At 55.2% G+C, this 54,315-nt stretch carries 59 protein-coding genes; 31 read left to right on the top strand and 28 right to left on the bottom strand.

What is annotated here, in order from left to right:
* The 11 genes from RCH14_RS23635 to RCH14_RS23585 all read left to right on the top strand — a co-directional run.
* On the top strand, positions 1–1,102 hold a 1,102-nt coding region (locus tag RCH14_RS23635), incomplete at its 5' end, for a hypothetical protein (protein ID WP_343028553.1).
* A gap of 2 nt (positions 1,103–1,104) precedes the next feature.
* On the top strand, positions 1,105–2,133 hold the full coding sequence (locus RCH14_RS23630; RefSeq protein WP_343028552.1) for a type II secretion system protein: 1,029 nt from the start codon (positions 1,105–1,107) through the stop codon (positions 2,131–2,133).
* A gap of 26 nt (positions 2,134–2,159) precedes the next feature.
* Positions 2,160–2,741, top strand: coding sequence for a prepilin-type N-terminal cleavage/methylation domain-containing protein (locus RCH14_RS23625; protein ID WP_343028551.1), 582 nt, complete (start codon positions 2,160–2,162; stop codon positions 2,739–2,741).
* A gap of 2 nt (positions 2,742–2,743) precedes the next feature.
* Entirely contained in the window at positions 2,744–3,544 is an 801-nt protein-coding gene (locus RCH14_RS23620; RefSeq protein WP_343028550.1) for a hypothetical protein, read from the top strand.
* Between the two features lie 32 nt (positions 3,545–3,576).
* Complete coding sequence (locus tag RCH14_RS23615) at positions 3,577–5,409, top strand: ATPase, T2SS/T4P/T4SS family (protein ID WP_343028549.1); 1,833 nt, start codon at positions 3,577–3,579, stop codon at positions 5,407–5,409.
* Complete coding sequence (locus tag RCH14_RS23610) at positions 5,406–6,440, top strand: type II secretion system F family protein (RefSeq protein ID WP_343028548.1); 1,035 nt, start codon at positions 5,406–5,408, stop codon at positions 6,438–6,440. Before RCH14_RS23615 ends, RCH14_RS23610 begins: the two co-directional genes overlap by 4 nt.
* 2 nt (positions 6,441–6,442) lie before the next feature.
* The gene (locus RCH14_RS23605) at positions 6,443–7,627 is read left to right on the top strand and encodes a hypothetical protein (RefSeq protein ID WP_343028547.1); all 1,185 of its coding nucleotides are present in this window, start codon (positions 6,443–6,445) and stop codon (positions 7,625–7,627) included.
* A complete protein-coding gene (locus RCH14_RS23600) occupies positions 7,620–8,156 on the top strand; it encodes a hypothetical protein (protein WP_343028546.1) in 537 nt (178 codons plus the stop codon). The genes RCH14_RS23605 and RCH14_RS23600 overlap by 8 nt, the downstream gene beginning before the upstream one ends.
* On the top strand, positions 8,153–8,686 hold the full coding sequence (locus RCH14_RS23595) for a hypothetical protein (RefSeq protein ID WP_343028545.1): 534 nt from the start codon (positions 8,153–8,155) through the stop codon (positions 8,684–8,686). The genes RCH14_RS23600 and RCH14_RS23595 overlap by 4 nt, the downstream gene beginning before the upstream one ends.
* Positions 8,687–8,693: 7 nt before the next feature.
* The gene (locus RCH14_RS23590; protein WP_343028544.1) at positions 8,694–9,263 is read left to right on the top strand and encodes a hypothetical protein; all 570 of its coding nucleotides are present in this window, start codon (positions 8,694–8,696) and stop codon (positions 9,261–9,263) included.
* Entirely contained in the window at positions 9,250–10,179 is a 930-nt protein-coding gene (locus tag RCH14_RS23585; protein ID WP_343028543.1) for a hypothetical protein, read from the top strand. Before RCH14_RS23590 ends, RCH14_RS23585 begins: the two co-directional genes overlap by 14 nt.
* Before the next feature lie 29 nt (positions 10,180–10,208).
* On the opposite strand, the gene RCH14_RS23580 is transcribed toward RCH14_RS23585, so the two are convergent.
* From RCH14_RS23580 to RCH14_RS23560, 5 genes are all read right to left on the bottom strand, one after another.
* Positions 10,209–10,769, bottom strand: a complete 561-nt coding sequence (locus RCH14_RS23580) for a lytic transglycosylase domain-containing protein (RefSeq protein WP_343028542.1) — start codon at positions 10,767–10,769, stop codon at positions 10,209–10,211.
* A complete protein-coding gene (locus tag RCH14_RS23575; protein WP_343028541.1) occupies positions 10,756–11,433 on the bottom strand; it encodes a hypothetical protein in 678 nt (225 codons plus the stop codon). Before RCH14_RS23575 ends, RCH14_RS23580 begins: the two co-directional genes overlap by 14 nt.
* Positions 11,434–11,507: 74 nt before the next feature.
* Positions 11,508–12,056 (bottom strand): hypothetical protein, encoded by a 549-nt coding sequence (locus tag RCH14_RS23570; protein ID WP_343028540.1) that lies wholly within the window; start codon positions 12,054–12,056, stop codon positions 11,508–11,510.
* Positions 12,057–12,176: 120 nt separating this feature from the next.
* Positions 12,177–12,917: an EAL domain-containing protein gene (locus RCH14_RS23565; protein WP_343028539.1), complete on the bottom strand. Its 741-nt coding sequence runs from the start codon at positions 12,915–12,917 to the stop codon at positions 12,177–12,179.
* A 3-nt stretch (positions 12,918–12,920) separates the two neighbouring features.
* A complete protein-coding gene (locus RCH14_RS23560) occupies positions 12,921–13,313 on the bottom strand; it encodes a DUF6573 family protein (protein WP_343028538.1) in 393 nt (130 codons plus the stop codon).
* A gap of 166 nt (positions 13,314–13,479) precedes the next feature.
* Between RCH14_RS23560 and RCH14_RS23555 the strand changes: the two genes are divergently transcribed.
* From RCH14_RS23555 to RCH14_RS23535, 5 genes are all read left to right on the top strand, one after another.
* The gene (locus RCH14_RS23555; RefSeq protein ID WP_343028537.1) at positions 13,480–14,262 is read left to right on the top strand and encodes a phosphoadenosine phosphosulfate reductase family protein; all 783 of its coding nucleotides are present in this window, start codon (positions 13,480–13,482) and stop codon (positions 14,260–14,262) included.
* 127 nt (positions 14,263–14,389) lie between these two features.
* Positions 14,390–15,247 (top strand): hypothetical protein, encoded by an 858-nt coding sequence (locus RCH14_RS23550; protein WP_343028536.1) that lies wholly within the window; start codon positions 14,390–14,392, stop codon positions 15,245–15,247.
* Between the two features lie 110 nt (positions 15,248–15,357).
* Complete coding sequence (locus RCH14_RS23545) at positions 15,358–15,810, top strand: hypothetical protein (protein WP_343028535.1); 453 nt, start codon at positions 15,358–15,360, stop codon at positions 15,808–15,810.
* Positions 15,800–16,714, top strand: a complete 915-nt coding sequence (locus RCH14_RS23540; RefSeq protein WP_343028534.1) for an AAA family ATPase — start codon at positions 15,800–15,802, stop codon at positions 16,712–16,714. The genes RCH14_RS23545 and RCH14_RS23540 overlap by 11 nt, the downstream gene beginning before the upstream one ends.
* Before the next feature lie 24 nt (positions 16,715–16,738).
* Positions 16,739–17,032: a hypothetical protein gene (locus RCH14_RS23535; protein ID WP_343028533.1), complete on the top strand. Its 294-nt coding sequence runs from the start codon at positions 16,739–16,741 to the stop codon at positions 17,030–17,032.
* A 157-nt stretch (positions 17,033–17,189) separates the two neighbouring features.
* On the opposite strand, the gene RCH14_RS23530 is transcribed toward RCH14_RS23535, so the two are convergent.
* From RCH14_RS23530 to RCH14_RS23505, 6 genes are all read right to left on the bottom strand, one after another.
* Positions 17,190–17,831: a recombinase family protein gene (locus RCH14_RS23530; protein ID WP_343028532.1), complete on the bottom strand. Its 642-nt coding sequence runs from the start codon at positions 17,829–17,831 to the stop codon at positions 17,190–17,192.
* Positions 17,832–17,834: 3 nt separating this feature from the next.
* A complete protein-coding gene (locus RCH14_RS23525; RefSeq protein WP_343028531.1) occupies positions 17,835–18,350 on the bottom strand; it encodes a hypothetical protein in 516 nt (171 codons plus the stop codon).
* Positions 18,351–18,512: 162 nt separating this feature from the next.
* Complete coding sequence (locus RCH14_RS23520; protein WP_343028530.1) at positions 18,513–18,854, bottom strand: hypothetical protein; 342 nt, start codon at positions 18,852–18,854, stop codon at positions 18,513–18,515.
* Between the two features lie 36 nt (positions 18,855–18,890).
* On the bottom strand, positions 18,891–19,133 hold the full coding sequence (locus tag RCH14_RS23515; RefSeq protein WP_343028529.1) for a hypothetical protein: 243 nt from the start codon (positions 19,131–19,133) through the stop codon (positions 18,891–18,893).
* Positions 19,130–20,182 carry a hypothetical protein gene (locus tag RCH14_RS23510; protein ID WP_343028528.1) on the bottom strand — a complete coding sequence of 351 codons (1,053 nt, stop codon included), beginning with the start codon at positions 20,180–20,182 and terminating at the stop codon, positions 19,130–19,132. The genes RCH14_RS23515 and RCH14_RS23510 overlap by 4 nt, the downstream gene beginning before the upstream one ends.
* On the bottom strand, positions 20,179–20,316 hold the full coding sequence (locus tag RCH14_RS23505) for a hypothetical protein (protein ID WP_343028527.1): 138 nt from the start codon (positions 20,314–20,316) through the stop codon (positions 20,179–20,181). The genes RCH14_RS23510 and RCH14_RS23505 overlap by 4 nt, the downstream gene beginning before the upstream one ends.
* 126 nt (positions 20,317–20,442) lie before the next feature.
* Here RCH14_RS23505 and RCH14_RS23500 point away from each other — a divergent pair, with 126 nt between their 5' ends.
* The 7 genes from RCH14_RS23500 (at position 20,443) to RCH14_RS23470 (ending at position 27,811) form a co-directional block, all read left to right on the top strand.
* Positions 20,443–23,106, top strand: coding sequence for a type IV secretory system conjugative DNA transfer family protein (locus RCH14_RS23500; protein ID WP_343028526.1), 2,664 nt, complete (start codon positions 20,443–20,445; stop codon positions 23,104–23,106).
* A 7-nt stretch (positions 23,107–23,113) separates the two neighbouring features.
* On the top strand, positions 23,114–23,653 hold the full coding sequence (traF, locus tag RCH14_RS23495; RefSeq protein WP_343028525.1) for a conjugative transfer signal peptidase TraF: 540 nt from the start codon (positions 23,114–23,116) through the stop codon (positions 23,651–23,653).
* Positions 23,654–23,686: 33 nt separating this feature from the next.
* A complete protein-coding gene (locus RCH14_RS23490) occupies positions 23,687–25,729 on the top strand; it encodes a DNA topoisomerase 3 (protein ID WP_343028524.1) in 2,043 nt (680 codons plus the stop codon).
* Between the two features lie 518 nt (positions 25,730–26,247).
* Entirely contained in the window at positions 26,248–26,451 is a 204-nt protein-coding gene (locus tag RCH14_RS23485) for a hypothetical protein (protein WP_343028523.1), read from the top strand.
* A 16-nt stretch (positions 26,452–26,467) separates the two neighbouring features.
* Complete coding sequence (locus tag RCH14_RS23480; protein WP_343028522.1) at positions 26,468–26,710, top strand: hypothetical protein; 243 nt, start codon at positions 26,468–26,470, stop codon at positions 26,708–26,710.
* Positions 26,711–26,723: 13 nt separating this feature from the next.
* Positions 26,724–27,014, top strand: a complete 291-nt coding sequence (locus tag RCH14_RS23475; protein ID WP_343028521.1) for a hypothetical protein — start codon at positions 26,724–26,726, stop codon at positions 27,012–27,014.
* A 467-nt stretch (positions 27,015–27,481) separates the two neighbouring features.
* The gene (locus RCH14_RS23470; protein WP_343028520.1) at positions 27,482–27,811 is read left to right on the top strand and encodes a hypothetical protein; all 330 of its coding nucleotides are present in this window, start codon (positions 27,482–27,484) and stop codon (positions 27,809–27,811) included.
* An 83-nt stretch (positions 27,812–27,894) separates the two neighbouring features.
* On the opposite strand, the gene RCH14_RS23465 is transcribed toward RCH14_RS23470, so the two are convergent.
* The 15 genes from RCH14_RS23465 to RCH14_RS23395 all read right to left on the bottom strand — a co-directional run bounded on the left by RCH14_RS23465 (position 27,895) and on the right by RCH14_RS23395 (position 41,565).
* Positions 27,895–28,581, bottom strand: coding sequence for a lytic transglycosylase domain-containing protein (locus RCH14_RS23465; protein ID WP_343028519.1), 687 nt, complete (start codon positions 28,579–28,581; stop codon positions 27,895–27,897).
* A 266-nt stretch (positions 28,582–28,847) separates the two neighbouring features.
* Complete coding sequence (locus tag RCH14_RS23460; protein ID WP_343028518.1) at positions 28,848–29,255, bottom strand: hypothetical protein; 408 nt, start codon at positions 29,253–29,255, stop codon at positions 28,848–28,850.
* Positions 29,252–30,736 carry a TrbI/VirB10 family protein gene (locus RCH14_RS23455; RefSeq protein ID WP_343028517.1) on the bottom strand — a complete coding sequence of 495 codons (1,485 nt, stop codon included), beginning with the start codon at positions 30,734–30,736 and terminating at the stop codon, positions 29,252–29,254. The genes RCH14_RS23460 and RCH14_RS23455 overlap by 4 nt, the downstream gene beginning before the upstream one ends.
* A 15-nt stretch (positions 30,737–30,751) precedes the next feature.
* Positions 30,752–32,311 (bottom strand): P-type conjugative transfer protein TrbG, encoded by a 1,560-nt coding sequence (trbG, locus tag RCH14_RS23450; RefSeq protein WP_343028516.1) that lies wholly within the window; start codon positions 32,309–32,311, stop codon positions 30,752–30,754.
* 31 nt (positions 32,312–32,342) lie between these two features.
* Complete coding sequence (gene trbF / locus RCH14_RS23445) at positions 32,343–33,065, bottom strand: conjugal transfer protein TrbF (protein ID WP_343028515.1); 723 nt, start codon at positions 33,063–33,065, stop codon at positions 32,343–32,345.
* 18 nt (positions 33,066–33,083) lie between these two features.
* The gene (trbL, locus tag RCH14_RS23440; RefSeq protein WP_343028514.1) at positions 33,084–34,997 is read right to left on the bottom strand and encodes a P-type conjugative transfer protein TrbL; all 1,914 of its coding nucleotides are present in this window, start codon (positions 34,995–34,997) and stop codon (positions 33,084–33,086) included.
* Positions 34,976–35,260, bottom strand: coding sequence for a hypothetical protein (locus RCH14_RS23435; RefSeq protein WP_343028513.1), 285 nt, complete (start codon positions 35,258–35,260; stop codon positions 34,976–34,978). The genes trbL and RCH14_RS23435 overlap by 22 nt, the downstream gene beginning before the upstream one ends.
* A 107-nt stretch (positions 35,261–35,367) precedes the next feature.
* A complete protein-coding gene (locus RCH14_RS23430) occupies positions 35,368–36,102 on the bottom strand; it encodes a hypothetical protein (protein ID WP_343028512.1) in 735 nt (244 codons plus the stop codon).
* Positions 36,099–38,603, bottom strand: a complete 2,505-nt coding sequence (locus RCH14_RS23425; RefSeq protein ID WP_343028511.1) for a transporter — start codon at positions 38,601–38,603, stop codon at positions 36,099–36,101. Before RCH14_RS23425 ends, RCH14_RS23430 begins: the two co-directional genes overlap by 4 nt.
* Before the next feature lie 9 nt (positions 38,604–38,612).
* Entirely contained in the window at positions 38,613–38,924 is a 312-nt protein-coding gene (trbD, locus tag RCH14_RS23420) for a conjugal transfer protein TrbD (RefSeq protein WP_343028510.1), read from the bottom strand.
* A gap of 17 nt (positions 38,925–38,941) precedes the next feature.
* Positions 38,942–39,376, bottom strand: a complete 435-nt coding sequence (locus RCH14_RS23415; RefSeq protein WP_343028509.1) for a TrbC/VirB2 family protein — start codon at positions 39,374–39,376, stop codon at positions 38,942–38,944.
* The gene (gene trbB, locus RCH14_RS23410; protein ID WP_343028508.1) at positions 39,373–40,338 is read right to left on the bottom strand and encodes a P-type conjugative transfer ATPase TrbB; all 966 of its coding nucleotides are present in this window, start codon (positions 40,336–40,338) and stop codon (positions 39,373–39,375) included. The genes RCH14_RS23415 and trbB overlap by 4 nt, the downstream gene beginning before the upstream one ends.
* Positions 40,335–40,637 (bottom strand): hypothetical protein, encoded by a 303-nt coding sequence (locus tag RCH14_RS23405; protein WP_343028507.1) that lies wholly within the window; start codon positions 40,635–40,637, stop codon positions 40,335–40,337. Before RCH14_RS23405 ends, trbB begins: the two co-directional genes overlap by 4 nt.
* A 9-nt stretch (positions 40,638–40,646) precedes the next feature.
* Positions 40,647–41,072: a single-stranded DNA-binding protein gene (locus RCH14_RS23400; protein WP_343028506.1), complete on the bottom strand. Its 426-nt coding sequence runs from the start codon at positions 41,070–41,072 to the stop codon at positions 40,647–40,649.
* On the bottom strand, positions 41,065–41,565 hold the full coding sequence (locus RCH14_RS23395) for a CopG family transcriptional regulator (RefSeq protein ID WP_343028505.1): 501 nt from the start codon (positions 41,563–41,565) through the stop codon (positions 41,065–41,067). Before RCH14_RS23395 ends, RCH14_RS23400 begins: the two co-directional genes overlap by 8 nt.
* A 532-nt stretch (positions 41,566–42,097) precedes the next feature.
* On the opposite strand from RCH14_RS23395, the gene RCH14_RS23390 reads away from it, so the two are divergent.
* Genes RCH14_RS23390 through RCH14_RS23380 form a run of 3 tightly spaced genes read left to right on the top strand, consistent with a single transcriptional unit; the run spans position 42,098 to position 43,814 of the window.
* Positions 42,098–42,550 carry a hypothetical protein gene (locus tag RCH14_RS23390; RefSeq protein WP_343028504.1) on the top strand — a complete coding sequence of 151 codons (453 nt, stop codon included), beginning with the start codon at positions 42,098–42,100 and terminating at the stop codon, positions 42,548–42,550.
* The gene (gene stbB / locus RCH14_RS23385) at positions 42,547–43,254 is read left to right on the top strand and encodes a StbB family protein (RefSeq protein ID WP_343028503.1); all 708 of its coding nucleotides are present in this window, start codon (positions 42,547–42,549) and stop codon (positions 43,252–43,254) included. Before RCH14_RS23390 ends, stbB begins: the two co-directional genes overlap by 4 nt.
* 35 nt (positions 43,255–43,289) lie before the next feature.
* Positions 43,290–43,814 carry a hypothetical protein gene (locus RCH14_RS23380; protein WP_343028502.1) on the top strand — a complete coding sequence of 175 codons (525 nt, stop codon included), beginning with the start codon at positions 43,290–43,292 and terminating at the stop codon, positions 43,812–43,814.
* 174 nt (positions 43,815–43,988) lie between these two features.
* Here RCH14_RS23380 and imuA read toward each other — a convergent pair whose 3' ends face one another.
* Together imuA and trfA are read right to left on the bottom strand one after the other, a co-directional pair.
* Positions 43,989–44,711 carry a translesion DNA synthesis-associated protein ImuA gene (imuA, locus tag RCH14_RS23375; protein WP_343028501.1) on the bottom strand — a complete coding sequence of 241 codons (723 nt, stop codon included), beginning with the start codon at positions 44,709–44,711 and terminating at the stop codon, positions 43,989–43,991.
* A gap of 615 nt (positions 44,712–45,326) precedes the next feature.
* A complete protein-coding gene (gene trfA, locus RCH14_RS23370; protein ID WP_343028500.1) occupies positions 45,327–46,358 on the bottom strand; it encodes a plasmid replication initiator TrfA in 1,032 nt (343 codons plus the stop codon).
* 94 nt (positions 46,359–46,452) lie between these two features.
* Here trfA and RCH14_RS23365 point away from each other — a divergent pair, with 94 nt between their 5' ends.
* From RCH14_RS23365 to RCH14_RS23345, 5 genes are all read left to right on the top strand, one after another.
* Positions 46,453–49,524, top strand: a complete 3,072-nt coding sequence (locus RCH14_RS23365; RefSeq protein WP_343028499.1) for a DUF3363 domain-containing protein — start codon at positions 46,453–46,455, stop codon at positions 49,522–49,524.
* Positions 49,525–49,559: 35 nt separating this feature from the next.
* Positions 49,560–49,712, top strand: coding sequence for a hypothetical protein (locus tag RCH14_RS23360; RefSeq protein ID WP_343028498.1), 153 nt, complete (start codon positions 49,560–49,562; stop codon positions 49,710–49,712).
* A gap of 10 nt (positions 49,713–49,722) precedes the next feature.
* The gene (locus RCH14_RS23355; RefSeq protein ID WP_343028497.1) at positions 49,723–52,770 is read left to right on the top strand and encodes a zincin-like metallopeptidase domain-containing protein; all 3,048 of its coding nucleotides are present in this window, start codon (positions 49,723–49,725) and stop codon (positions 52,768–52,770) included.
* Between the two features lie 204 nt (positions 52,771–52,974).
* On the top strand, positions 52,975–53,421 hold the full coding sequence (locus RCH14_RS23350) for a TcpQ domain-containing protein (RefSeq protein ID WP_343028496.1): 447 nt from the start codon (positions 52,975–52,977) through the stop codon (positions 53,419–53,421).
* Positions 53,418–54,315 (top strand): hypothetical protein (locus tag RCH14_RS23345; RefSeq protein WP_343028495.1); only part of this gene is annotated, 898 nt, incomplete at its 3' end. The genes RCH14_RS23350 and RCH14_RS23345, both read left to right, overlap by 4 nt.

The following is a 54,315-nucleotide window of genomic DNA, read 5'->3' as shown; positions in this document are numbered from 1 at the left end:
GCTGCTTCCTGGCGTCGCTGTGAACCCGTCAGAAATCGTTGGTGGGCCACAATTTGCCAGTCAGCCTGGCGTGGTAGTGCCGGCGCCGGCTCCCCTGTACCCACAACCTATAGCAAGCGCAGGAAATGCAGGGCGTGATGGGCAAGCTGCAGATTTTTACGTCAAAAAGACGATCGGTACTTTCGCAATCAATCCTGTCACCGGCTACGTGACGGTACAGGCGCCACGCTGGTTGCTCAATGACCTCGACAAGTACATCAAGAAGATCCAGCTGGAGAACAGCTACCGGATTACGTTCGTGGGCGAAATGCTGCTTGTCCGAAGTGTGGACAATAAAAGCGAAGGCTTGGACATCAGCGCGTTTGGCCGATTCGCCAACAACCGCTACGGCGTGCCTTTTTCAAACAATGCCCTGGGCGGTGTCACCGTTAATTTCCCAGGTGGCAGTCTGATCCCTTCGATCGCAGCAGGAACACCAGCTGTCGCAGGTACTTTAATTGGCGTGAGTAGTGCGCTGGACGGCTTGCAGATCTTCAACGCCTACCTGCAAAACTTTGGCACGGTCAACACCGTGCAGCGGCCTATCGTCGTAACCAGCAACGGCGTTCCCGGCTCGTTTCAGCGGACCAGCCGAAAGTATTTCGTGCAGTACACACAAACCGCCGCTGCCGGCAATACCGGCGCCGCAGCAGTGGGCACGCAGAACCAGCTGATCCCGTTCGACTTTGGGACAACCCTGACAATTTCTTCGCGCTACGACTCCGAAACGAATTTGGTCCGCGCCAACATCATTCTTGACCAGGTGGTGCAGTCGGGTACGCAGGTCATCCCACAACAGGTTTCCTCCGGCACTGGCGTTCAACAGGTCAACCAGGAAGTGCCTTTGCCATCGACGTTCAAATATCGCGGAGAAGTCCCATTGCGCGACGGCGACTTGATCGTGATCGGCGGGCAGTCGGAAGACGAAAACGACACATCAGACGGCGGCATCACTGGCTTGAAAAACAGTGCGGTCGGTGGACTGTTTGGCCAGAAAAAAGCAACGAAAACGACGGGCACGTACTACTTTGCCCTGCGCGTGAAACTGACCAAAACGGACTAACCATGCGTGCGAATCGTGAGCGCGGCGTCACGCTGCCAGAGTTGCTGATTTCGGTTGTAGTGCTGGGTATCCTCTCCATCGCAATCTCGCCCATTTTGAACAGCTATGTGGTGAGCATGCGAGGCAGTTACGCCAAAAAACAGGAAGTGACAAACCAGACGGTCGGCGTGTCACTCCTGAACTTTGCTGCCGATAGCACCCGGCTTGGAGAACTCCCCCCGCCCTTTACTGGCGCAGGATATGTCTCGACGGTATTCAATCCTGCCGACGCGTCCGCTAGTGGGCTTGCCTTGACTGGTGCCCTTACGCAGTCGGGAATCAACCCAAGCGAAATCAATGATGACAATTATGCGTCACATCGGGTTCGCGTCTATCAGCGCGTAGCTGGACTGAATGCGGTGTTTCCACTGGCGTTTCAATCCGGCCCTGTGGTCACGCTGACCTATCAGTACGCGGCGATCTACATGACAGCCTGCGAAAAATCAAAGGCAGTTTGCAACCCTGCCGCGACGGGGGTTCCTGGTACCAGCGCGGCCATGACGAAATCGAACTATTCGACATGGACCAGCAGCGGCACGGACATGCCGGCGTACTTCGTATCGACGCTGCCGCTGCAGAAACAAATGCTCGCCGGGACAAACGACAAGCTCAACAAGATCAAAGACGCCTTGCTCTCGCACTATCGTGCCCAGCAGCGTACCGCTGCAGGAAACGATATGTCGAATTTCTGGCTCCCTTTTCCGGGAACGAAGGGTGGTAAAGCACCTGGCCCGAATCAAGGATGCAGGGACGGTTGGTATGACCTTTCGACGGATCAAACTATTTTGCCTGGCGTGGGCTTGACGACAACTGAATACGGCCAAACCGCATGGGGCGGCCCGATCGAATACTGCCGGGATTATGACCCGACAGGCAACAAGGCGCCGGATGCAGCCCCGCATCTGGCGGCTCTCAGAATTCACAGCAGCGTGTCGATTGGGTCAGCACCCGATCCTGCCGTGATGAATAACAACGTGGTGCTGACCTTTTAACCCTAATCAATCCTGGAGTAGAAAAAATGAAAATGCAATCGAAACGTCAAGCTGGTATGACCCTGATCGAACTGATTATCGTCGTGGTCGTGATCGGTGTTCTGGCAATCGTCGGCGCCCGCGCCTTCAGTAGTTCAGGCGTGACTGATAACGCAAAGGCGAATGCAATCTTTGAAGGCACGAAAAAGCTTTCAACGAACCTGGTGATGCTGGCTCAATTCGCCGGCGTTAGCTCCGACTTCGCAGCCACGTCGTTGCCGGTGAGCGGGTCGAGCGTTATGGACGTGCTGGTGCAGGGGTCGGGCAAATTGAAGCCAGAGTACGCATCGGCCTGGACGCAATCCGGCATCATGGCCTTGTCAGACGTTGCGCAAGGTAGTGGTGTCAGCTACACCATTGCAGGCTACGACGTGAAAGTTGCCGGTGGCGGCACCGGCCCACACACCTTCACGTTGAGCGTTCCAGAAGCGGTGGCGAATTCGATGGTCGTCAAATACGGTTCGGGCAATGTACCGATCGCTACTGCTGCAGACTCGACTGCTCCAGTCATTCGCTATAAGGCCGTCGCAAACGGCATGCGCGAAGTGACGATTGTTCGTCCACTGTAAGCATGTACGCGCTCGTCACTTCAGCGATCTTGATGGCCCTCGCTTCGGCGCTGGCCATCCAGGCCGGCCAAAACTTTGACCTGATGCGCTTGTATCAATTCAACGCCCAGCGTGCCCAGCTTGTGATGCTTGCCGAAAACATCGAACAGTTTTACGTCGAGCGCGGTACGTTTCCTGTCAGCCTGGCCGGCCTGTCACAGACGCCAGGGTACGAACATGTCAAATCGTTGCTTAACAACTGGCAAGGGTATGCCGTCAGTGGCGTTCTGGCTGATTCGGTCTGGCAGTACCGCCGGATGGTGGTTTTCTCCGCTGACCCGTCAAAAGGTGGAACGGCTGCGACATACCTGACTGCAAATTCCTGCGGCGTCGGCGCCTTCAGCGCGGCCGGCAGCTGGTGCGGATCGAGCAAGAGTATTTGGTACCGCAAAGAAACGCGGGAAGGGATGAACGAGGCAGTGAGCTTGCAGCGCGTTTTGCTCGATCGCACATTGCAGAAGTTTGCCGACTTTTACTCTGCGAATGGGTATTTCCCGGACAAAGACAGCGCCAATTTGCCATTGGTGCCTGGCAGTACCTACTCCCTGGCTTCCCTGGCCGGCTACAACGGCGATGTTGCGACGTGCAAAGGAATCTTTACTTGGCGTGGGTTGCCGATCGGCTGTGAAGATATGTTCGATTCATGGGGCGGGAAAGTCGGTTTTGCATTTACTTCAAATAATGCCGTGTCATTGACAAGCGAAACGCCGCTGGTCAATTCGGCAGGGGTGCCGCTCGTAGTGGCATCGGGATTCACAATCTAAGGGTCGTCATGGGTGCAAACGAAAACAAAGACTTGAACCAAATCGCGCAGCTCGCCAAGAGCTGGGGATGGTTGCTGCCAAGTTCAGCGGTCCTGGAGATTGCGCAATTGGCGGTGCGGCTACATAACCGCAAGAGCGGCGAAGCGTTGGTTGAAATCGGCGCAATCACGCAAGAGCGCCTGGACGCGTTATTGGATCAGAAGCCAGAAAGCGTGCGAATGCTGGAATGGGTTGCACAAACCGATCCGAGCGTGCGAACGCATATCGAAAAGGTGCTTGCGTTGCGCACCGGGCACGCGTATTACGAAACACTGGAGGGCCTGACGCTGCACGGATTGATGCAAGATCCCGCTGTCTTGGCCAGATGCGATGACTTAGATGCTTGTCTCATGCTGATCGAAGATCGCGCACCTGTTCTAGTATTTTCGGCCTATAACGACATGCTGCACTACGCCAGTGCGGGCCTGGAGCAGCGACTGCAGGATGAAATCCGCAAGCGATTGGGCGGCGATGAAACGGTACTTGTAGCGGTCGGAAAGCGCGACCAGGTGATTGCGCGGTTGGGTTCTGCCAAAGGCAAGGACACGCAAGGCGCAAGCAACATCGTTGCGATGTGGTACGGCGCAAATGCGACCGACAAGTACGAGAAAATCATGTCACGCATTATCGACCATGCGCTGACAAACAAAGTCACCGATATCGCTATCTCCCCGGTGCGTGGCGCCGGCTCGATTGTCGAAGTGCGTTTGCTTGGCGATATGGTTCCGTGCCCAGCAGCGCCGAACCTGAGCATCGAAGATTCCGGAAAGATCGTTGATTTCCTGCTGGCCAAGTCTGGTGCAAATCCGAATTTGTCGAAAGTGCGCGAGCCACGCGACGGCAATATCATCTATCGCTCGATGGCTGGTGAAGCTGAAATGCGTCTGTCGTTTATTCCCGTCAATCAGCCTGGCGAATATCTGATGTCGGTCAGTATCCGCATCTTGGCACGCACGGCGACAACCGTTGAACTCAAGCACCTGAAGATCGACGCCAGAGTACAGGAGCAGCTTGGCAGTGCTGCGAAGATGACGAAGGGCTTTATCCTCGTCGTCGGCGGTACCAATACCGGGAAAAGTACAACGATCGCTGGTGCGCTGCAGGAAAATTACCGGCACTTCGGGCGCAGCCGTAAGCGGCTTTCCTTGGAAAAGCCAGTCGAACGCCTCCTGATGGGTGTTACACAGATCAACGTGCCAGCGGGCCTTGAAAAAGGCTTTGACAGCTACTTGGAAGCGTTCAAACGCCATGATCCAGACATCATCTTTATTGGCGAAATCCTCGGTCCTGTAACGGCCAACACCGCAGTTGCAGCGGCAATCTCCGGCCACCTGGTGCTTTCCACCACGCACGCCAACGATACCTTGCTGGGCTATGACAGCGTAGCGCAGATGCTGGACCCGAATAAGCGTTACCAGTTCATCGAGTCGCTGACGCTAATCGTCGCCCAGGACATGGTGCGAGAAATCTGCTCGTGCGGCTCTCACGTTGAGCCGACCGAAGAAGATCGGGAACTGTTCAAGAATTACTGCGAGTTCAAAGACCTGAAAGCGGATCTGCCCGAAAAGCTCGTAAAACTGAAACCGGGCGGTTGCAAGGAGTGCGGCGAAACTGGTGTCGCGACGATCCGGCCGATCAACGAAGTTTTGCAAGTGACCGGCGCAGTAAAAAATGCCATGTTCGCCATGTTGGGCGGAGCAGTTATCGGTCCTAACGGCGAAAACTACCGCGACGCGATCGCAAACGCCCGGTCCTCGACGCTATTCCAAGCGGCAATGGATCTGGTGAATGCTGGCAAGATCGAGCTGGGGGATGCCCTCAAATGATGAGCCTTAAAGAAGTGCAATCGGTCGCGGCGGCGTTAGGCAATCAGTTGGATGCCGGCGTCCCAATGCTTCAAGCGTGCGAGCGTATGGCGCGATTCCAGCCAAAGTACGCGGATTTTTGGAATGAAACGTCGATGGGGGTTGCCATTGGCCGCCCGGTGTCCGAGTTTTTGGAACGACAGTGGCCAGAAGCCTTTTTGAGCGCCGTGAAGGCAGGCGAAGAAAGCGGTTCACTTGTCGCGGTGCTGGAACGTATCGAGAAAATCATTGAGCTGCAGCTTGAAATGCGCAAGCTCGTAGCAGGACTGTATTACCCAATTGGCTTCGGTTTGATGGGCTTGGTCGTGTTTGTGTTTTTCATGGTGCAAGTCATACCTGCGCTTTCAACCTCGCTCGGAGTCGGCCAGCGCGGAATGGTCTTCACCCTCTCGGCGTGGATGAGTTCGATGTTTGAGCAACATTGGGTAGTAATCCTTGCGGGTATCGTTGGAACCATCATCGCCGGAATCTACTGGTTTTCAGTGCCCGACAACCGCCAGACTGCGCTCAATATTGTTTTGAACGTGCCGGTGGTAGGCGATTCTCTGAAGTACATCCTCTTTGGCGTGTGGGCGAACTACATGGCATTGGTCGATAGCGCAGGCATCCCTGTGACGCAGGGTCTTTTAATGACAAGTAAAACCTTGCCAACGTCGCTGCGCGATGGCCTGGAAAAGCTTTCATCCGAAGCAGTGTCTCGCGGCCTTGGTGACGCTGCAGATCCAGAAAAGCAGCTGCCAGGCGACAGCCGGCGTGCGTGGCCGTTCTATATCTCCAACGCGTTCCTGATTGCCGAGCAAACAGGCAAGCTCAACGAAGCGCTTGAGCGGGCCGCCAAGGGCATGCTCAAGGACGGTCAAGCCCGACTCAAAATCGCTGTGGGTGCGGCTAACCTGGTCGCTCTCTTTGTGTCCGCGCTCTTTATCGTCGGGCCAGTTGCCGCGTATTACATGCAGTTGGGCATTGCCCTGGCTGACTCCATGAAAGGTTAAAAGTGATCGACAAGAAAAAACAACGTGCGCCACAGTGGTCTTATGTCGCTAATTCGCACCAGCTAAAAGTCGGTGCCGTCAGAAACAAGGCGCTACTCGTAGGGTCGGCAGTTTTCGTATCGACGCGGGATCTGCGAGCCAATGGGTATTCCCGGATGACGCCACGAAACGGCATCGGTCCTTTCAAAGCTCTTATCAGCAAGCAGACACCGCGACTGTTCGTTGCGTCGAACGATCAAGTCACCAACGCGGCGCCAAAATCTACGCGCTTTGCTCTGGCGATCGACGCCTATTTGCAGTGGGGAATGCGTAGCAAAGGTAAGGTCATCCTGATTGGCGGCTATGAAGACTCCAACGAAACGCACTTGGACATTTTGGTGTTTGAGAATGGCTGTTTTGTTGACTACGAAAACAAGGCTCTGCCGGGTCGCAGTGCGATGCACTTTCAAGATGCGTTCGCGGCGTTAGTGGATGACTTTTCCAGCAAGTGGGCTGGGTTTGAAGTTCACCAGGCGGCGCCGCTCACACCGTTTAACCAGGCTGGCCCGAGCATCAAATATGTCGATGAACGCATCTTCAAGGGCCTTTCGTTTCGGCCGCTGTCGATGCACTCCACGTCGCAGCTGCGTGAACTGGCAGTGCCAGGCGCAATTGTTGTTATGGGCGTCGTGTTCTGCATGGGCGCACTCGGTAAAGGTTGGAGCGATTATCACAGCGCGAATGCCTCGTTCAATAGCGAAATTGCTGATCCTGTTGTCAAAGGGCAGGGCGGCGTCGATAGCCGTTTGATCGAAACTATCCAGCAACGGCGCTTCTACCTTGACCAGCCACGCCGCCAAGTCTCACTGGTGGAAAAGTCACGCAACCTGGTTGCGGGAATTTCCAAGATCCAGGGCATGCGTATTGTCGAAATTAAGTTGCCGGCGCCTTCTGTTGGCGTAATTGGCCCGACAATCGGTGTTCCCGTTCCTGCTGGACCAGATGCCAGCGGTGCGAACCGTAAGCCCGATGTCTGGCTGCGCGTCGCAGTTCCTTTGCAGGGGAGCATTTCCATCCTGGAGCAAGGCAAAGCATTGATGACGCTCATATCTGCCAATACCGGCATGGACGTGCGCCTGGCCCGTCAAGGTTGGACCGACGACGGTAAGCGCCGCGTCTTTACACTCGAAGGATTCATTCATGGCTAAGTCCACTCACTCCAATGCAATTGTGCTGCTGCTGAGCGTTGCCCTTGCCGCAGTGCTGGGAATTGCCGGCATTCAAGGGTACAAAACTATGTCGAATAAGGCAAAGGAGCAGACGGCAATTACTGAGTCAGTAGTGCGCTGGAAGCGCAGCTATATGGCATTGGCCGGCACGCAGGATCGCTGGGAGAAAACCTATAAGGCAGCTTCTGGTATCCCGGACATGCTGACGCTTGTTTCGCTTTTGAACTTGGCTACATACAACCTGAGAGCGGACACGGATCAGCTCGTTCTAAAAAGCGATGAGCAAGTTACAGCGAATGGCGAGGCACTTGGCCTGACGAAATTGTGCCTCGGCACCGGGCAGGAGAGTTTCATTGTTGAAGCTGACTCTTACGGGCGCTTACTGGCGGGGATCGAGCAGCTGGCCAGGCGTTCAGACGTGTTCCTGGACAATATTAGCGTTGTGGGCGACAAGGCAGTTCCGCAAGCGCGTATCGGTGAAATGTGCCTTTTGTTACGGAGCGAATGATGAAGAAAACGAACACGAACACAATCCTTGCTGGCGGCCTGGCCCTGGCTGTCTTCGGTGCCTGGTCGCTCGGTGACTACATCAATGGCAATTTGGAATTGCTCCCCGTCGACCGCGTTCCGACGAACCAAACGGCCGTCGTCGCCCAGCCCTTTGATGTCAAGAATCTGTTTCCGGTGTGGGTGGCCAGCTCGACGAAAACGCAGGATCAGTCGGGCGAATCCGGTTCAGTCGATGACCTCTTTGCCAGCACAAAGCCTGTGGCGCCTCCAATGGAAGCTGTCGTTGCCGACATGGCCCCGCCTGTCCAGAAGACCGACTATGCCGCCGTGCTGGCCAGTCACATGCGACTGGAAAGTCTCGCGGTCAACGGTGGGTTCATCAACGGTAAATTCTATCGTGTCGGTGAGGACATAGCGGACTTTGAGTATCCATCGGGAAACCGGCAAGTCATCCCGCGCCTGGTCGAAGTACGGGCGCGATCGGTGATCGTTGCGCACGGCGGCAAGAGAACTGAAATAGTGCTTTGAGGCAGCAATGAACTACGAAGATTTTAAGTATGAGCATCCGGTATTCCATCGCCTGTTCATGGCTGCGGCGACAGTCGCAGCCGCTGCTGCGATCGTGGCCAGCCTGCCCGATAACCCGGCAACCCGAGCAATGGGCTTGGTGGAACTGCAGGATCGTTGCTCGGCGCTGCGTTCGGCCCTGTACTGGTCCTCACGCGCCGCAATCAACCCGACTTCTACATTAGTACCGCAAATTGACTATGGATTCGTTCTTGGAGTGGACTACGACGCAAGCGTAATTATCTCGGTCCCGGTCAACAAAGAGTTTGTGCAACGCAAGGTCCGATTTGCCGATATTCAGGTAACGGATCTGCAGGGCGTAGCGGCCTTGGTCAAAGAAAAACATCAGCTCGACGCCAAGATCGAAAGCTACGGCGATTTGGCAGTTATTTGGTTCGGTGACGAACCCTTAAACGTCGAGCTGGTGACGGCGAAAGTGGCGATGCCAGATCCTAACCCTCCAACGAACATCGTTGACCAGATCTTTGCTGCGTATTTCTGGCAAAAAGTAAAAGGAAAAAAGAATGAACCGCAATAAATTGCTCCCGGCCGTCGCTCTTGCACTGTCGATCGTTTCAAGCCTGGCGGCGGCTGGCCCGGTCACTGGTGGCGCCTGGGCGTGGGCGTCGGGGAAGATTACGAACAACGGTAGTGTGCAGCTGAAGTCGGCAAACGGTACCGCGACCTATAACGCAGTGCAGAACCCAACTGGCGTGATGGTGAAAAGTAACCAATCCGCTCTCACGCAACCGCCTGCTGTGCTTATCAGTGGACGCTTGCCGTGCTACGTCGGGATGCAGCCAAAGAACCGCTTAAAATATTGCTCTATCGGCAGCGACGTGCTGGCGGGAGCAGACAGCGAAACAATTGTTGGAAAATACGGCGGCTTCACTACGGTTCGCACTCGCACCGGAACCAAAGCAAAACCTACTTATGGAACATACACCTATGATTTCGTTGTAGAGGCGAATGATCGTATAGGGAAGTTTAGTTGTCCTTACAGCTCCGAGGGAGTGGCGAACGCGAAAGAAACCCTGTATTCCGTAATGTCGATCATGGGGTACGTGCTTCCACCTGGCTATGATGGTGGAACATGGTTCCAGATGGAAAACTCAGGAATATTCCTGAGTACCGAATTCGTGTATTACATGAGGGACCAGAAACAATGCAACAACATTGACCTTACGTCACCCGAACTGTTCCCGGCAACTATCACTTGTTACCAAAAGGGGAAAGGGTGGTACATGCCGTCTACAAATGAGCTGGCGTCGATGCGTCAGAATCAAAGCGCGTTGGGGGGATTTAGTAATGCAGTGTACTTGTCGAGCGAAGGAGACAACGGCGGCGCGTATTCACTTGCACTTGACTTTTCATCAGGCGCAGTAGTATCCGCTTACCGATATGATGATCGTCGGTTCCGATGTCTTCGTGTCTTCGATGACATGATGAGGTAACGGTTACTGCCCTGGACGACTCACTCCGTTCAGGGCGAACCCAAATCCCATCCGGCGCCAAGACCAGGCATGTTGCGAGATTGGATTTTGACGCCATCAGGAGCGCCCAACGCTTCTTTAATCATCTTGTCAACGTAGCTTGGCTTACCCGGCCGCCCCGGCCGGAATCCACGTAAAAAATTCCCACTGTAGTAGCAGGAAAACGCCGCCCGTAGGCGTTTTTGTTCCTCCTGGTACTTGCGGCCGGCCGAAACAAAACAGCTCTCCAGAATCTTGCTGCCGGCGCGAAGATTCGTGCATGGATCAAAGGCGTTTTGTAGTGTGATCTTGTACTTAGGGAAATTCACCTTGTTGACCTGCGCGTACCCGACGCTATAGTTGTATCCCTTACGGTGCAGATCCTCTAGCGTCGCAACAGCTTCCTTGAGGCTGCGTGGGTGCCTGACCGGCGGCCCATCGACTACGGCAATTGCGAACTGGCGAAAACTCGACTCCACGTTCACCAGAGCGCGCATTGTGTGGACGTGGACGGTGGGCGCGCACTGCGTTGCAAGTGTCGTGAACCCCGGCTGCAGGTCAAGAGCGAGCATCGGTAACCTCGATCGTGCGCTGGCCTTTATCCACCACAATATCCAACTGCGGTGCAGCTGCACTGATGTGACCTAGAACCTCTAAGAACGTCCCGGTGTATTCCATCGTTGCGACAATCATGTAAGGATTGCGAGCGTGCCAGGCCGGTTCGGCAAAGCCTGCGCGGTGGGCGATAGTTCGTAAGTTGTCGCGCAGCGTGATCCCGCCCGTAAGCGTCCAGGTCAACGGGCCGGAGGTTGCGGCCGTAAGCGGCGCATGCGCTACTTGTAGCACTGGCGGTAGGCGAGCGGGTACAACTGGATCGGCATTGTTACCAGTCGAGCTGCCCGACCCGCCAGGTGCAACGTATAACGCTTTGACCGTCAATCCATTTGCCTCGATCGTCAGCTGCGAGTGCTGGCCAGCCACAACCGCGTATTGTCCGACAGTCGCATACGGCATGGGAGTTGTTGAGCCAGCTGCATAGACTTTAGGGCGAAGTCGCGCCAGATCCATGAACTGCAAGACCGTGTTGCCGTTTAGAGAGAAAACGCGCACCAATCCAGATGTCATTGGCGCCGATGTGACGTAGTTAAATTGAAGCGACTGCTGAATCTCCGGCTGCAGTGATGCACAACCCGCCATCAGAGGGGCGAGGACGGCCGCTAGAGCGATTTTCTTCATTGATTGGGTTCCTGGTGCATCATTGCCGGCGAAGCTGCCCTAACGGCCGCTGCTGGGTCTGTACAAGGAAACGGCTAAGCGTTCCCGGTTGGTTTGAGGATTCGTTTCTCAACGGCTGCTGCCAGGGCCAGCTCGATTGCTTCCGCTTGGCTTTTGCACGCATGCTCACGCTGGATCGTTGCAAGATTGTTCACCGCCTCGGGAGTGAGCCAAACGTCTACCCGCTTGTGGTCTTCCTTTATTTTTTCGCGTCGCCGGGATTGCGCTTCGGCCAACTGTTCTTGACGGCTTGCCCCGCTTGTTTTCTTGCGGCCGGCCTTACTGGTAAGAACATCATTCAAGATGCCTTGAGCGATCGCCAGGGATCGAGGGGCTGTTTCAGCTGATTTGGTGCCCTGCAGGAAGTCGGTCAGCTGCGCCGCGGTACTGCTGCAGATGGTGAAATACAGCTCTGCTGGATCGAGCTTGTCGTGCTTCTGACTCACTTCAACGGCATCGGCCAGAACCTGCCGCGCGATGCTCTGGCCACGCACTCCTGTCTCCGGGATAGCCTCTGCAATCCGCTCGTGCAGATCCTCTGCATGGCGGTTCATCAACAAGTTTTGGATGAGCTTCTTTTTCATTATGGGGACCGAAAGGTAAAGCGAGAAATCATATAGGTTTAGCGATTATTCGGTCAACAAAAATGCTTTCAGGCATCACATACCATGTGCGGACTGTTGTGCATTGAGCCTGGCGATCGGTCAAATGGCGTCATCTTTAAACGAAAGCGGATATTGGCCCTCATTCGCTGCAGTCGGCGGTAGCGGCGGCAACGGAGCGGGACGGCCCAGCTCGTATCCCTGGGCATAATCTGCACCGGCTTGTAAAGCAAACTCATGCAAGGCAGCACTACTGACGAACTCCGCGATGACAGGTGCGGCTGCGGCCCGAGCCGCCTGAATGATTCGGATCAGGTCGGCTGGATCTTTGCTTTTGTAGCTTTCATGGAGAAACCGGCCGTCCAGCTTCACGAATTGGGGCTGCAGGCTGCAGATGAACAACGGGCTGCCGTACAGGTGCCCAGGGCGGCAATCGTCTAATGCCAAAGCATAGCCACGATGCCGGCATGCTGCATAAAAGGTCCGCAACAAAGCCGGATCGGTTACAGGGGCGGTTTCTGTCAGTTCAACGATCAAGAGCTGCGTATAAAGTGCGATCGACTCCAACGCCCGAACATAAGCTGCGCCGGCTCTCTCGACCGTCACCATCGAGACATTGATGGAAAGACGCGGCCTGCTGCCGTTGGCCGCCAAGATCTCGCCTACACGCCGAACCATCGCCAAATCCAGTTCGACAATGCTGCCGGTACTTTCAAAACGCTTCACCAGTCGCGCAGGGCTGGTATCGCGCCCCTTCAAACGAAGCAACGCTTCATAAGCGAACACACGGCCAGCACGATCGAAGATGGGCTGAAATAACGGCTCAAGCAATGTATGTCTCATCGCTTAATCCTCATCAGGGAGCATGATCGTGACCACAGGCTTGCCGTCGTCGCCCCCGTCGATCACTGCCTTCAAGACCATCACGACCGGAACACGATTGCCATTGCGAGACAGGCAGTTGAGACTAAAAGTCATCTCATCCGTCGAAGTCCGAGCAGCCGCACCAACGCACAACGTCAGAACGTCCCACAGTCGGCCAGATTGATCCTGGTAGCCTTGCCGCCGGCTGTCCGCCTCTGTCCACTCAACAGACTGGGACCACGCCGCGCAAGACATTGCCACTGGCACCTTGAACCCGACTAGAAATGCCTGGTCGGAAACGTCTATCAGTATTCCATCAGCCAGAGCATCAGCGCGGCTGTACACGTCGATCGTCAATTTAGTGCTGTCCATCATGGTCCTTTTGTCAATGTATTCGGATGACCGGCTAAACATAATTCTACCATGCAATGTTTACCGGATCAACATAATATATCTTGGTAACAACTTATAATTATGTTGACCGGATCATCGTATTATAATATGATTACAGGGTCAACAAATTATTTCACGGGGATACAGAATGACCAGTCAGAACAGCTTCGATTTCATGCAACTCGACACCGCAAAGCCTCCCCAGGAAGTGCTGGATCTGATCGCACGCGGGGCAGCCTTCGTAATCAATCACAGCGGCGGAAAAGACAGCCAAGCTATGTATCTGATGGTCCGCAAGTACGTGCCGGCAGCGCAGATCGTTCTGGTTCACGCCGACCTGGGCGAAGTGGAATGGGCCGGCGCCGTGCAACACATCAAGAGCACGACGGCCGGCGAGCCATTGCACATTTGCCGTGCCCGTCGCAACCTGCTGGAAATGATTGCTGAACGCGGCATGTTTCCCAGCCCGAGCCAGCGTCAATGCACCTCAGACCTGAAGCGCGGTCCGATTGAAAAGACGATTCGTCATCTTGGCGTGAAATTGATCGTGAACTGCATGGGGATGCGTGCCCAGGAATCGTCGGGCCGGTCGAAGCTGGCCACCTTCAAACTGAGCGAGCGCAACAGCAAAGCTGGCCGTGAGTGGTACGACTGGCTTCCAATCCACGCGATGACGACTGACCAGGTATTTAGCGAAATTGCCGCAGCTGGCCAGCAACCGCACTGGATCTACGCGGCCGGTATGTCGCGTTTCAGCTGCTGCTTCTGTGTGATGAGCAACCAGGCCGATCTAACGACGGCCGCACGCCTGAATCCTTCGCTGTACCGCAAATATGTTGATCTGGAGAAGTCCACTGGACAGGTGATGATGATGCCGAGCAAGACGCACGGCCGCCGTACTCTGGAGCAGATTACCGGGATCGCAGCATGAGCCGGCCCGTCATCCTGAATACGGAGCAACCATTCTATTATTTCAGTTAGCCCGGTCAACATAATAGGTTGACCGGACAAGCCAGGTAAATTATAATAACCCGGTCAACAAATTTAAACAGAAGATCATGCAACAGTCCTTTCCCTTCCTGCAGGTAGAAGTCAAACCGGCGCCGCGTCTGGCTCTGGCATTTCATTCTGGAATGTCCCGCGCTAAAGACTTCCGCGCAGCTGCAGATGCCGGCGTTGCTGTCGGTGTGGTTGCCGGCGAACTGGCTACCGCCACAATCTTTCTTGGCGTGCCTCGCTTCATCGGAATAGGCGGTTCGGTGTTCGTTGACTCGGGCGCTTTCGCGGAGTTTAAAACGGGTGTCGCACCAGATTTTGATGCTGTGTTGAGGGTCTATGAAATGCTGGCTTCGCATTCGGATCTGCAGGAAATCGGCAGCGGCCAGCTCTACGTGGTGTCGCCTGACAAAGTGGGCGATCAGCTGGAAACCCTGGCCCGCCTGGAGCAACACGCCGGCCGCGTTCGTGCATTGATCGAGCAAGGTTGCCAGGTCATCTTTCCGCTGCAGCGTGGCGTCATTCCCGCAACCGAAATGCTCGCGCGTGCCGTCGCCATCCTGGGCACGGATCGGTTCGTGGCCGGCATTCCGTCCAACAAAGAAGCCTTGTCGCTCGCGGAGTGCGCAAGCCTGCAGCATCATGCTTTTCATATCCTCGGCCGGGTTCAGATGAACCAGGATCAGGTGGAACGCCTTACCGCCCTTACCGCTAGTAATCCAGGCGCGGTTTTGACGGCTGATGCGAACTGGCTGCGTAGCCGACTCGGCCTGGTGTCCAACATGGCTGACCAGGAGCGCCGTATGCGTGTAGCGGCTCCAGCTGCGAATGACTTTGCGACCTGGCTGCAGCCGACCGCACGCGGGGCCGCAATCACGGCCGCCTTACTTCAGGAAAAAGCCTGGGGCAGAGCTGCTTAAACGCCCGCCTTGTCAACACAATTATTTTTTGTAACTGCCACCCTATTCCGTTGACCGGATCATCAGTATGTATTATGATGACCGTATCAACAAATTCGATGGGGTAGAAAATGGCACTCAAGGCAACGATCACAAACAAGACGGTTTTCCCTGCGGCCGTTTTCCAGATCCACCACGCCGGCAAGAACGATTACCGCGTCACCCTGGCCGGTGCCGGTGAACTGAGCAACCATGACCAGCTGGGGATTGCCTCTAGCAAGGCCGGTTGGTTCGCCCGTCTGCCTGCAGCAGATCTAACCTATGAAGTCAGCAAGCGCACTGAAACACCGTGCAGCTATACTGACGGTAAAGGGGAAACTGCCATGAAATCACTTGATGAACTGATCCTGGGAAAAGACAACCAGGCAGCGGCCAGCGCAGCGGTAAAGCGTGCTGTGGCCCGCGCAAACGCCAAAGGATTGCCCAAGGCTTATGAACCAGACTTTTCCGCCGGCAGATCCGTCCCGGCCGGGAATGACGCTGCAGCCGAGAACGACACTGCAGCGAAGAAGCATGACGCCTGAGCCAGTATCGAAAGTCATTGTCTTCGCAGGGCCGAATGGCTCCGGTAAGTCCACCATCACTGAAGGGCTGTTGATCGGCTTCGATGGCGAGTACATCAATGCCGATGCGATGGCCAAAGAACTTGAGCCGCGCATTCCTGATTACTTGGAGCGCAATCTTATCGCGGCGGACCTGGCCAATGATCGGCGCCAGGAAGCCATCAGCCAGGGGCGTCCGTTCGCTTTTGAAACGGTTTTTTCGACGGCCGGCAAATTAGCGATTATGACCCAGGCCAAAGCTGCCGGGTATGAGGTCGGCTTGGTGTTCGTAACCACCAGAGATCCCGAAATCAACGTGCAGCGTGTTGCCAATCGGGTTGAGGAAGGCGGGCATAGCGTTGCACCAGACAAGATCCGTTCGCGCTACCACGGCGCTATGGGCCTGCTACCGGCGGGTGTCGAAGTGGCCGACATCGCTGCGATCTACGATAATTCCTTGGCGTCCGAACGGATTGTGGCGATTAAGCGAGCTGGCCAGCTGCAGCTGCAGCCGGACGCGCATCAGGTGCCCTGGGTTCAAGACAAGCTTTGGACACCCTACCAGGCGCGGGAAACGTCCCTGCAGGCGATCCAGCAGGCTTACCAGGCCGACGTCGAGCGTAACCCGACTGCCCTGCCCTGCTCCCAGGCCCGCGCTGACGCCAGCGACGGCAAGCGATACGCCGGCCGCATTGTCGGCCTGACGGAACACCACGCCCTGCAGCAGATCGGCGCCAATGTCTACAAGCTCCATGATCGACTTCTAGTACCGGCAACTCCGCTAGAGCTGGGCAAACATGCGACGATCCAGTATGCCTACTCCAAAGGCCACGTTGTGACGCCGGATCTGGCCAAGCCGGGACCAGGCAAGCAGCTCGGCCGCTAACAATCTCATCTTCTGGAGGGAATTATGTTCGATTTCTTTGCCGGGTATTTGCTCGGTTCTAGCGCCCAAACGGGGCCAAGAGTTAGCGGGAAGGCAGTTGCAATCGCTGCGCTTTGCTTTATGGTGTGCGCGGGCATGGGCTGGCTTTGGATCGGGGAAATGTTCGATCGAGAGCCAGTGTCGTGTTCCGGCGCTGCGATGGCTGCCATGATGTGCGAGCTTGAGGCTTCAGGAAAGAAGATCGGCATGTTCCTCCTGGGCGCGTGTGCCATTATTGTTGTTGCCTGGTTCGGCGTCGCATCCTTGCTCAAGAAATAGCCGATTAGCTGCAGCAGGGGAAACAAAAAAGCCCACTACCAAGTGGGCTTTTTTTCGTTCTTACGCCAGGATCGCGGCGGCTAACCCGATGCCCAGGCAACAGATGACAAACACAACTGAGCAGATGAATATGCGCTGGCCAGCTCGGCTGAGGCGATCATATACCGTCATGGCTTGCTCCAGGCTTTTTCTCGGGTTTCTCGGCCCTGGCCAGCGAATTGTAAAGGGTCGAGCGGCTGACGTTGTAACGCTTGGCGACGCTCGCCACTGTGATTTCGGGGTTGGCCAGCAGTGCGCTAATTTCCTTCAATGCCTGGTCGTCCAACGACGGTTTGCGACCGCCGACGCGACCACGCGCCCGAGCTGCCTTTAAGCCTTCCATCGTGTTTTCTAACATCAGATCCCGGACGTATTGAGCGAGCGATGCCAACACGCCCAGGAACATGCGGCCTTGTGCGGTGCCGGTGTTGATCTGCTCGGTCAAGCTCACGAAACCGACTTTCTTCTCTGTCAGCTCGTTGATGATGTTCACCAGGTCAACCAGGGACCGGCCCAGGCGGTCCAGACGCCAGACAACGAGAGTGTCACCAGGCCGAAGTGCCCGCATCGCGTTGGCCAGCTCGGGCCGGCCTGTCTTGGCTCGACCGCTTTTCTTTTCCTCATAGATTTCGGCGCAGCCGGCACGCTGTAGCGCGTCACGCTGCAGGTCCAGGTTTTGATCGGCCGTGGAAACGCGGGCGTAACCGATCAGCAGGCCACCCGCGACCAAATCCGCTTTGTTCGGTCCTTGCTCACGCATAGGTCAAACCACCTCGCTCTCGATATAGTCGTCACGTACCAGGCGCAGGGGGGCGTAATACTGATCCTTCGGCAAGGTAGATACCTTGAGGGCTTCGCGGAGCTTTACGCGGTCGGGAATACGCCATTGCTCGGCCAGCTTTTCAAACTGGTCATTCCCGTTCGGAAAGTAGGTATGCACTTCCCTGTAGCCTTCGGCGTCCATCTGCAGGACAGCAATACAGTCCTTGAAGATGGCCCGATCAAGACAGCGCAAATCGGTTAAGTCGAACTTGAACCGCGTGCCGTTGTACAGGCTCAAGAGGAAGGCGGCAACATGCCGGCATTGCCCGCTGTGGTTTTGAGCAATGGGAAGCAGGCGCCGAAGCGCTGCTTCGCCTTCGACCAGGATCTGCGGCCGCTTCGCCTGGTGGTCGGCTTCCGCCTGGCGTTCAGCTGCGAACTGAGCTGCGATGCGGGCGGCGTCTTCGTCACTAAGGTTTCTACCGCCGAAGCTGATTTTGCCGATGTGGTCTACCATGTTGTTTCTCCGTGTCCAGTAATCAAATAAAATTTGGGTTTCTTATACATAGAAAACTATACATAGTTTTTGGACACATAAGACGAAAAAAAAGGGGCAAATAGCCCCGTCTTGGTGTGTGTGTAAGAAACCGTAGTTTGTTGGACATTACAGAAGCGGGCTCTAGTGCCGTGCAGCCGGCGCTTCGTGCACACCGCGCAAGCCTTCCATGAATTTACGAAGCAACTCCTCGGCAACGATGATTTCTGATACACCTCGGTGTTCTGCGTTTGCCTTTGCCTGGCCACGAATAGTTCCGCCGAAGACAATAGCAACGTCCTCAAGGGTCATACCGCGCCTGGTGGCAGCTTCCAAGATTTCTACCGCGTACTCCTGCATCTGGTTTTCGCGCTCGATGAGCTTACATTCTTCGTCCATCAATGTTGGCTCCCAATAAGAATTAAAAACTTCGTCTACGGTCAGCGTGATTTCTTTGCCGTCATCGAATGCTTCTGCGACTAGCAATGCGGTTAATCGCAGCTGCTTTCGATGTAATGTCTATTACAGTATTGCCTTCAAACGCGCATGTGCTTCCTCAATCGCCTTACGGATGACGTTCGCGGCCGTCGCGCCGTAGCCGGCCGTCTTCAGATCCTCCAGCTTGGCCAGGTGTTCGGCGCCCAGGTCAATCGGCAACCGCTTTCCGCCCGCGCCCGCCAGGCGCTCCAAGTGGCTTGCGGCACGCTTGGAGCTGGTCCTATCGTATGGGTCTTTCTTTCCTGCAGTGGTGTCTCGATCGGTCATCCTTTTTCGCCGGTCGTGGTCGGCGCTTCCAAACCTTGTTGAGCGTCTGCCTGCTCGGCTGCTTCCAGCTGGGACAGCAGTTCCACCAGTTTGATTTGGAACGGCATCGACAGTTGGGCGTAGCCTGGGTCTTCGCGCAAATTCTTCAGAGTCGAAACCAGGACAGGTGCTGACTTCTGAACTGCCTTTTTATAGACGGCACCAGGTACGAATTTCGGGGTCACGCGGGTCTTACCGGCGGCCTGGGCACGCACCAGGCCATTTTGCAGGATCTCGGCTGCTTTGGCACCATGCGTATGCAGCAGTTCAATCGCCGTCGATGCAGCAACCTCGTCCCGTTGAACCATATCGCGCAGCGCCCGTGGGCTTTCCATCAACATCAACAGATCGTTGATATAAGTTTCGGTAAAGTCCAGGCGCTTTGCGATGGCGGGGATTTCCCAGCCAAAACCCAGCAGGCGTTTTGCAGTGATGGCAATTTCAAATGGCTCCAGGGCATCACCATTATTGCCTGTGACAAGATCCGCTGTCAGGTCTTCAATCGTCGTACCGCGTGGGGCAATGACCATTGGGACGTTCTTAATCTCGGCACCTTCGGAATTGGCCAGGTGAACGCCTTCAAAGCGCCTGTGGCCGCCATACATGAAAATAACGTCCTCGCCGGTCGCAGGATCTTTGAGAACAATGCCAGACAGAGGCTTATCTTTCTTAAAGCCTTCCTGCAGCATCGAATTAGCAATGTTACGAACGCGAGCGTGATACCTCTCATTTTTGACGCGGACGTTGAAATTCGGCAATATGCGAATGTCTTTGATCGGCACGCTCCAAAGATCGCCACTGGTCGCACCGGCTGCCTTCATGGCGCCCTTCATATCTCCGCGTTCCAGTTCCATATCGAATTCCAAAGCCAGTTCAGGCTGCTTGATTTTGTTCGTCGTCGTCATCATTAATCCTTGCGATTGCGGGGCGCCCACTGCGCCGATCCATACTACTGTCATTTGGCTAAAAGAGAAGAGAATCGCCCAGCAAAGCGCCGGGCTGCGGATCAATCGACGATCAGGACGGGGCGATACTCGCCGGCAGTCAGGATCATCCACACGCCATTTTCAAGTTTGCTGAAGGCACACATGCGCACCCAATCAGCCTTTTTGATGCGAACTCCGTTAAAATTGCAGTCGTTCATTTCAAGCTCCAGACAGTTTGATTTGATGAAGCCCGCTCGGTTACCGCCGCGTGGGCTTCGCTTTTTGTGCAGCGCGTGTGCGCTACCCGTACTTCACATTATGCCGTTTATATAAACGGCTGTCAAATGTTCTTTCTTTACAGCGTGCACGACAGCCGTTCAGTTGCGTTTCGAGACGTTGTTTCTAGGAGGAAAAACGGTTTTTTCCTGTCGGCAATATATAATTGGTGCTATACTTTTCGGCAGCGTTTTAACTTTGGACAAGGAAAAGATATGGCAGTTGATGATTTGGGATACGTTGAGAAAAAGGCACCCGGTGCTGCAGCAGTCATGTCGCAGACCATCGCTCTACTCTGCGGCATCACCTTGTTGGCGTGTTGGTCTGCCACGCAGTATGCGGCCTGGAAACTAGGCTTCCAGCCGGCATTGGGGGAGCCTCTTTTATCTGGCGAAAAGTTCAACGTCTATATGCCCTTCGATTACTTCCTGTGGTTCTTACAGTTCGGCCATGTGCAAGGGACTGAAAAGGCATTCGACGGCGGGGAATACATCCTGACCGGCCTGCACTTCTTGTTCGTACCTGCGATCTGGAACGCGCTGCGCCAGCAGAAGAAATTTGGCGGCAAGAGTACCTTGCACGGCTCGGCCAAGTGGGCGAGTAAAGAAGACATTTTCAACGCAACCTTGCTGCGTCGGCCGCTGAACCTCATCCAGAAGCTGATGCATTCGCTCATCGACGCCGAAAAAGTGCCTGGTTGGTTGCCGGGTTCAACCTGGCTGAAAAATTCGATGGGGGCGAAGCCGATCAAAGGTGCGGCCGGCTGCTACGTCGGCGCCTGGGTAGACCCTGACACTGCCGAATATCACTATCTGACGCATGACGGGCCAGAGCACATTCTTGCTTTTGCACCAACTCGCTCAGGAAAAGGCGTAGGACTCGTTTTGCCAACATTGTTGAGCTGGCCGCACTCTGCGCTGGTCCATGACATCAAGGGCGAAGCTTGGGCGCTTACCGCCGGCTACCGCAAGGCGAAAGGTCAGAAGGTGCTGAAGTTTCAGCCAAGCGCAGCTGATGGTAGCAGTGTGCGTTTCAACCCACTTTCAGAAATTCGTATTCGGACAATGCGCGAGGTTTCGGACGCACAAAACGTTGCTCAAATGATTGTTGACCCGGATGGCAAGGGTATGGCCGACCATTGGGCGAAAACTGGCCATGAGCTGCTGTCGGCGGCGATCCTGCACATTCTTTACGTCAGCCGGGAAGGCGCCCGTAATCTGCGCGGCCTGGTCAGCTTCTTCTGCGATCCGACCATGACGATTGAGCAAGTTGCCGAAGCCATGCTTAATACTGAGCATGACCCGGAGGGCGTCCAGCGGTGGGAAGACCCGATTACCGGCAAACTCACGAAGATCCATCCGGTAGTCGCGGAGTCTGCGCGGTCATTCCTGAATAAAAGTGAAAATGAACGTTCCGGCGTTCAGTCAACGGCAATGTCATTCCTGTCGCTGTACCGCGATCCCGTTGTGGCTATGAATACGGCCGCGTCGGAATTTAAGGTTGACGATCTGATGGAACTGGACGTGCCTGTAACGCTGTACATCGTAGTCCCGCCGAACGACATGGCCCGTCTGCGGCCATTAATCCGCCTGGTCATCAATCAGATCGTGCGCGGGCGCACGGAAATGATGGAATTCAAGGACGGCCGAAGCGTGGCCGGTTATAAGCATCGCATGCTGCTGATGCTCGATGAATTCCCAGCGTTGGGTAAGCTTGAACTGATGGAGGAAGCCCTTGCATTTATTGCGGGCTACGGCCTGAAGGCATTTCTAATTACCCAGGATCTTACCCAGCTGTACAAAGCCTACACGAAAGACGAAAGCATCATTTCCAATGCGCATATCCGCATCGCTTACGCTCCTAACAAGTTTGAAACCGCTGAGCTTTTGTCAAAATATACGGGCCAATCGACGGTGACGAATTCGACGCGCAGCTATTCGGGCAATCGCCTCAATCCGCTGTTGATGCACGTTATGGCTGCGGAAAACCTGCAGGCTCGCGCTCTGCTGACGCCTGACGAATGCTTACGCCTGCCGGCGCCCGTCAAGAGTCCTGACGGTAAAAACATTCTGGCGCCAGGCGACATGCTCATCATGCCGGCAGGTGCAAGTCCGATCTACGGGAAACAGATCTTGTACTTCAAAGATCCTATCTTTGACGGCCGCTCTAAGATCCGGCCGCCGCATGAGTCCGATCGAATCCGCCCATGCGCAGAAAAGGCGGCCCCAATCCCATGCCCGCCTGCCCTGGCACAAATCCAGGTCGAAACGCCAGCGTCGGACCTGGACAAAATGATTCAGGTCGATGACCAGTCGCATCAATTCCTTGGCGCTCAACCGGCCGCCCAGATTGCAGCTTTCGCGCCGGCTGCGGCAACCCCAGCTGCGGCGCCGGCTGAAGTAGTCGCAGCCCCTATAGCTGGAGGTCCTGCAGCTGCGGTCATTGCAGCTATCGCAGTCGGCACCGTTACCGCTGCTGCAGCTGCGAACCAAGAGCATTCAGCTGTTGAGATTGTGCCGGCACCAGAGGCTGAAGAATTGACGCCAGAACAAATCGCCCAGCTCGATGCCGAAGCGGAAGCAGAGGGAGCGGAAGACTCGCAGACTGACGAAGGCATTGCCCAGGCGATGCTGGCCGAAACTGAAGAATCGCCTCCAGCACCGCCTGTTAGCGAGCCAGAAGCGGGGGCGCCCGAAAAAACCGCCGACGAAATGCTTGACTTCGATTTTTGAGGAATCCGTGAAAATCAAGAACAAACTGCCGCTATACATTGCCTTGACCGTGGCTGCTGTCTATCTGGCGTCATGGGTTTCTGGTTGGCATTTGGCCATCAATAGCACTAAGTCGATGCCACGCGGGATCTACCTGGTAACGCCACTGCATTCCGTGGAACGTGGCCAGGTGGTATCTCTTTGCATTTCAAACCAAGCGGCCATAGGCATCTATCTGGCAAGGCGTTATCTCTCGGCAAGCGGCCAGTGCCAGGCATCCCTGCCGCGTCTTCTCAAACCTGTCGTAGCGGTTCCTGGCGACCTGGTGACGATTACTGCGGCTGGGACGGCCGTAAATGGCCAGCTCCTGCCGAATTCGGGTGTGTTCGATACGGACAGCGAAGGCCGCGACATTGGGCACCTTCCTTTGGGGTGGTCCAAACGTCTGGATGCCGGCGAATACTTTGTTTTGGCCAATTACCTGCAGCGATCGCTCGATAGCCGTTATTACGGCACGCTGCGCCGCGACGATCTAAAGGGCCGTGCTTGGCCCCTCATAACCTTTTAACGGCGCCTGCCGTACTCTCATCGGAACACAAACATGAAACGACTTTTTATTGCTGAGAAGCCCAGCCTCGCCCGCGTCATAGCACAATTCTTGCCGGTCAAAGGTGTGTCAAAAGGTCCAGCTGGAAAACCGCCTACCCATATCGAGGCCGGCGATGACATCGTGACCTGGAACTTTGGCCACATGTACGAAATGGCAGAACCCGAAGACTATTCGGAAGCCTTCAAGAAATGGGATTTTGGTGTTCTGCCGATGGTGCCCAGCGAATGGCGTCTTAAAGCACGCGACGAAGCCAAAGACCAGATCAAGGCGATCAAGGGACTTATGGCTGACGCTCACGAAATCATCAATGCAGGCGATCCTGATCGTGAAGGCCAGTTGCTTGTCGATGAGCTGCTGGAACAGCTCGGCAACAAAAAACCAGTAAAGCGGATCTGGCTGGAAGCACTTGACGAAACATACGTGCGCAAGGCGTTGGCAGATCTGCGATGCAACGTGACCGGCACCACGCCACGCGGCATCCAATTCCGGTTTCTCAAAGCCAGCGCAGAAGCTCGCCAGCGTGCCGATTGGATGGTGGGAATGAACCTGACCCGCGCATACACATTGGCAGGGCGTCAAGGCGGCTATGACGGCGTGCTGTCGATCGGTCGCGTGCAAACTCCTACCCTCGCCCTGGTCGTCAATCGTGACCTGGCCATTGAAGGATTCAAAGCAAAAGATTTTTACGGGATCACTGCTGCTATCGCAGCGGCCGGCGGTAATTTCGTCGCCCGCTGGAAGCCTTCAGATCTGGTAACCGTCGATGAATCGGGGCGTGTCCTGGACAAAGCGGTGGCCGATGGTATCGCGGCCAAAGTGTCTGGCCAGGCCGGCGCCGTAGTGTCGTTCGACGCGAAAGAGAAGAAGCAGGCGCCGCCGGGGTTGTACTCGCTGTCCGGTCTGCAGCAGGCAGCCAACAAGAAACTTGGCCTGGGTGCGCAGGAAGTTCTGGACATTGCCCAGGCGCTGTATGAGGCGAAGCTGACGACGTATCCGCGCACGGACTGCAGCTACCTCCCGGAAAGCCAGCTGGTAGAGGCGCCAGGGATTCTGGCCGGTTTGCCGGCCGAGTATTCCAGCCTGGTTGAGCAGGCGAATACCGCGCTCAAATCGGCAGCCTGGGACGATAAGAAGCTCGGGGCGCACACCGCCATCGTGCCAACTGGCCAACATGCCACGCTGACAGGCGCGCAGGCCCGAGTCTTCGACATGATCGTGCGGGCGTACCTGGCACAGTTCTTCCCCGCGCACACATACCGCGAGACAAACATTTTCCTGAACATCGCTGACGAAAGCTTCACGGCCAGCGGCAAAGTGCCTTTGGCCCCAGGCTGGAAGGTTGTCTTTGGCGCCGCTACGGATTCCGATGACGACGACGACGGCAAGGACGACAAAGATAGCAAGCAGACCTTGCCTGCCCTCGTGAAAGGCGAAAATGTTTCCTGCTCGGGTGCTACGGTCGAATCGAAGAAGACCACGCCACCGGCCCGCTTTACTGAGGGCACGCTAATTGCCGCGATGACGAACATTCATCAGCTGGTCGAAGACCTGGAGCTGAAAAAGCGGCTGAAAGAAAACGCCGGCATCGGAACCGAAGCAACCCGCGCCGGCATCCTTGAAACCCTGAAAAAGCGCGGCTTCCTGGTCGAGAAAGGAAAGCAGATCATCAGCAGCGATCCCGCCCGCAAACTGATTGTGGCATTGCCAGATGCGGTGAAAAGCCCTGGCCTGACGGGACTGTTTGAACAGGTCTTGGACGGTATCGCAGACGGCCGCGTTACACCGGAACAGTTCCTGGCCAAGCAACAGGAATACGTTACCAAGTACGTCGAACACGCCAAAACCGCGCAGCTGGGCCTGACGTCTACCTACCCTTGCCCAGTCTGCAAAAAAGGACAGCTGCGCCGCGTCCGCATGGGGGATAAATCGTTCTTCGGCTGCTCCAATGCAAACAGCGAAACCGCGAAGTGTTCTGCTTCATTCCCGGAAAAAGGCGGCAAACCGAGCTTTGGTACGCCAAAGGGCAAACGCTGAAACGACGCGGCGGCTGCATTCCTGGGCCGCCGTCTTTTCCGAGGATTCCAGCAAAAATGCCAGGCTATGCCCGAAAAAGAGCCTGCACGGCTTTCCCTCTGAATCTATCTCCAATCCATCATATTCAGAGGTTCGCATTGCCTAAGCCACAACGCTCTAGCCAGAGCAAATCCTGCTTGCAGTTCGTTTATATAAACGGTACAATGCGAAGCATGGGCCGGCGCACTGGGCGAGGCGAATACTGGAAGGGCTAGATTATGAAGAAGGTTCGTTTCGACAAATGCGGTTATTTTGAGGTTACGGAAGGCAAGCATTTCCACGGTCGCGTTTGGCCAGCCTGTGGGCGCCGCTACTACACCGTACAATTTGGCTACACCGTGACTTGCTCGATGTTCATGGACGATTTCGGCAATCTTCGCTCAGCCCGCTAAACTAATCGTGCCCTACGGGGCGCATGATCCCGGAAAACGCGCCACGTGCGCCCGATGCCGGCCGGCAGCTGGTGAAGGAGCTAAACGATGAATAAATCAGTGTCCAAGACGTTTCAACCAGTCGATTCCATCGACCAGGAGCGCGCTGCCTACGGTGCTATCCAGTTGAGTGCCGAAGAAGCGGCTGAGTTTGAGCCACATGCAGACAAGCGGATGGCGACGCCACGCTACAACGACATAGTGGGCCAACCCTTTGTGTTTCTCGACCTGCCCGGTAAACCGAAGCGCTAACACACCGGAAAACGAAATGCTCGCATCTACCCGGATCAGTCTGACTTACAAAGTCTCGGCTTGTGCCATCGTGATCCTGACCTGTGCTCTGGCCTACGCAATCTGGAGCTATCAGCCCGCACAAGACACGCTTGAGGAAGTGCTGCGGCCAATCGGTCTTGTGATCGTGCTTGCTGCTGGCATCATTCAGGCTTACGTGACTGCCACCAATCGGCTCGCCAAGCGTGTCGTACGCGCCCTGCGATTCAAATCCCTGTAGGACGGAAAAAACGATGAGCGACATGAAACCAGAAGCACTCAATGAAACCGAACGGACTGCACTGCGTGCGGCCTCCGAAGCGTTTGTACTGATCCGTATGCTCACGGCCCGTCCGATGACGCCTGAAGCGTGGAAAGTCATTTACGACATGGCAGACGCATTCCATAACATACCCGAGTACTGCGCGGGGCCAGTGCAGCAGCGCGCAGCGAGTCGGTTCCTTCTGGAAGCTGGCTTACGCCAAGGCGTCGACGCATTCGACAAGCATCAGCTTGTAAGCCATCACTTGCCGACGCAAGCATAGCCAAGTCGCGGAAAACCCGCGCAGCAGCATCCACGGCCCGCATGACGGGCCTGGTGCAGTGAGGGGGGAGGCGCGGTGCCCGCCCATCAAACTTAGAGAGTCCACTATGAACACCGAAATCTTCGTCGCTTTCCTCGCCGCCCACTTCGCAATCGTCATCCGCGAGTGGCGTCCCCAGCTCGCCATCTGAGCTTGGAAAAAGCCGTTCATCGGTTAAACCGAAACTCTACGAATTACCGAAAACCATGATTGAGAGATTTGAACAATGGTGGCATGGAGTCACAAAAGGGCATAGCTTGGTCAAGATCACCAATCGAACTCAGACCGATTGCGGATTTGATGATTACAAGTGCTCAGTTTGCGGCGCCGTTGAGAGTCACTTTCACAACTAAGAAAAGCGCCGTGTGCGCCCGATCGCCGGCCGGCAGCCGGCTCATTGAAAGACCGCCTAGTAGCGGAATATCCACATGAAAATGCCCGCTTTGAAACTCGCCCAATTGTATGTCGCAGTCCTCGGCGCTAGTATTGCATTGCACTCCAATGCTGCTTATGCGCAAAAATACGACTCTCGTGTCGGAAACCCTTTCGTCTTTTGCATGGCGCCAAAGCCTTGTAAGCTGTGCTACCCGTTCCGAGGCATTTACGAAGACATCTGCGCAGACCAGGCCGAGGCCAGCAAAAAAGAGGACCCGAACCCTCTGCCAACCTCCCCTTCCGTCGCGCCCACGCCTGCGCCTGCGACGATGAACGAAGCCACCCGCGACGAAGTGCCGAAAGAGCGGGATGCAATGAAATAAGGCCCGTATGGGCCTTATTCGATGAGTAGATGCCAGCTCCGAGCTGGCATAGTCAATGAGAGAGGGCCGGCCGGCGCCCAGGATTAGAATGCTGCCCCGAATCCTGATGCTGCAAGGGGTGCTGTACGAGGGTCCATCGGATCTGCGGCCCTCCTGGTGCCGAAACCCGCGACCTGCAGCGGGGCCGAATATGGCGATGCAACCTGGCCGGCACTCGCAAGCATCGGCAACGAAGCACGGCGGCCAACTGCAATACTCGGCACCTTCAGCTCTACAGCCAGGCCCGCATTGTTGATGACTTTCTGAACATATCCGCCTTTAAAACCTCGCACAAAATCACCGGACCAGTATGCCGACAGGGCCGCGTGCAGCGCGGCTTGTGGATCACTCGACCCTAGCTTACTCAAGGCGCGAGAATAGAACTGAGCAAGGATCTGGCCGCCGGTTTTAATGTTCGTGCAAGGATCTAATACCTGCTCGATAGTCAAACCCATCTTTGGCAGATTCCCTGCCTCCACCTGTGTCAATCCGATGGCTACCTTGTGACCTTTGGCAACGAGATTGCGAACGATGTTTGCTGCCTCGGCCGCGCTCTGCGGCCGGATCGTGCGCACCAGATGTTCTCGCTTACTCCAAGGAAGATGGGCAGGGCCGGCGTCGGCCAGGATATACGGGTTCCCGGACGATTCGGTTTTGATGATGGCACGCATTGTCACCTGGCCGACGTGCGGAGCGCATTGCTGCATAAGGGTGGTCAGATCAGGTAACACTTCGTTTCCTCTAGCTCTTTCGGTCCAGCTCAATCCACCAGTCGAGGGCGGTGTAGAGCAACGTTGTAAGACTCACTTCAATCTTTACCGATTCAGCCTTGACGCGGGCTGAGAGGTCGTCGCTAACCACTACGTTGTAAGCAACCCATCCTGGCGTCCCCTTCGGGGCTGGCTGAAGCCAGGCAAATCCTCTCCCCTTATACGGCTTCTCAGCCAGGAACTGAACCAGGAGCGTTTCACACATGGTTCGGAGGTTGCCGTGCTTTTCAGCTGAAAGCTGCTTCGCACTCTCGCGCATGGCTTCTGGAACTCGGGTCAGCATTGGTGTTTTCGTTTTCATCTACAGCACTCGATTTATTGGGGAAACTGATATTTTTATAACGAGGCTTTCGCAGCTCGGCAGAAACTGCCGCCTGGATTACGACGGAAATCGAAACTTCTGGATAGACCTTCGCAATCGCGTCAATCTGGTCCTGGGTTAGCATCGCGCCGACTTGCTTATAGGCATTTGTTCGGCCTCGCAAGTGCGGTCGATCGGCCAAGGAGGTTTTTGGCCTGGCCAGGAACATTGTGATTGCATCCCGAATGAAGCCTGAGCGACGATGTTGCTTGGGTGGGGCTGCAGCGTCGAGCTTGTCCAGCACATCCGGGGTCAGACGGAAGACGTATCTCATTTCTTCGGCTCCAAGATGAGGTCTGCAGTGACCATGATATTAAACTTGTAGCCAGATCGGATCTGCAGCGTTGGTTGTATATTTAGATTTTTTTGTGTGATGCTCATGCCGGTTTGTCCGAGCTGTTGTCCAAGCGCACCGCCTATGGTCTGGCCGACGCCTGGTTGGGAGTTGTTGCTACCCCCGTAATTTGGTTGTGAAAGCTGAACGCCGGCACTGATGAGGCTCAACACTGCAGACGAACCGAAGATTTTAACGTAATGGTTGTCAACTTCATCAAAAAATCCTGCGAAACCGCCCATGTCTGAGCCAGGCATACCCTTCAAATCGAAATTTGCCCCGTCACTGAAGACTAGACGATTCCACGCCATCAAAACACGTTGTTGCCCGCTTGCAACATAAGAGTCGTAAAGTCCGACGATCCGCGTCCCTTGCGGAATCAAAAGGTGCTGTCCGGTTTTGGTGTCGTAGACGTTTTCGCGTACCTGAGCGATCGCCTGGCCGGGTAGGTCGCTGTTGATGCCGCTGATAAGGACGGCTGGGATCATGCCGCCAGCCTTTAACTCAAAGAGCGAGCGCGGTGCAGTCTTGTAACTGGAGCTGTAGGCGGGGTCTACCAGTTCACGTTGCGCCCTGAGAAATGCCGCTTTCTGGTCTTGTTTGTTCGGATCGTCCTCGCCTTGCTTTGCCATGCCTGGTATTGGCGTACCTGCTGAAATCGCGCCGCCTGGCGCCGCGCTTGCTTGTCCCGCCGTTTGAGCTGGTGCGCCCTGCCCTCCACCAAAGCCACTTGCGGCTAGGCCAGCTTTGGACGCCTGCCCAAGCTCCTGCGCTTTCAGCTGTTCCGCTTGCTGCTTTTGCTGGGCTTTCAGCTGTTCCGCTTGCAATGCGGTCTGCTGGGCCGGTGTGAGCGGTACGCCACCTGTTGCGCCTGGATTGGCGGGATCGTATGGCGTGGAACCAGTCTTTGCAGCTACAGCGCCGCCCAGCGGCGAAACTGCCTTGCCGGTCAGATCAGGAACTACGGTCCCGCTTGTCGTTCCGGTAGGCGGTGGCAACCCTGCTGTTGGGAAAGGAAGCTTCACCTGGTTTGCGCCTGGCATCCCTGGTTCGCTTTGGGCTTCAGGAGATACTGGCGGGACAAAAGAAGGATCGGCACTCGCTACTTTGTCGGGGACGTTCCCATACCAGAGGGCGTCGCGTTTGACTTCGGCCGGCCGCGTGTTCGATTGCTGTGAGGCGACTGCTTGCTGAGCAGCTGTACTGACATCTTTGCCGGTGCCGTTAAACGTTGTCGTTGCCACAATCGCGGCAGTCCCGAGGATGCCGCCTGCGATCATCAAACCTTTTTTGTTGATCTTCCTGACGCCTCGCGGTTTCTCCTTGAGGTTGATACCGCCATTGACGGCCGCGCTGGGATTAAGTCCAGCTGGGTTCGCGTCCTCCAGCAAAGCCGGGTCAATTCTCTGTTCGTCGCTCATTGCGATGTCTTTTTCTTAGTTGTTGAACCAGCTTTGGCCGGTCTTGATGATTTCGATTTTTTCCTGGTCGTTGCCCACGCCGACGATCAGCGCGGCTTTCTTGAACAGCTTGTCTACGATGTAGTAAGTGACCTTGGCGCCGCCCTGCTCTGCTTCTTTGACGCGGTAGTTGACAAGCTCGGTCGTCCCGTCATTACCGATGAGAACAAGCGCGGGCGCCTCGCTCGATCGCATGCTTGGCGGCATCTGAATCCAGACATGCGTGCCTTCATCGAACACGCGGACCGGATACCACGGCAGATTGCGGTTGCCTTTAACTTTGTAGCTATCCAGATTCAGCTGCTCAATGCTGGCGATCGGCAGATCAGAAACCTTTCGGTTTGCATCCTGCTCGGCTTTTCTCCGCTCGGCTTCAACCTGGCCATTCCAGTCTTGGACCATTTCTTGAGGATAGTAGAACCCGACGCGGGATACATACTGGCCTTCGGTTGACGCCAATGTAAGCATGTAGGTCCGGCGATTGGTCGTGATAATCATGTTCGTGGTCAAACCTCCTTCAGTCGGCTTGACGATGACATGGGGCGTCGCCTGGCTGCCGCTGCCGGTGGTCGCCGGAGCAGGAATCCATCGCACGGTATCGCCAAGAATGACGTTGTTGATGATTTCGCCTGCCTGCAGCTGAACGTCGCAGGCGCGTAAAGGCATGCAAGTCAGAGTCGGCTGTGCCTGGCCGAACGGGTACAGCATGACACCATCGGCGCCCATGATCGGGCGAGCGGTTCCGCCACGCTGCCAGTTCTTGGCTTCATCAATGGGGTTGACCGGCACAGCCGCTGGCGTCGGGGCTGGCGGACGAACGGGCAAGATCTTGCTGGTGAAGTCCTGCGGTGCGATAGCAATAGCATTTTTATTGCGGTATGCCAGGCTCGCGGTACGGCCGGCGTGATGGTAGAGAACATCAGCTGCAGTGCCGCCCTGCTCGCCTAAAGCGGCTATTGCATCAACCAGAGTCACGCCCTGCAGGTCCAGACGAACCGGGATCGGGAATGAGGCGCCCTGAGTCGATACTTCTAGAGGGCCGTGCTTCAAGGACAGGAGCTGCAGGGCCGTCCACATATCGCCGGAAAATCGGAAATCGAAGCTCCCAGGCGTTTTGGCGACAGCGACGGCGACGGCTGCGGGCGCCGTCGCTGCAGTGACCTGGTTCGACGGACGATAGGAGCGTTTCGGTGCTGGCTTTTTACGCGGTTTGGCGCCGCATCGGTTGGTTTCTGTGGCGATACACGCAGCCGGCGCGGTTGCTACGACTGCCGGCGTGACAACAGGAGCGGCTGCAGTAGCCTTCGGTATGGCTGGAGCGCTCGCGGTAGACTTAGCTGGCCCCGTCTGCTGCAGATACGAAAGAGTGGGCGCAACGGGAGCTGCAATCGTGCCTGGTGCTTTCGATGGTGCAGCTGGAGCGCCTGGCTTAGTGGGCGCGGTCAGCACTGGTGGAGTGTCTGCGGCGCTCGCCCAGCTGGACAGGACCATTGCGACGGTTGCAGCGGCGATGTTAAGAGCGTGCTTGTTTTGCATGATGATCGTAGTTTTCCGTAGGGGTCGGCACTTACTGCTGCTGAGTCCAGTTAATCTGTTCGACAATAACGCCGGTGGGGTTGGCGATGATCTGTTGTGGCGTGCTTGGCGCAAAGGAATTAACCGTCAAAATCGCTTGCCAGCGCGTAGTACCTTCCAATGAGCCATTCAGGCCGCGTGTCGTTTCAGTCCACTGGATCTGCCAGGTCTTCGGACTCAGAGGTAATGCTGTCGAGATTTCGACTGCAACCATAGTTCCCTGCCCGCGCTTGAACGGGTCGGCCTTGCCATAAAACTCATTCAGGAAAGCTGCGGCCGATGGGGTCGAAATGGCGTAGACGCTATCGAGCCAACGTTTCTGCACAATAGGATCGGGCGTGACGCTGCGCGAATTGGTAATGAAGTTGGCCAGCTGGAAGCGGACAATCCGCTGTTCGGGCAAGCCCACTGCTTCCGCTGGTGAGACTGCGACGGCTTCGCCCAGCTTATCGACCTGAACGATAAATGGCTGAACCTTGGACTGACTGGCGTTATAGGCCAGCGCGGCGCCAAGCACGCCAGACAACGCCATTGACGCGAAAGCGACCATCTGCCAAGTGCGAGCGCGGGCGATGTAGCTGCCGTAACGCTCGTTCCATTCACGCCGGCCCGCGACATAAGGTGACTCTAGGATTTGTCCCACCGGCACCGCAAGACCCGTAACTGCGTCGATGCTTGGTCCTCTTGGTTCTGCGCTTTTTTTCTTGCCAAACATATTCGTACCTTCTGTCGATTAGTCGTGTTTCAGGTTGATCTGTACGCCGGCCCCCGGCGCGGAGTCATTGGGCATTTTGCCTAGAGCACTTGCATGTTCCGAGAGTTGCTGTAGAGCGTTCTTCTGCTCGCCCTGCGGAGCTGACGGCTGCCCCCCTACTGCTTGACCCGATTGCCCACCCGGATTCTTAACTGCACTCACGCTCTTATCGGCTGCTGCGATTGGGTCACCGCCCGTCGCTGTCGCCTTTTCAATTCGTTCAGAGTCGGCCTGTATTGCTTTATCCATCGGCAGCGAATCGTTCTTCGTACTCGACGCTTGGCCTGACGCCCCGCCGCCTGCGCCGCCTGCTCCGCCTGCTCCGCTGTCCCGATCGGCAAGTGCTTGCGAGATATTTCCGCTAGTGTCGATAACACTGCTTTGCGGTGTTGACGGCACCGCTGAAGATCCAGGCGATTGCGAAGCAGATGACGATCCGCTAGGTGCTGGTGGAGCTGATGGCGTAGCTGCTTGGGGACCAGGTGATGAGCTACCCGGTGCTGGTGGTGCTGATGGCGTAGCCGCTTGGGAACCAGATGGTGAGCTACCCGGTGCTTGTGGTGCTGACCGCGTAGCTGCTTGGGAACCAGACGATGAGCTACTCGGCGCTGGTGGTGCTGACGGCGTAGCCGGTTGGGAACCCGATGATGAACTACCAGGTGCCGCTGGTTGCGATCCAGGTACGGAGGCTGCTGGGGCGCCGGCTGCAGCACGTTCGGTAAGTGATGCTGTAGTGTTTGCCATACGGTTCGCCAGGTTTCCACCAGTCGAACCGCCGCCCAAGCCTTTAATTGTGTCCGATGCCGCACCAATGCCCGCACTACCGAGCGCACCAACTGCCCTGCCTGCCACACCCAGGAATCCTTTACCACCGCCCGCTTTTGCTTGGTCAATGGCAGCGCTGCCTGCTTGCATCGCCCCTGCCACGCCGTTACCGGCGCCGGCCAGTCCAGATTGAGCCAGACCAGCCGCGCCGGCTGCGCCAGCCGCCATCGTTCCCACGGTTGCTGCTGCGCTGCCAAGGGTCATGCTGACTGCGCCTGTTAGCATCGAAGATGCCAAAGCCGGGATTTGCCAGCCCAAGAACATATAGATCATTGCGCCGCCAAGGATTTCCAGATATTCAGCAAGCCCAGGATTCCCTGTCAGCTTCGCCACCCAGCCATCCGTAACCTTGTCGCCAAGACCGATAATCAGGTACGTGACGAACAGCTTGACGCCAACACTCACGCTATAGCTAAGGTACTTTTCCGCGAAAGTGGTAGTCCAACGGCTACCCGCAAAGCCCAGGAATAGAACGCCACCGGACACAACGATATAGCTCTCGACCAGAGTAACCAGCATCTGGCCAGCAATGACGGCAAAGGCAAGCAAGACTCCTAACGCAACGAGGCCGCTGATAATGGTTGTGCCCAGGCCACCTTCAAAAAGACCTGCTTTCTCGGAGGCAGCGGCGACTTTTGCCGAAATTTCCAGACCTTTATTGAGAACGCTACCTGGTGTAAGCGCACCCGTATTCGACGCCGCCTGGCCTGCACTTGAAAAACCGTCGATAACTGCAGGAATCCAGGTGTTGAAGTTGAGTAGGATTGCCCAAAAGAACATCAGCGACATGATCTTTTTGAGCATATCGACCATCATCTGGTTAGGGTCGTCGCGCTGCAACACCCACCAGATGGCCGACCACAAGACTTCGATCAAAGCTAGTTTGATAAAAAGCCCTTTTGCGATTTCACTAAGGCTTTCTTCCCACCCCTTGCTTGCCTCTTGATACGCAGTGCCAATGTTGTCGACGATCTGAGCATGGGCGAGATCCGGCACCACTACCGCCAAAGCCAGCAGGACACAGCCCAGCGAGAACACCGAAGAATTTAGAACAGGCTGCTGACGCATTGGAAAAGCTCCTTACGATAGTAGATTGCGAGAGTGATTGCGATGCCGGCGGCGAATCCTTGCGAGGCATTGAAAACAGAGGACAAAGCCAATCGAAAGCGTGCCGAGCAGTGCAGGTCGCGGCGAAGACATACGATTAAGAAACCATCTTTTAAAAACCGAAACGCGATGAGGAAAGAAAGGATCGCTGGCATGTAGAGCCAAACAATGAAACGGGCGAACACCTCAAAAAGCGGTGCGCCGAAAGAAGCAATTTGAAGCATCGTTCTGCCTATCACTTAATATTTACCTAGGGCAAGTATAGCACGAATCATACTAAACGCCGAAAAAAAACCCTCTGCTTGAGAGGGTGTGTTGTTGGTTTGCAGCCTTATTTCCTGCCTCCAGAACTGCTGAAAGTTGGCGTTCGAGGCACGTGTTCCTTGAAAAACCCTTCACGTGCGGTTTGTGCCTTGAGCGCCTGGGCATTTGCAGCCATCATTTGTGTATTGGTGGCCAGCTGCTGTGCCGAAATCAGTTCGCGGAGCTTGTAGGCTTCTGCCAGCTGGGCTGAGTTGATTTCCCCTAACGTCTTCGCTGCCGCCAGGGCGCCTCCCGAGGCGGCATTCTTGGTGACTAGGGCTTGTAGCGCCTTTTCGTCGTCCTTGAATTGTTCACGCTGCAGGCCCGCATTGAGCATGGCGCCTTTGAGTGCGTCCGAACTGGCGTTCGACCAAACACGGAACTGAACCCCAAACTCCCCCTGGGGATTCTTGAATGCGCGAGCGATGTTGTCGTCAACGTCAGCCATATTGTTCGCTATATTCACGCCGTTTTGTTTGATCCTGGCCGTATTTGTTGCCAGCAAAGTGAGATTCGGCACCACTACACCAAGCGGGTTTTCCTGCAGATTCTGGATCATTGCCTGGTACTGCATGATCTGATTTTGCAGCTGCAGCGCTTGCTTAGCGTAGGCGTCTGCCGCCTGTGCGTAAGAGGCCGCATGCTGGGCCTTTGCGATAATGTCGGAAGTCGGATTGATTACCGCCCATTGCGCTAACACTGGCGTGCTGTGCAGTGTTGCCACTGCGAGCGCGACAAACGAAAACTTTTTAGCTATCTTCATACATTTCCTTTCTGATACATGGTCTTCCAGTAATCAGCCCAATCGTTGGCCACACCGCGTTCCTTGAGGTAGTGATACACCCACTCGGGACCGTGGGATGCTTTCAGGCTGCGCACGTGCTGCATCTGGTCCTTGCCCGACGCACCGACAAAGGCCATTGCAACCTTTCCCAAGCCCAGCTGGAACATGCGCCGGCCGTCGTCATTCATCACGTAATAATCCTGTTTCTGGCGTGCATAAGACAGGTTTTCGATCTGCCGATTGTTCAAGCCAAAGGCGCGATAGACCGGCGCGATGTTGTCAGTTGCCGCCTCCGGGTTGGGAAGCATGAACTTCGTCGCTGTCGCTTGAATCAAGGTCGAGCCGATTGGAGAATCCACAACGCTCTGCAGGTTTTGCGTTGCGAAGCCGACTGCGACGTTTTCTTTTCGCATCGTTTCCAACCAGAACTTGAAACGCTCGATTGCAAGTGGGTGCCCGAATGACCGGAAGCCTTCGTCAATCGGAATGAGCGTCGGGATGGATTTGGCCACGCGCTTTTCGATCTGTCGGAACAGGTACATAAAGACGGGGACAACCGCCTTTTCGCCCAGCGCAAGCAGGTGCGAAGTTTCAAAGACGACGAAGTTTTCGGTTCCAAGGGAATCGTATTCGGCATCTAGCAGATTGCCCAGCACGCCGTTTTGCTCGTCTACCGTGTAGTACCGCAAGGCTGTTTTCACTACCTGGTCTTGGACTGTGCCTAAGAAGTGGGTCAGCGTCCGGTTTTTCGTCTTTTCGTAGCCTACAAGATCCTTAGTTTCTTCGGCCATCAAAGCAATGGCGTGGCTAATCTTGTCTTGCTGCGCGACGGGGAGCTGTTCGACACCGGGAGTACGCAGCACCACAAGCATTTCGATGTAGTTGGCCGCCCAGGTACGATCTGCTTGCGTGTCGATCTCACCTAGTGGGCAGAAACCCACGTCCGAGCCTTCGGCGCCAATGTCGTAGTGCGCCCCGCCAGCGGCTTCGCAGAGTGTGGCCATTGAGTAGCCCAGGTCAAACCCAAAGCACTGCGCATTTGGGTATCTGAAGTGCTGAGCGATGATGAGGTCAAGCAACGTAGATTTGCCGCCGCCTGGTGGTCCAAAGATACCAAAATGGCCGAGGTCAGACACATGCAACGACAACCTGAATACGGCGTTTCCGGTGGTGGCTGCGTACAGCAGAGGCGGACTCTTTGGAGGATAGAACGGACACGGATTGAATTCGTGACCGGACCAGATCGCTGTCAGCGGCAACAGATCCGCGACGTTTAACGAGTGTAGCAAGGGCCGGCGGACATTCTGGAAGCCGTGGCTTGGAAGACTACCCAAGAATGCCTCGACCGCATTGATGTCCTCTACAAAACTAGGGAACTGCGCGTTCCCAAGTAGCTTTGCGACCTCGGCCGCGTTCTCTGTTGCTGTCTTTGCATCGTCAGCCATGATGACTAGAACACTGGTGTAGTACCCGTATCGCACCATGCCGGAGCTGTTTTCGTTTACTGCCTCGTCCGCGTCTACGGCCATAGCGACGGCATCGCCATTTTGGAACGTCTGTGCGCCGCCACCGAGGGCGGCTTTGACCATGCCCCATAGGCCGGTCTTTTTTTGGAACCAGTTGCGGCGGAAAACCGAAAGGCGCTTTTCGGCATCGAGCGCATCCATCGGGATAAATCGGGATGACCAACGATATTCAAAAGGCAGTCGAGCCAAGGCGTCCAGCATCCCAGGCGACGATTTCCCAGGGAAGCCGAACAACGTGATGACGCGGATATGTTTCGTGCCGATACGCGGTGCCAGGCCGGTATAGAAATCTTTGCTACCTAAAACGGCGTCCAGATACATTGGAATTGCCGGCATCTTCACAGGATGGTTTAAACCTGTAAGGCAGTTATGCAGGTAGGTCAGCAGCTCGTCGCTGCTCATCTTGCGGATCTGCACGCCTGCTGAGAAGGCACCGACAAAATCAGCAACCTGGGACTTGAACCGCTCTACCAGGGCCGTAAAATTCATCGTGTTTTTCGGCTGGATCTGGTCGGAATCGTCGTCCACGAAAAGGGCTGTGATTCGTTCCTGCAGCTGTGGAGGGATCTGATACGTCAGAGCCATCGCATACACGTTATCGAAGTGTGCATCAGCCGTTTCGTGCTGGGCGCGGCGTTCTGCGTCGATAAGCCTGGTAGTCGGGTCGGGGAAAAAGCTGCGGTCTTCCGTTGGGTAGGTCGTCGCCCTGATCCGCAGGCTGTCAGTGTGAACAAGCCAGCCAGTGCCGAGCTTCACCAGCGCCGCGTTCGCGTGTGCAGATACGGCTGCCAGTTCCGTGAGTGTCGAAGACGACAAATCATTTCCACGGAAGTAGAACGCGGCTGTAAAGCTCCCGTCCTTGTTGAGTAGAACGCCCTTGTCAACCAGGACACCCCAATTCAGCAAGTCGGGCAGACCTTTCAGATTAGAACGAAATTCTTTCAGGTTCAGCATTGGACTGCCTTAAATTCTGTTGTACTTGATGATCGGCGGCGGCGCCGTGTGGCACGCCTGTGCTGGGTAATAGTCTTGGTACTGCAAGTGGCGTTTGTAGATGTCGAAAAACTGCGTGTCCTTTTTCGCAAGCTGCACCAAGAGCCAATGGACGACAACCGCAAAGATCACGCCAAGGACGCCAGCCTGCCAGCTGCCAATTCCGAAGATCAACGCGGACGAAATAACGCCGTTAATCATGGCCAGAGTGCGCTCTGCCCCTCCCAGCAGGAGGGGGCGAATCAGCGATTGATGCAGCACAACTGTGCGTAATTCACTCATATGATTCGCCAGATGCCTTAGAACGACGCGCCAAACAACGCAGTCACGAATGCCACTGCACCCATCACAATTGCGCCGCCAAACGCAATACCCATGATTTTTTTGAAGCCCGAACCGTGTTCGCCAAACGCCATCATCAGACCAGTAATGATGATCGCCAGGAGAATACCGACGCGAGCCACCGGCCCCTGAATCGAGCGCAGAATCTGGTCGAGTGGCCCTTCCCACGGCATCGAGGAACCGCTTGACGATGGTGCCGACGCGAATGCCGGCGAAGTCACTACAGCGATAAAAATGCCGGCAACTGCCTGGCCAGCCGTGTGTTTGACGTTCGATGCCAGGCGACCCAGCGAGAGAGGTACTTTTTTCATGCGAGTTTCCTTACTAATGGTAAATGAAAGTTGTTGTACAGCACTTTGAAGTATAGCACGAACTATATTCTTAATGCTCAAGAGAAAGACAAATCGTAACCAGCGGAACCTGCTCCGCTGACGGTACAAATTTGCTCGACGCGCCGCTTTCCGGCTTCAGGCTTTTGGATACTGACGATGCAGTTGACTGCTTCTGCTATGACGGCAGGGATTGCGGTAACGCCGGCTTCCTGGATGAGCTGTTCTATCCGCGTTAGTGCGGCCGGTGCGCTGTTGGCATGGACTGTTGCAACGCCGCCACTGTGGCCCGTATTCCAAGCCTTCAATAAAGCCAGGGCAGCGCCGTCGCGCACTTCACCGACCACGATCCGGTCTGGCCGGAGGCGAAGGGTCGCGCGCAGCAGCTGGATCATGTCCTTGCTTTCGCTAGTCCTCATCGGAAATTTGTTCACGACCGGGCATTGCAGCTCTCGGGTGTCCTCGATGATCGCAATTCGGGTAGCTGGATCTTCGTCTGCAATGCACTGCAAAATTGCATTGCAGAGCGTAGTCTTGCCGGAGCCAGTGGCGCCTGCCACCAGGATATTGTGCCGCTTGCGAACATGCCAAACCAGCTTATCGGCTTGGGCCTGCGTCATAATCCCGTCGCGCACATAATCGGACAATGTATAAACGAAAATTGCCTTTTTACGAATTGCGAAAATGGGCCGCTCCACGATCGGAGGCAGAACGCCCTCAAAGCGCGAACCGTCAAGGGGCAGCTCCCCTTCAATAATCGGATTGTCAAATATGCCGAGCGAACTAGCGATGGTGCCAATCAAGTTTTCCGCACGACTGGCAGTCATTTCGCCAATCTGCGTCATTCCGATGCCTGCTCGATCTTCCCAAAGCTTGCCATCAGGGTTAAGCATGATTTCGACCACTGCAGGATCGCCAAGTGCCGCAAGAATAATATCCCCCAGCTCTCGGGAAAGCTTTGCGTCCAGGCGACTACGTGCAACGGAGATATGTGCAGGATCGACGGGATTATGGCGAGCGTTCATTTGGCGCCGTTCTGCGAGGCAACCCGCGCAATCGAGCAATCCCTTTGCTCGTTCTTGTTCATGCCTTGCGGACCAAGCCTTTCGCATTCATTCCATCGAGCCGTCGCCTCATCCAAATTGGCTTGGTAATAGGCCAGTCGGCTTTCCGACGCCGGGACCTTAACCGGCTTGGGAACGATCGCAGGAGGAACAACGTCAAAGACTGGTTTTTCAACGTTCTCGTTTTTAGCGCAGCCAGAAATCAACATTACGCCAGCCATAAAAACCGAAGTGAGCTTATTAAGATTAGGGTTCTTCATAGATTACTTTCAAATATAAGACGGAATCCCGCTTGCAGATTGATCTGTGGATTGCTCTGGCAAATCGTCGCCATCTGCCGGAGGCGCGTCTTCGGATTGAACGCCATTTTTTTTGCTTTTCTCCACCAGGTGAACCGCGTCTGCGATGATTTCACGAATCTTGCGCGGCTTTCGTTGTGCCACCTTGTCCTCAGCTGAGAGATAGTCGCGTGTGCGAATTTTTCCTTCAACGTAAACCAGATCGCCTTTTTCCAGGTCCTTTTGTGCGCGCTCTGCTAGATCCTTGAACGCGGTGATTGGATGCCATTCAACGTTTTGACCGTCCTTCGTCGCAACGCTGAAATTCGCAACCATATCGCCACTCGGGAGATAACGAATATCCGGCGCATTTCCTAGCCGGCCCTTTAAAACAATCTTGTTGATGTAATCAGCCATAAGCTTCCTCGCTCCCCATTCCTTCAAGTGTTTGCGTTAGAACTGCCTTTTTGCGTCTGGTGTGAAACGCCTTATGTAGCTCCCCGACGAAACCCGAGTATCGACGGTTACCCAAGGCAACCGCCCCTTCTTTGTCAATCACGTCGGGCGCTGCAATCATTGAAAATCTTACGAATTGATCCAGGATTGCGACCACTAGCTGGACATCTTCTGCAACCTTCGCCGTATCGCGCCTTGCCGCATTCAATGTCGAAGCTATGTTGGTTTCTACATCGCCCAATGCGACTGCAAATTCTTCCCGTTGCAAATACATTTCGGCCGCTGTGCGAACAACCGCCGAAAACGACATACCGCGCTCATCGGCCATAAGTTGCAGCTTGTCTGTAAGGTCGTCGCCTAAGCGCACCGTTTTAGTGGCCGGCCGGCCCTTAGCTACTCCAACGGGAGGCGCTGCAGCCCTACTGACGGCGTTTCCGCCCTCTTTCTTAGCCATTTCCGCCTTCTCTCTACTGTAAGCACCGGCGCTTACAAAATGTTGATTTACGGCATGATTGTCTTACGGAAAATTGTGTTTGTCAACAAACACTTAACCTCGAAAACAACACCCTGCGTAAGCACCTCTTTATGTTCCACTAAGAAAAGCTTTTCACGGGTTTGACGTCGATTTTTGCTGTTGACCCTTCTTCACCCTGTTTTTCAGGATCGCCTGGCGCACACGCCAGGGGTTTCGATGCTGAAAAACCTGATTTCGCGCCCCCTAGGGCGCCCAAAACCGCTTAGATAGGCTAAAAATCACTGTAAGAGGCACAATAGGCAACAACCGGGCAACACAAAAGCAACAAGCAGGCAACACAAAAGCAACAGGCGGGGAACACAAAAGCAACAGTTGGGCAACACAAAAGCAACACCAGGCAACGGAAAGGCAACAACTAGGCAACAGAAAGGCAACAGAAAGGCAACAAACTACGTTGACGCCAGGCTTGAAAGGCGCGACAATGGTTGCACTTAGGAAAACAAAGGAAAATATGGAGAACGATGAGGCAATAGCCGCCCGTCTTCTGGTCCGGGCAAAAGAACCTGAACAACGCTCAAAAAGCGGTCGCTTGCGTACCCTGCTACCAGCAATTGAAGCCTCAATTGCAGCCGGGTTGAGTCTGGAAGTAATCCTTGCCGAGCTAAATAGTCAGGGACTGGATATGCAGATTGGATCTTTTAAATCTACGCTGTACCGGATAAGACAGAAGAAACCGACATCAATACCCTTGCCAGCACCTGCGCTGCCGGTAACTTTGACGCCAAAAACCGAAGGGATAATTGCGCCAAGCGAGCAACATGCAGACGAACCAGCTGACGTAATAGAAGAATCCGACAACCTTACACCGAAACAGCGGCGTGAAAAAATAGCGGACAAGTATGTAACTCCGCAGTCATCGAACTCACTTTTAAATAAATTTAACAAGAAGGAAACTAAGCAATGAAAGATAATGTCAAAGTCGCGGTAATGAACTTTTCCGGTAACGTCGGCAAATCGACGGTTGCTCGTCACCTGATTGCCCCTCGCCTGGCAGACGCTCAAATCATTCCAGTCGAAAGCATCAATTCGGACGGCACCGACGATGAAGCGATCCGTGGCAAGCAATTTGGTGAGTTGATCGAGGCAATGGCATTGATGGATAGCGCAGTGGTTGACGTCGGCGCTTCCAATGTCGAGGATTTTATTAACCAGATGCGCCAGTATCGCGGTAGCCATGAGGATTTCGATTATTTCGTTATCCCAACGGTTTCCAAAGCTAAGCAGCAACGCGACACCATTTCGACAATCAGTGCGCTGTCGGAAATCGGAGTCCCGGCGAAGAAGATCCGTCTTGTCTTTAATATGGTCGAGCTGGATGAACAGCCAGAACGCGTGTTCGCCGGTCTTTTTGAGTATCACCAAGCAGAGAAGAATTTCATGCTTCGGCCCGATGCGGTGATTCACATGAATGATATTTATGGAAAACTCAAGGGCGCCGAACAAAGTATTTCGGACATTCTTAATGATCCAACGGATCTGAAAGAACGGCTGAAGGCGGCGACGGATCAGCAAGACAAGCTGAATATCAGCCGTATGATCGGTGTTAAGCGTTTGGCGGCCGGCGTGTCTGAAGAACTGGACGCCGTTTTCAAAAGCATTAACAAATAAAGGGAACGATCATGGCCGGTGGTGAACAGACAATCATGGAAGCACTCACCGCCGAATTGCTGGGCGACGTTGGATTGCTGCATGACAAGGTAAAAGACCTTAATACCGCGTTGCCTGAAGCTGCCCAAGTTATCCGCGACGCGGGGCGGGATGCCGCCGATAGTATTCATGTAGCGGTAGGTAAAGCAGTTTCGGAGCTTAACCATGTTGTAGCCAGTAGCGATGCGGTCAAAATGCAAACACATTTTGACCAGGTTGCCCAGGTACTTCTGGCGGAAATGCGAAAAGGTGCATCATCGGTGATAACAGGTGGCCAGGTGCATCCAGGCAAGGACAGACGAAAGACCCTTGCGCTAGTGGCGATCGCGGCTGCTGTAGCCGGAATGCTGATAGGCGGGTTTGCCGGCTCTCGCAGTAGTCAAGCTATAGCTGACGAACAGACAACTAGGCAGATGGAGGCCGGCCGCGACTTCCTGCAGCTGCTGCCCCAGCTCGACAAGTCAACAAAGGCCAAGCTCGTTCGGATGATCGAAAAAAACAGAGAAGCCGGCGGTTCTTAACCAAAAACCGATGGAACAGTTTTAACGCCCTTTTGGGCGTTTTTTTTCGCCCTGGAGGAAAGCAGGTACGTCTACCACGCCGATCGCGCCGTGGCGGGCCGCCTGATGGCCTTGCTGACGATTAAAACATTGATGCAAGCATGCGTTTCAGCGGGTACGACGACGATCGGACGTCTAGGAAACTATGACAGTGTGGTGAGCTTCTACAGGGATCGGGCCAGGCGCCGGCACTGGAATGCGCAATGGCAAGATGCGTGGTCTAGTCTGCACATGGGGAACACTGAGTGGCAAAAATAAGGGTTCATCCCTGGATGGTCCGCGACGTTTTATAAACTCAATGTCGATACCGTTTGCAGCTGGGCGCAAACCAAGGCGCAAAGGTGCCGGGGATGCATCTTGAGCAGCCGCTAAGGGCCGCAGGATAACGAAAAGCGCTTCTCCGGCCTGCGCAGCCAAATTTAAGCGCCGTAAGCTCTCCGGCCGCACATGGTTGGTCCAAAACAAGACCGCTCCAAAATTTCCGCTGCGCAACGTCTGCTCTGCAGCCCATAGCGCATCGCTTGTGACTTTGCTTTTGATCCATAGAACATCACTCGGTTTGAGTCCCAAGTTGGCCAGAGCAATCGTATGTGGTGGGTGTGGCGGTTCTATCAGGACAATTTGTCGGTGAGCAACCGAGACGAGCGCGGGTGCTAGTAAGCGGAATTCGCCAATACCCGGATTCTGCACCATCAGCTCAACGAGAGTGCCTGTCGGCCACCCGCCGCCCGAAAGTTGGTGATTCAACGCAGCGTGGCCAGTGTCCAAGCAACGGATTGTCGATCGTGCGATTTGAGAAGCACGCCAAAGGGACGGATGAAGCTCCGAGAGGTCTTGCAGATCTGCAAGGTTTGTCATGTAATTACCTATACTGTATGCCCATACAGTATAGCTGATCTATAGCCTAGCTCAAGCCGAGAACTATTCGATCAAGCGTTTAACCAGGTAGAGCTTGAAGCTGCGCCCTTCTCTCCTGGCGTGATCGCTTTGCGCGTAGCGCTTTCCCTAGCACTCAAATCGACTAATTACTTTGATGCAGTCCAAGGTATAACCTGGCGGATATAAGCCTGAACTGTCGTAATTTGCTCAATTCGACTAATAAACCTTGTAAATCAATGACTTAAATATCTTCATAGTTGAGCAAAAGTGTCTGTAAGGCAATTTAATGCAAAAAAGTTACTTTAAAGTAATACATTAACTACTTTTTTTTTCTGTATTTACTGAATTTGCATGGGGTTGGAAAATGTATTTACCGTTATAAGTAGTTAAAGAACAGTTAAGATCAGTGGATAACTCTCCTAAGTCATTGATTTTATTGGCATAATACAATTTCCGATATTAGTCAATTTGAGTAATCCCATTACTCAATTCGACTAATCTTCATCTGCTGTGAGTTCGGCATTAGTCGATTTGAGTGAATCTTAGCTATGAAATTAGTCGATTTGAGTATCAGATTAGTCGAATTGAGCAAACTTACTGCGTCGGTGCCGGTTCTATCGGGTTCTTAGACTTTCTAGTCACAAGAACCTTCCATTCTTTGTTGTCGGCGGTTTTTTCGTAGCTGAAGTCGATGAGGCGAAGCTTCTTTAAGTTTTCAAATTCTGTGTTGAGGTTGTACTTGAGAGCTGCAGGGTCGGCATAGTTCAGGTTCAGCATCTTTGCCAGACTTGAGAGTTTGACCGGATGCGGATTCTTGTGGCTGAGAAAGTATGCTTGCAGTCGCTTACCAGTTGCGGACAAGCTCAACCGATCTTCAAAGTCAACATGTGTCAGGTATGGTTTTGCGAACAAGGCCACCATGTTCTTGTCCATCGGGATCTCCCAGGTTAGGTTCCCTTTGGGGATGCCGTCCTTGACGTCTTTGGCGCCAGTAAAGACCGGGTTGCCGCTGATAAGTGAAATCATCATGCCGGTAATGTCGTCATCGTCGTCTGCCAGGCCCAGGTCTAGGGCTTCGCGCCTCTCAAACTCGGCTAGTTCGTCATATAAGCGAGCGAGTTCTTCAGGCGGGGCACCCTTCTCTAGCGCCTTTTGACACTTGATTGCTTTCGTTAACCGTTTTGAGAACACAGTGATGACGCCGCCCTTCATGCGCTGGATCGAGCGGAAAATCTCGTCGTAGTAACGCTGGTCTTGCTGCCACTTGTTGAGCTTGCAGATCTGGCTACTGGTGACTTTTACAACCAGGTCGCCTGACGGCAGCTCGCGTGCGCAGTGCGCCAAAGTCATAAACAGATCTTCATCCTTCCCACGCAATTCCTCGCCGGTATAGGTCATGGCCCCGCTTCCAAGCATGAACAGGGCCGCGTTGTCGTACATGGCGCGGGGCTTGCGGTTGTTGCCGCAGTGAAAAATCGCGGATCTGGCCAGCTCGTTCGCAATAGCTCGACGTTCTTCTGGCCAAAACGCCATTTGCGCAGGCGCGTACCGGCGAATGTCGGCCGCTGCCGTTCTGGCCTTCAGCTTCTCCTGAAGCTCGTTGCTTTTCTTGTCCGAAATAATCATGCCTGCAGCCTCCTTTTGTCCGTATTACTCAAAGTGACTAATCTCTCTGGTGTCGCGGTGAATTCTAGTTAGACAACTATGTACCACATGTGGCTTGAATGTTGCAAAAGCCATTGATTTTATTGGCTTATGGCAATCTTTGGAGTATAATTCATGCTATACCTACAAGTCAATTCTTCCTATGGCGAAAGCCCAAAAAAACACTGGCAACGGCGATTCGGACGATATTCGTTTAGCTCTTAAAATGCCGGCGCGTGGGAGTCTGGAGAATCGCCAGATCGCTACTGCGTTCAACAAGATCAAGCAGGCGCTGCGCTCATCGTCGGGTGGCGGTGGCGGCCGTTCTGGCGTATCGAGTCGTCAGCGTGGCAGTGCAGCTGCAGGATCTGCGGCGGCAAAGGCTGGCATGGGAAAAGCGAAGGCGGGCCAGGCGGCGACAGTGAAGCCTCTGCAGCGTGTGGCCGTGCGTTGGACTTATTCCGCCAACACCAGCAGCGGCAAGGTGGGCGCCAATGGTAAAGCCGTGAGTAATGGCCAGTGGGCGGCGCACGGCAAATACATCGAGCGTGAGTCCGCCCAGGACATTGAGTTGGACCGCGAGCGCGAAGCTCTCCAAAAAAATCAGTCTGGCCCCGAGCTAGACGAAAAAGTCACTTTTACAGAAAAGGAAATTTCCAATGAGCGACCATCCAGATACGACGGGCCAGGAGCAGTCTTCACACCTGGACGCCTTTCCGCCTTACGTCAGTCCTACGCTGCAGCGATTGCCCGCATCCCGCAGGCCAAGTCCCTCAACGATCTGCGAAGCCTGTCCAGCCTCGATCTGGTACAGCGAACCGGACAGCGTGAGCTGCTTCTGCAAGGTGATGCACGTCAAATCGTACTCAAGCGCGGACCCGAAGGAAATCTTGGAGTGCGACGGCCAAGTGATGGCCGAAGCGGAACGCCTGGACGCACTTCTGAACCCGTAAAACGCGGCGCACCAGGTTTCGGAAGTGGTGGTGATGCAATGGCCATTTCAGAAACCCTCGGCCGTTGGCAGGAAAGCGGTGACGGCCGCATGTTCAAGCTAATCATCAGTCCTGAGTTTGGGGATCGGATGAATCTAAAAAAGCATGTGTCCGACCTCATGCAGCAGATGGAAAAAGACTTGGGCACCAAGTTGGAATGGGTGGCCGTCGAGCATCACAACACAGACCATCCACATGCTCACGTTGCAATCCGTGGCGTCGATGATCGCGGCAAGGATCTGGAAGTGTCGCCCGAATACATCGCGCAAGGTTCGCGTATCCGTGCGCAAGAGCTGGCCACGCGTGAGCTTGGCTATCGCTCCGACCATGACGTTACCGAAGCGATGGATCGCCAGGTGGCGCAGCAACGTTTTACTGACCTTGACCGGACCTTGCTGAAGGCTGGAAATGAACAAGGCGCCTTGAACGTGGACGCCGGCTTGCTCCAAGCAGCGAAAAAGAACCCAGCTCGCCAAATTGATTTTTCAGATATGCCGCCGGCAGACCCTGCAAAAAGGGCTGTCCGCCTGGCGCAAATCGAGCGCCTGGCGTTCTTGGAGCAGCACGGCCTGGCAAAGCGTGTGGGCGAAATGAAATGGTCAGTAAGCACGGAGCTGGCCACGCGCAAGCCTGAAGGCGAAAAAATCCTGCGCTTCGACAATAAGCCACCGGCAAATGAACGTGCCAGGGATGCACGCTTGCTGCAGATCCGGCGCCTAGTGCAGCTGACGGAAATGGGACTTGCGGAAAAGGTTGGCAACCTTTCTTGGCGTCTAAAACCGACGATGGAAAGTGCCTTGCGGCAGATGCAAGTAGCCCAGGACCGTTTGAAAACCAAGTTCGCGCACCGTGAAATGATTTCAGATCCGAGTGCCCCACTTGTGGCAACCGAGCTGAAAACGTTAGGCCAGCGCGTAGCTGGCAAGGTTGTAGGAACAGGACTGAACGAGGCCACAAATCGCGCCTATATCCTCATTGAAGGCTTTGACGGCAAGGTGCATTACGTGAACCAGAATGCAGGCGTCCAGAAACTTCGGGGTGAGGGCGCTTTGAAGGCTGGTGAGTTCGTCGCCCTGGAGATTGTCGAGCGGCGCGACGCGAGCGGCAAGCTTCAAGGAACGAAACAGAAGATCGAACGCTTTGGCCGCACGATCGCGCCAGAATTGCTTGACCAGGAGCTTTTGAAAGCCGGAAAAGTCATCGAGCGGCCGACGATCAAACAGACTGTTGCGGGCATGTTCCGCGATGCGGCTGCTACTAGGCTTGAACGTCTGCAGGTAGCCGGCGCTGTAGAAGTCGTTGCCGGCGCCGTGCTGCATAAGTCGGCTGTCGCCCATGATCGCGTGAACTATGAGGATGCCGGGATTCGCACCGTTGCGTTCGATGGCAAAGGCGCGATGCTGGCTAATGTCGTTGCGAAAGGCCGCGAGAGCATTGCGGTTGCCCCGACCTACGGCCGTAAACAAATTATGACAGCCGATCAACTGCAGGAAATGGGCTTGCCGGCGAAGTTTTTGGTAGCTGAAGCCACCATTTTCGTTGGGACTGACGCCAAAGGAAAGACCGTAGCCAGCGTCATCAAAACAGAGAAGTTGCCGGATATGGTTGCCGACAAACGGCCGAATCGGCTCGATTCGATACTTCAGCAACTGCAGCCAGTCCAGCTCCCGCCGACTCATGCGATTACCGATGCTGTGCGCGGACGTGCGGCTGTGTGGAATGAGCGTGGCGTGGACCCAATGGGCAAAGATTTTTTACTCAAAGCCAATATGTGGCGAAAGAGCGTCGAGCTGCACGAAGCAGCGCAGGAAAAAGGAGTGGACAAGGTGCTGGATGGACTATCGAGACAGCTGGGCAAGCCCGTCCGGGAAATGGAATGCGAACCAGGCCGCCAGGTCAGCGGGCGCGTGCTGCTGGTGAACAAGGATGCCGATGGCCAAACGTCGGTGGTGATCGACTCCGGCCGCGAATTGACCAGGCTGAAAGTAATGCCTCCGGCCGATCAGGAAATTTCGGCTGGCCAGCGTGTGCGGGCTAAAGCTGACCAGGTAAGCAGAGAAAACGCGGATCGGCGCATGGTGACATGGCGATTTGCGGACCTGGAACGTGAGGATGCGCGGGCCAAAGGGAAAGGGCGAGACGGGAAGTTGTTCTGATGAAGGGAAGTAAGTCAACCAAGGAAGGGATGAATATGGAAAACGATCTGAGCAGTAACGATGTCGAGCTTGACGATGCCACATTGGCATTTCAGGAAGACGCCATGAGCGAAGCCGACGCGCTCGCTTCCGTTGGCGATCCAGCGCTGTCGCCCGATGAGGCGATGGCCAACGTCGCAGGCAAGTAAGGAGGGGGTTATGGAAAACAAAAAAGACTATCGGACGATCCTGACGGAAAAGCTGATCGAGCAATTGGAAGCGGGCACTGCTCCCTGGCAAAAGCCCTGGGATGCGGCTGCAGGGATTAGCCGGCTGCCGTACAACCCTGCAACTGGTAAAGAGTATCGTGGCGCAAACTCGCTTTATCTCTCGATGCACGGTCACAATGATCCGCGCTGGGCAACGTACAAGCAGGCAGCGGCTGAAGGCTGGCAAGTACGCAAAGGGGAGAAGGGCGCCTTAATTGAATATTGGAAAATGTCGGAAGAACGGCCGATGCTGGACGAAAACACCGGCAAGCCAATCTTCGATGACCAGGGCAAACCGAAAACCGTCCACGTTACCCTGGAGCGTCCACAGGTATTCCGTGCAGTCGTGTTCAACGCCTCGCAGATGGACGGTGTGCCTGAGCTGACGAAAGAGCCTCGCCAGTACGAATGGGACCCTGTACAACGTGCAGAGCAGATCCTGGAGGCATCCGGCGCGAAGATTTACCACGATCAGAATGACCGCGCCTTTTACCGGCCATCGACGGATCAGATCCATTTGCCAGGGCGCGAACAGTTCCCAAGCGAATCGGCCTACTACTCAACGGCGCTGCATGAGCTGGGGCATTGGACGGGGCATGAAACGCGCCTGGACCGCGACCTTACCGGCGGCTTCGGAAGCCCTGATTACGCCAAAGAGGAATTGCGAGCTGAGCTGTCAAGCTACTTCATGGCGGACAAGCTGGGCATCCAACACGATCCCGGCCAGCATGCGGCCTACGTCGGGAGCTGGATTAAGGTTCTCAAGGAAGACAAGAACGAGATTTTCCGTGCGGCGAAAGACGCAGAGAAAATTACGGAATTCGTCCTGCAGCTGGACCGCGATCGTAGTCTTGATGTGAACGGCGGCCTGGCTGCCGAGTCGCCTGCACTCTCGCAAGGTGATGAAAGAATTGCAGCTGTCCTGCGCGAAGTGCAGTTGCAAAGCGACTTGCCACATTCAGAACGCCAAGAGCGACTGGATGAGCTGATGCGCGATGGGTCAGTTGGTTCCGTCCCGATAGAGTGGACAGGTGACTTGCGAGTTTCCGGCACGAATTTGTTTATTGATGAGAACGATAACAATTCCATCAACTACGTCCCGGCTGGCGTCGGAGAAAGTCCACAATTCTACGGTGTCTTTGCTCAAGTTACTGGTAGCCAGAGCGGGGAAGTGTCTGAGGTGATGATTGCAACGACAGATACACTGCAAGAATCTGACGCGTTGACAAAAAGGCTGAGCCAGATTTATCAGGCCGCTCATCCAGAGTACCCCCCTCCAAACATCAAGTTGCCGGAAGTCCACAAGGATCTGGCCGTGGAGCGAACAGCCTTAACCGTTCCGTTCAAGGAAAAGGAGCAGGCCAAGCAGTTTGGCGCCAAATGGGACAAGGACGAAAAACAATGGTATGTCCCAGCTGGTACGGATCTAGCACCGCTGGCGAAGTGGTTGCCGAAGGAAAAGGATCTGGACAACCCTGCGGTTCAGTCAGCGCCTGCTGTGTCTGTACCTGCTATACCGGCTGCTGACAAGGTGAAGGAGGTAGCCAAAGCTGTGCCCGCCCAGGAGAAGTCACCCCAGCCCGATAAGGTGTGGCTGGCGGTGCCTTTCAAAGACAAGAATCAGGCGAAAGAAGCGGGCGCGAAATGGGACGTAAAGGAAAAAGCCTGGTACGCGCCGGCCGGCGCCGATATGTCGAAACTGCAGCAGTGGGCACCGAAAGCTGAAGTCGCCCAGGCTGTCACGCACGCCCCTTTGGTAGATCCTGCCGTGGATTTCGGCAATGCGATCCGCGCAGCTGGCCTGGAACTGGACGGCGTGCCGGAAATGGACGGCAAGCTACACCGCATCCCGGTAGCTGATGGCAAGCGCGGTAATCGGGATGGCGCCTACGTCGGCTATCTCGACGGCCGGCCAGCTGGAAGCATTCATAATTGGGCCAGCGGCGAAAAAGTGAACTGGAAGCTGGAAGGGCCAGAGCTGACCGGCGAACAACGGGCAGAGCTGGCTGCAGCTGCAGTCATCAAAAAGCAAATGCGTGCGGCCGAGCTGAGTACCCAACACAATGAAGCGGCCGATAAGGCTGGTAAGCGTTGGGATCGTGCGGCTACCATGCCCCAGGACGGCGCTACCCCTTACCTGGAGCGCAAGCAGGTGGAAGCGTTTGGATTGAAGCGCGAGGGCGACAATCTACTCATTCCAGCTCGTGACATTGACGGCAAACTGTGGTCCATTCAAACAGTGTTCCCGGAGAAAAAAGAGCTTGCGCCAGGCACTGACCCGCTTGATAAGGTCTTTACTAAGGACGCCAAGAAGGAAGGAAACTTCCATCTGATCGGGGAGATTAAACCTGGCCAGCCAGTCATTACGATGGAAGGTTATGCGACGGGCGCGAGTGTTCACAAGGCGACAGGGTATGCCGTTGCCGTGGCGTTCGACTCGGGCAACCTTGATGCTGTCGTGGGTGCGTTAAAAGAACGGTACCCGACAAATCCGCACTTCATTGGCGCCGACGATGATCGTTTTCCAAAGCCAGGTCAACCAGTAAAAAACGCTGGCCTGACAAAAGCAACGGAAGCGGCTCAAAAGCACGAGGTAGGTGTGATCGTTCCTGTCTTCTCCACGGCGGGAAAGCTGACCGACTTCAACGACTTGCATGTGTCTGAAGGTTTGGCTGTGGTCAAGCAACAGATCGAGCACGGCGTTAGCCTCTCGATGGAAAACAGTCGCCAGAACGCTGCGCAACTGGCCAAGGAGCGACTTGGACCGAATACTGAGGTCAATGCTCCTGGCCAGAACACGAGGCATACGGGCACTATTCTTGGCGTCAGCGGTTATCACGCGGCTCAGGCCACTTCGACAGCCGTTGCAACGATCCACCAGGTCAAGGATCTGGAAGCCGTGCCGGCAGCTGGCCAGGTTGCGACGATTCAGTACCAGGGCGGGCGTGGCAAGGTCACTGAGAAGGCGCCAGTAAAGCAGAAGGAGCTGCAAAGGTAACGCGTTGCTCGTGAAGAAAACCCCGATTCTGTCGGGGTTTTTTTTCGCCCCTGACGATTGAAACAGTCTGACGAAAGGCTAAACCAAACTGTTGTTTTAGGGAAAAACAAGCTATCGGAAAACAAGATTTCTGCATGGAAAATGTATAATTAGTGCTATAATCAACCCTGTTAGTTTCTAGAGAAATACGACGAAAGGAAGTGTATGAAACGTCTTCTACTAGCCTTGGTAGTTGCCCACTGCGGCGCAGCAACAGCTGGGCTTGTCATCGTTGACAAGGGGCCAGCCCCGGTTCAACCAAAGCTGGTCATCGCGCCGGCAGCTGAAGCAACAAAACCAGTCGCTGTGACCCCTGCAGCAATCAAGCCGGCGCATGTTCCGCCTGCTCCCATGTCGATGATCGAGTTGCAACAGTGGGAAATCAAGGCAGGCGGCAGTCTGCGCACGACGCTGGAAAGCTGGTGTGAACGTGCCGGCTACCGCCTGGTCTGGAACGTTGAAGGCGGTTTTCGCTCACAAGGTGGTTTCACTTCGGAAGGGGAGTTCAGGAAAGCGGTCAAAGAATTGTTCGGCGCTATTCCGCAAGATCTTCACCTGGAAGTTGACATTACCAAAAACAAGCTCGTCATCGTGTCGCGGGGTGTCAAATGAAGCCAGCAAATCTACGCCTTACCGTCCTCGCCGTGGCTCTTGCCTTGGCTGGCTGTACGACTGTGCAGGAAAATCAGGTGCAGAACGAAACCCTGTCGCAGCAGTCTCGCGCCAAGTTGGAAGCAACGGCTCCAGCCCGCGATGTCAATCTAGTGCGCGAAGTCAATCAAGCGGTTCTGCCGATGATTCCTATCAAGGATGAAGGGCGGGAAACCTGGCTGTCTACAAAGCGCGTCAAGCTCGTCAACGAGAAACGCCGCCCGTTGAACCTGGCCGAAGTGGTCAAGATGTTCTTCGACCAGGGCATCAATATCAGCTCGCAGATTCCCCTGGAAAGTTATACCTACGCTGGCCTGGGCGTTCACGATGCTGACGCCGAAACTGCTTTGCGCAGCATTCTCGGGGCGGTCGGACTCGACTATGAACTGGATGATATGGCTCGCACGGTCGTGATTCGTCCTATGGCGTCCCGAAGCTGGAAAATCAATCTTGGCGATCGTAAGACCGGCTTTAACTCCAATACGGCGAGTGGCGAGCTTGGCGGTGGCCAGCTGGGCGATAGCTCGGGCCAGGGCGGCGCCGGGGCGTCCAATGGAAGCGGCTTTGGCGGGCAATCGCAGGGCGCGAACGGCCAGCAATCGAACAATGGCGGCGGTGGGCAGAACGGGCAGAGCGGTAACAGTTCGCAGAACGGTGCGCAGTCTGGCGGCAATTCGGGCGGTAGCGCGGGCGGCTATACCAGTACCACGGATGACTTTTGGGCCAGTCTCAAAACCGAGTTGGAACAGCGTATGCAAGTGCTGCTTCCTGGCGTCGCTGTGAACCCGTCAGAAATCGTTGGTGGGCCACAATTTGCCAGTCAGCCTGGCGTGGTAGTGCCGGCGCCGGCTCCCC

Origin of the sequence: Massilia sp. MP_M2 (assembly GCF_039123635.1) — a bacterium.
Lineage (GTDB): Bacteria > Pseudomonadota > Gammaproteobacteria > Burkholderiales > Burkholderiaceae_D > Telluria.
The sequence above is the reverse complement of the archived record's forward strand: the minus strand, read 5'-3'. Positions and strand labels throughout refer to the sequence as shown.

What these genes read in the sequence shown, in the direction of transcription:
- RCH14_RS23630 (WP_343028552.1), top strand. Translation starts at nt 1,105, where the DNA reads ATGCGTGCGAATCGTGAGCGCGGCGTCACGCTGCCAGAGTTGCTGATT.
- RCH14_RS23625 (WP_343028551.1), top strand. Translation starts at nt 2,160, where the DNA reads ATGAAAATGCAATCGAAACGTCAAGCTGGTATGACCCTGATCGAACTG.
- RCH14_RS23620 (WP_343028550.1), top strand. Translation starts at nt 2,744, where the DNA reads ATGTACGCGCTCGTCACTTCAGCGATCTTGATGGCCCTCGCTTCGGCG.
- RCH14_RS23610 (WP_343028548.1), top strand. Translation starts at nt 5,406, where the DNA reads ATGATGAGCCTTAAAGAAGTGCAATCGGTCGCGGCGGCGTTAGGCAAT.
- RCH14_RS23600 (WP_343028546.1), top strand. Translation starts at nt 7,620, where the DNA reads ATGGCTAAGTCCACTCACTCCAATGCAATTGTGCTGCTGCTGAGCGTT.
- RCH14_RS23595 (WP_343028545.1), top strand. Translation starts at nt 8,153, where the DNA reads ATGATGAAGAAAACGAACACGAACACAATCCTTGCTGGCGGCCTGGCC.
- RCH14_RS23590 (WP_343028544.1), top strand. Translation starts at nt 8,694, where the DNA reads ATGAACTACGAAGATTTTAAGTATGAGCATCCGGTATTCCATCGCCTG.
- RCH14_RS23585 (WP_343028543.1), top strand. Translation starts at nt 9,250, where the DNA reads ATGAACCGCAATAAATTGCTCCCGGCCGTCGCTCTTGCACTGTCGATC.
- RCH14_RS23580 (WP_343028542.1), bottom strand. Translation starts at nt 10,769, where the DNA reads ATGCTCGCTCTTGACCTGCAGCCGGGGTTCACGACACTTGCAACGCAG.
- RCH14_RS23575 (WP_343028541.1), bottom strand. Translation starts at nt 11,433, where the DNA reads ATGAAGAAAATCGCTCTAGCGGCCGTCCTCGCCCCTCTGATGGCGGGT.
- RCH14_RS23570 (WP_343028540.1), bottom strand. Translation starts at nt 12,056, where the DNA reads ATGAAAAAGAAGCTCATCCAAAACTTGTTGATGAACCGCCATGCAGAG.
- RCH14_RS23565 (WP_343028539.1), bottom strand. Translation starts at nt 12,917, where the DNA reads ATGAGACATACATTGCTTGAGCCGTTATTTCAGCCCATCTTCGATCGT.
- RCH14_RS23560 (WP_343028538.1), bottom strand. Translation starts at nt 13,313, where the DNA reads ATGATGGACAGCACTAAATTGACGATCGACGTGTACAGCCGCGCTGAT.
- RCH14_RS23555 (WP_343028537.1), top strand. Translation starts at nt 13,480, where the DNA reads ATGACCAGTCAGAACAGCTTCGATTTCATGCAACTCGACACCGCAAAG.
- RCH14_RS23550 (WP_343028536.1), top strand. Translation starts at nt 14,390, where the DNA reads ATGCAACAGTCCTTTCCCTTCCTGCAGGTAGAAGTCAAACCGGCGCCG.
- RCH14_RS23545 (WP_343028535.1), top strand. Translation starts at nt 15,358, where the DNA reads ATGGCACTCAAGGCAACGATCACAAACAAGACGGTTTTCCCTGCGGCC.
- RCH14_RS23540 (WP_343028534.1), top strand. Translation starts at nt 15,800, where the DNA reads ATGACGCCTGAGCCAGTATCGAAAGTCATTGTCTTCGCAGGGCCGAAT.
- RCH14_RS23535 (WP_343028533.1), top strand. Translation starts at nt 16,739, where the DNA reads ATGTTCGATTTCTTTGCCGGGTATTTGCTCGGTTCTAGCGCCCAAACG.
- RCH14_RS23530 (WP_343028532.1), bottom strand. Translation starts at nt 17,831, where the DNA reads ATGCGTGAGCAAGGACCGAACAAAGCGGATTTGGTCGCGGGTGGCCTG.
- RCH14_RS23525 (WP_343028531.1), bottom strand. Translation starts at nt 18,350, where the DNA reads ATGGTAGACCACATCGGCAAAATCAGCTTCGGCGGTAGAAACCTTAGT.
- RCH14_RS23515 (WP_343028529.1), bottom strand. Translation starts at nt 19,133, where the DNA reads ATGACCGATCGAGACACCACTGCAGGAAAGAAAGACCCATACGATAGG.
- RCH14_RS23505 (WP_343028527.1), bottom strand. Translation starts at nt 20,316, where the DNA reads ATGAACGACTGCAATTTTAACGGAGTTCGCATCAAAAAGGCTGATTGG.
- RCH14_RS23500 (WP_343028526.1), top strand. Translation starts at nt 20,443, where the DNA reads ATGTTCTTTCTTTACAGCGTGCACGACAGCCGTTCAGTTGCGTTTCGA.
- RCH14_RS23490 (WP_343028524.1), top strand. Translation starts at nt 23,687, where the DNA reads ATGAAACGACTTTTTATTGCTGAGAAGCCCAGCCTCGCCCGCGTCATA.
- RCH14_RS23485 (WP_343028523.1), top strand. Translation starts at nt 26,248, where the DNA reads ATGAATAAATCAGTGTCCAAGACGTTTCAACCAGTCGATTCCATCGAC.
- RCH14_RS23480 (WP_343028522.1), top strand. Translation starts at nt 26,468, where the DNA reads ATGCTCGCATCTACCCGGATCAGTCTGACTTACAAAGTCTCGGCTTGT.
- RCH14_RS23475 (WP_343028521.1), top strand. Translation starts at nt 26,724, where the DNA reads ATGAGCGACATGAAACCAGAAGCACTCAATGAAACCGAACGGACTGCA.
- RCH14_RS23470 (WP_343028520.1), top strand. Translation starts at nt 27,482, where the DNA reads ATGAAAATGCCCGCTTTGAAACTCGCCCAATTGTATGTCGCAGTCCTC.
- RCH14_RS23460 (WP_343028518.1), bottom strand. Translation starts at nt 29,255, where the DNA reads ATGAGATACGTCTTCCGTCTGACCCCGGATGTGCTGGACAAGCTCGAC.
- RCH14_RS23455 (WP_343028517.1), bottom strand. Translation starts at nt 30,736, where the DNA reads ATGAGCGACGAACAGAGAATTGACCCGGCTTTGCTGGAGGACGCGAAC.
- trbG (WP_343028516.1), bottom strand. Translation starts at nt 32,311, where the DNA reads ATGCAAAACAAGCACGCTCTTAACATCGCCGCTGCAACCGTCGCAATG.
- trbF (WP_343028515.1), bottom strand. Translation starts at nt 33,065, where the DNA reads ATGTTTGGCAAGAAAAAAAGCGCAGAACCAAGAGGACCAAGCATCGAC.
- trbL (WP_343028514.1), bottom strand. Translation starts at nt 34,997, where the DNA reads ATGCGTCAGCAGCCTGTTCTAAATTCTTCGGTGTTCTCGCTGGGCTGT.
- RCH14_RS23435 (WP_343028513.1), bottom strand. Translation starts at nt 35,260, where the DNA reads ATGCTTCAAATTGCTTCTTTCGGCGCACCGCTTTTTGAGGTGTTCGCC.
- RCH14_RS23430 (WP_343028512.1), bottom strand. Translation starts at nt 36,102, where the DNA reads ATGAAGATAGCTAAAAAGTTTTCGTTTGTCGCGCTCGCAGTGGCAACA.
- RCH14_RS23425 (WP_343028511.1), bottom strand. Translation starts at nt 38,603, where the DNA reads ATGCTGAACCTGAAAGAATTTCGTTCTAATCTGAAAGGTCTGCCCGAC.
- trbD (WP_343028510.1), bottom strand. Translation starts at nt 38,924, where the DNA reads ATGAGTGAATTACGCACAGTTGTGCTGCATCAATCGCTGATTCGCCCC.
- trbB (WP_343028508.1), bottom strand. Translation starts at nt 40,338, where the DNA reads ATGAACGCTCGCCATAATCCCGTCGATCCTGCACATATCTCCGTTGCA.
- RCH14_RS23405 (WP_343028507.1), bottom strand. Translation starts at nt 40,637, where the DNA reads ATGAAGAACCCTAATCTTAATAAGCTCACTTCGGTTTTTATGGCTGGC.
- RCH14_RS23400 (WP_343028506.1), bottom strand. Translation starts at nt 41,072, where the DNA reads ATGGCTGATTACATCAACAAGATTGTTTTAAAGGGCCGGCTAGGAAAT.
- RCH14_RS23395 (WP_343028505.1), bottom strand. Translation starts at nt 41,565, where the DNA reads ATGGCTAAGAAAGAGGGCGGAAACGCCGTCAGTAGGGCTGCAGCGCCT.
- RCH14_RS23390 (WP_343028504.1), top strand. Translation starts at nt 42,098, where the DNA reads ATGGAGAACGATGAGGCAATAGCCGCCCGTCTTCTGGTCCGGGCAAAA.
- stbB (WP_343028503.1), top strand. Translation starts at nt 42,547, where the DNA reads ATGAAAGATAATGTCAAAGTCGCGGTAATGAACTTTTCCGGTAACGTC.
- RCH14_RS23380 (WP_343028502.1), top strand. Translation starts at nt 43,290, where the DNA reads ATGGAAGCACTCACCGCCGAATTGCTGGGCGACGTTGGATTGCTGCAT.
- imuA (WP_343028501.1), bottom strand. Translation starts at nt 44,711, where the DNA reads ATGACAAACCTTGCAGATCTGCAAGACCTCTCGGAGCTTCATCCGTCC.
- trfA (WP_343028500.1), bottom strand. Translation starts at nt 46,358, where the DNA reads ATGATTATTTCGGACAAGAAAAGCAACGAGCTTCAGGAGAAGCTGAAG.
- RCH14_RS23360 (WP_343028498.1), top strand. Translation starts at nt 49,560, where the DNA reads ATGGAAAACGATCTGAGCAGTAACGATGTCGAGCTTGACGATGCCACA.
- RCH14_RS23355 (WP_343028497.1), top strand. Translation starts at nt 49,723, where the DNA reads ATGGAAAACAAAAAAGACTATCGGACGATCCTGACGGAAAAGCTGATC.
- RCH14_RS23350 (WP_343028496.1), top strand. Translation starts at nt 52,975, where the DNA reads ATGAAACGTCTTCTACTAGCCTTGGTAGTTGCCCACTGCGGCGCAGCA.